At 74.4% G+C, this 57,671-nt stretch carries 40 protein-coding genes (2 of these 40 running past the window's edge); 26 read left to right on the top strand and 14 right to left on the bottom strand.

Going from position 1 to position 57,671, the window contains the following annotated elements:
• The 3 genes from HCN08_RS17900 to HCN08_RS17890 all read left to right on the top strand — a co-directional run.
• Window positions 1-366, top strand: the 3' portion of a protein-coding gene (locus HCN08_RS17900) for a DUF5998 family protein (RefSeq protein ID WP_167984114.1). Its footprint begins 219 nt before the window's first position; 366 of the gene's 585 nt are visible here — the last part of the coding sequence; its start codon lies off the left edge, out of view; it ends in the stop codon at window positions 364-366.
• The gene (locus HCN08_RS17895; RefSeq protein WP_167984113.1) at window positions 366-1,562 is read left to right on the top strand and encodes an alkaline phosphatase family protein; all 1,197 of its coding nucleotides are present in this window, start codon (window positions 366-368) and stop codon (window positions 1,560-1,562) included. The genes HCN08_RS17900 and HCN08_RS17895 overlap by 1 nt, the downstream gene beginning before the upstream one ends.
• A gap of 71 nt (window positions 1,563-1,633) precedes the next feature.
• Window positions 1,634-2,281 (top strand): thymidine kinase, encoded by a 648-nt coding sequence (locus HCN08_RS17890; protein ID WP_167984112.1) that lies wholly within the window; start codon window positions 1,634-1,636, stop codon window positions 2,279-2,281.
• Window positions 2,282-2,342: 61 nt separating this feature from the next.
• Here the strand turns inward: HCN08_RS17890 and HCN08_RS17885 are convergent, their stop codons facing one another.
• From HCN08_RS17885 to HCN08_RS17860, 6 genes are all read right to left on the bottom strand, one after another.
• Window positions 2,343-6,275: a discoidin domain-containing protein gene (locus tag HCN08_RS17885; protein ID WP_167984111.1), complete on the bottom strand. Its 3,933-nt coding sequence runs from the start codon at window positions 6,273-6,275 to the stop codon at window positions 2,343-2,345.
• Window positions 6,276-6,513: 238 nt separating this feature from the next.
• Complete coding sequence (locus HCN08_RS17880; protein ID WP_167984110.1) at window positions 6,514-9,609, bottom strand: alpha-mannosidase; 3,096 nt, start codon at window positions 9,607-9,609, stop codon at window positions 6,514-6,516.
• Between the two features lie 99 nt (window positions 9,610-9,708).
• Window positions 9,709-10,545, bottom strand: a complete 837-nt coding sequence (locus tag HCN08_RS17875) for an NAD-dependent epimerase/dehydratase family protein (RefSeq protein WP_167984109.1) — start codon at window positions 10,543-10,545, stop codon at window positions 9,709-9,711.
• On the bottom strand, window positions 10,545-11,435 hold the full coding sequence (locus HCN08_RS17870; RefSeq protein ID WP_167984108.1) for a carbohydrate ABC transporter permease: 891 nt from the start codon (window positions 11,433-11,435) through the stop codon (window positions 10,545-10,547). Before HCN08_RS17870 ends, HCN08_RS17875 begins: the two co-directional genes overlap by 1 nt.
• Complete coding sequence (locus tag HCN08_RS17865) at window positions 11,432-12,439, bottom strand: carbohydrate ABC transporter permease (protein ID WP_322974516.1); 1,008 nt, start codon at window positions 12,437-12,439, stop codon at window positions 11,432-11,434. Before HCN08_RS17865 ends, HCN08_RS17870 begins: the two co-directional genes overlap by 4 nt.
• A complete protein-coding gene (locus tag HCN08_RS17860; RefSeq protein WP_167984107.1) occupies window positions 12,436-13,782 on the bottom strand; it encodes an ABC transporter substrate-binding protein in 1,347 nt (448 codons plus the stop codon). Before HCN08_RS17860 ends, HCN08_RS17865 begins: the two co-directional genes overlap by 4 nt.
• A gap of 224 nt (window positions 13,783-14,006) precedes the next feature.
• On the opposite strand from HCN08_RS17860, the gene HCN08_RS36600 reads away from it, so the two are divergent.
• The 7 genes from HCN08_RS36600 to HCN08_RS17825 all read left to right on the top strand — a co-directional run bounded on the left by HCN08_RS36600 (window position 14,007) and on the right by HCN08_RS17825 (window position 27,583).
• Entirely contained in the window at window positions 14,007-14,789 is a 783-nt protein-coding gene (locus HCN08_RS36600; RefSeq protein WP_322974515.1) for an IclR family transcriptional regulator, read from the top strand.
• A 129-nt stretch (window positions 14,790-14,918) separates the two neighbouring features.
• The gene (locus tag HCN08_RS17850; protein ID WP_167984105.1) at window positions 14,919-16,205 is read left to right on the top strand and encodes an enolase C-terminal domain-like protein; all 1,287 of its coding nucleotides are present in this window, start codon (window positions 14,919-14,921) and stop codon (window positions 16,203-16,205) included.
• Window positions 16,202-16,855 carry a ThuA domain-containing protein gene (locus HCN08_RS17845; protein WP_167984104.1) on the top strand — a complete coding sequence of 218 codons (654 nt, stop codon included), beginning with the start codon at window positions 16,202-16,204 and terminating at the stop codon, window positions 16,853-16,855. Before HCN08_RS17850 ends, HCN08_RS17845 begins: the two co-directional genes overlap by 4 nt.
• Window positions 16,840-17,916 carry a Gfo/Idh/MocA family protein gene (locus tag HCN08_RS17840; protein WP_167984103.1) on the top strand — a complete coding sequence of 359 codons (1,077 nt, stop codon included), beginning with the start codon at window positions 16,840-16,842 and terminating at the stop codon, window positions 17,914-17,916. Before HCN08_RS17845 ends, HCN08_RS17840 begins: the two co-directional genes overlap by 16 nt.
• A gap of 253 nt (window positions 17,917-18,169) precedes the next feature.
• A complete protein-coding gene (locus HCN08_RS17835) occupies window positions 18,170-21,322 on the top strand; it encodes an alpha-mannosidase (protein ID WP_167984102.1) in 3,153 nt (1,050 codons plus the stop codon).
• The gene (locus HCN08_RS17830) at window positions 21,315-23,708 is read left to right on the top strand and encodes an ROK family protein (protein WP_322974514.1); all 2,394 of its coding nucleotides are present in this window, start codon (window positions 21,315-21,317) and stop codon (window positions 23,706-23,708) included. Before HCN08_RS17835 ends, HCN08_RS17830 begins: the two co-directional genes overlap by 8 nt.
• A 224-nt stretch (window positions 23,709-23,932) precedes the next feature.
• Window positions 23,933-27,583: a glycoside hydrolase family 3 C-terminal domain-containing protein gene (locus tag HCN08_RS17825; RefSeq protein ID WP_206318907.1), complete on the top strand. Its 3,651-nt coding sequence runs from the start codon at window positions 23,933-23,935 to the stop codon at window positions 27,581-27,583.
• 91 nt (window positions 27,584-27,674) lie between these two features.
• Here the strand turns inward: HCN08_RS17825 and HCN08_RS17820 are convergent, their stop codons facing one another.
• Window positions 27,675-28,682 (bottom strand): sugar phosphate isomerase/epimerase family protein, encoded by a 1,008-nt coding sequence (locus HCN08_RS17820; protein ID WP_167984101.1) that lies wholly within the window; start codon window positions 28,680-28,682, stop codon window positions 27,675-27,677.
• 81 nt (window positions 28,683-28,763) lie between these two features.
• Window positions 28,764-29,924 (bottom strand): Gfo/Idh/MocA family protein, encoded by a 1,161-nt coding sequence (locus tag HCN08_RS17815; RefSeq protein WP_167984145.1) that lies wholly within the window; start codon window positions 29,922-29,924, stop codon window positions 28,764-28,766.
• Between the two features lie 284 nt (window positions 29,925-30,208).
• On the opposite strand from HCN08_RS17815, the gene HCN08_RS17810 reads away from it, so the two are divergent.
• Window positions 30,209-31,333 (top strand): ROK family transcriptional regulator, encoded by a 1,125-nt coding sequence (locus tag HCN08_RS17810; RefSeq protein ID WP_167984100.1) that lies wholly within the window; start codon window positions 30,209-30,211, stop codon window positions 31,331-31,333.
• 7 nt (window positions 31,334-31,340) lie between these two features.
• Here the strand turns inward: HCN08_RS17810 and HCN08_RS17805 are convergent, their stop codons facing one another.
• Window positions 31,341-32,117 carry a VOC family protein gene (locus tag HCN08_RS17805; protein WP_167984099.1) on the bottom strand — a complete coding sequence of 259 codons (777 nt, stop codon included), beginning with the start codon at window positions 32,115-32,117 and terminating at the stop codon, window positions 31,341-31,343.
• 136 nt (window positions 32,118-32,253) lie between these two features.
• Between HCN08_RS17805 and HCN08_RS17800 the strand changes: the two genes are divergently transcribed.
• Window positions 32,254-33,078: a sulfurtransferase gene (locus HCN08_RS17800; RefSeq protein ID WP_167984098.1), complete on the top strand. Its 825-nt coding sequence runs from the start codon at window positions 32,254-32,256 to the stop codon at window positions 33,076-33,078.
• 781 nt (window positions 33,079-33,859) lie between these two features.
• Here HCN08_RS17800 and sepH read toward each other — a convergent pair.
• The 3 genes from sepH to HCN08_RS17785 all read right to left on the bottom strand — a co-directional run bounded on the left by sepH (window position 33,860) and on the right by HCN08_RS17785 (window position 37,902).
• Complete coding sequence (gene sepH, locus HCN08_RS17795; protein WP_167984097.1) at window positions 33,860-34,963, bottom strand: septation protein SepH; 1,104 nt, start codon at window positions 34,961-34,963, stop codon at window positions 33,860-33,862.
• Between the two features lie 385 nt (window positions 34,964-35,348).
• Complete coding sequence (locus tag HCN08_RS17790; protein ID WP_167984096.1) at window positions 35,349-36,701, bottom strand: D-arabinono-1,4-lactone oxidase; 1,353 nt, start codon at window positions 36,699-36,701, stop codon at window positions 35,349-35,351.
• Complete coding sequence (locus HCN08_RS17785; protein ID WP_167984095.1) at window positions 36,628-37,902, bottom strand: MFS transporter; 1,275 nt, start codon at window positions 37,900-37,902, stop codon at window positions 36,628-36,630. Before HCN08_RS17785 ends, HCN08_RS17790 begins: the two co-directional genes overlap by 74 nt.
• Window positions 37,903-38,001: 99 nt before the next feature.
• Here HCN08_RS17785 and HCN08_RS17780 point away from each other — a divergent pair, with 99 nt between their 5' ends.
• Together HCN08_RS17780 and HCN08_RS17775 are read left to right on the top strand one after the other, a co-directional pair.
• Entirely contained in the window at window positions 38,002-39,162 is a 1,161-nt protein-coding gene (locus tag HCN08_RS17780; protein ID WP_167984094.1) for a ferrochelatase, read from the top strand.
• A 31-nt stretch (window positions 39,163-39,193) separates the two neighbouring features.
• Window positions 39,194-40,009, top strand: a complete 816-nt coding sequence (locus HCN08_RS17775) for an inositol monophosphatase family protein (RefSeq protein WP_322974513.1) — start codon at window positions 39,194-39,196, stop codon at window positions 40,007-40,009.
• Between the two features lie 133 nt (window positions 40,010-40,142).
• On the opposite strand, the gene HCN08_RS17770 is transcribed toward HCN08_RS17775, so the two are convergent.
• Window positions 40,143-40,316, bottom strand: a complete 174-nt coding sequence (locus HCN08_RS17770; RefSeq protein WP_167984092.1) for a hypothetical protein — start codon at window positions 40,314-40,316, stop codon at window positions 40,143-40,145.
• Window positions 40,317-40,547: 231 nt separating this feature from the next.
• On the opposite strand from HCN08_RS17770, the gene HCN08_RS17765 reads away from it, so the two are divergent.
• From HCN08_RS17765 to HCN08_RS17750, 4 genes are all read left to right on the top strand, one after another.
• The gene (locus HCN08_RS17765; protein ID WP_167984091.1) at window positions 40,548-41,201 is read left to right on the top strand and encodes a response regulator transcription factor; all 654 of its coding nucleotides are present in this window, start codon (window positions 40,548-40,550) and stop codon (window positions 41,199-41,201) included.
• A gap of 5 nt (window positions 41,202-41,206) precedes the next feature.
• Window positions 41,207-42,460, top strand: coding sequence for a sensor histidine kinase (locus HCN08_RS17760; RefSeq protein WP_322974512.1), 1,254 nt, complete (start codon window positions 41,207-41,209; stop codon window positions 42,458-42,460).
• 455 nt (window positions 42,461-42,915) lie between these two features.
• Window positions 42,916-43,215: a DUF4193 domain-containing protein gene (locus HCN08_RS17755; protein ID WP_033173914.1), complete on the top strand. Its 300-nt coding sequence runs from the start codon at window positions 42,916-42,918 to the stop codon at window positions 43,213-43,215.
• Window positions 43,216-43,220: 5 nt separating this feature from the next.
• Window positions 43,221-44,000 carry a hypothetical protein gene (locus HCN08_RS17750; RefSeq protein WP_167984089.1) on the top strand — a complete coding sequence of 260 codons (780 nt, stop codon included), beginning with the start codon at window positions 43,221-43,223 and terminating at the stop codon, window positions 43,998-44,000.
• A gap of 75 nt (window positions 44,001-44,075) precedes the next feature.
• Here HCN08_RS17750 and HCN08_RS17745 read toward each other — a convergent pair whose 3' ends face one another.
• Window positions 44,076-44,600 carry a DUF3093 domain-containing protein gene (locus HCN08_RS17745; protein WP_167984088.1) on the bottom strand — a complete coding sequence of 175 codons (525 nt, stop codon included), beginning with the start codon at window positions 44,598-44,600 and terminating at the stop codon, window positions 44,076-44,078.
• A gap of 77 nt (window positions 44,601-44,677) precedes the next feature.
• Between HCN08_RS17745 and HCN08_RS17740 the strand changes: the two genes are divergently transcribed.
• The 8 genes from HCN08_RS17740 to HCN08_RS17705 form a co-directional block, all read left to right on the top strand.
• Entirely contained in the window at window positions 44,678-45,283 is a 606-nt protein-coding gene (locus tag HCN08_RS17740) for a PaaI family thioesterase (RefSeq protein ID WP_322974511.1), read from the top strand.
• Window positions 45,280-45,822: a dUTP diphosphatase gene (gene dut, locus HCN08_RS17735; protein ID WP_167984086.1), complete on the top strand. Its 543-nt coding sequence runs from the start codon at window positions 45,280-45,282 to the stop codon at window positions 45,820-45,822. Before HCN08_RS17740 ends, dut begins: the two co-directional genes overlap by 4 nt.
• A 2-nt stretch (window positions 45,823-45,824) precedes the next feature.
• Window positions 45,825-46,595, top strand: a complete 771-nt coding sequence (locus HCN08_RS17730) for a DUF3710 domain-containing protein (RefSeq protein ID WP_167984085.1) — start codon at window positions 45,825-45,827, stop codon at window positions 46,593-46,595.
• Between the two features lie 288 nt (window positions 46,596-46,883).
• Window positions 46,884-50,216 carry an ABC transporter permease gene (locus HCN08_RS17725; protein WP_167984084.1) on the top strand — a complete coding sequence of 1,111 codons (3,333 nt, stop codon included), beginning with the start codon at window positions 46,884-46,886 and terminating at the stop codon, window positions 50,214-50,216.
• 400 nt (window positions 50,217-50,616) lie between these two features.
• Window positions 50,617-53,442, top strand: a complete 2,826-nt coding sequence (locus HCN08_RS17720) for an FtsX-like permease family protein (protein WP_167984083.1) — start codon at window positions 50,617-50,619, stop codon at window positions 53,440-53,442.
• 217 nt (window positions 53,443-53,659) lie between these two features.
• On the top strand, window positions 53,660-54,640 hold the full coding sequence (locus tag HCN08_RS17715) for an ABC transporter ATP-binding protein (RefSeq protein ID WP_167984082.1): 981 nt from the start codon (window positions 53,660-53,662) through the stop codon (window positions 54,638-54,640).
• Window positions 54,641-54,794: 154 nt separating this feature from the next.
• The gene (locus HCN08_RS17710; RefSeq protein WP_167984081.1) at window positions 54,795-55,520 is read left to right on the top strand and encodes an ABC transporter ATP-binding protein; all 726 of its coding nucleotides are present in this window, start codon (window positions 54,795-54,797) and stop codon (window positions 55,518-55,520) included.
• Window positions 55,521-55,724: 204 nt separating this feature from the next.
• Window positions 55,725-57,671, top strand: partial view of a sensor histidine kinase gene (locus tag HCN08_RS17705; protein ID WP_167984080.1) — the 5' portion only. Its footprint extends 594 nt past the window's final position; only the first 1,947 of its 2,541 coding nucleotides appear in the window; it begins with the start codon at window positions 55,725-55,727; its stop codon lies off the right edge, out of view.

The following is a 57,671-nucleotide window of genomic DNA, read 5'->3' as shown; positions in this document are numbered from 1 at the left end:
GACGAGCAGGCCGACGACGACTCCTCGCCGACCCCCTACGCCACGACCTCGACGGAGTCGGTCAAGATCGGCCGGATCTCCTCGGTCGTGGTGAGCCGGGTGGTCGCCAACCCCGAGTCGTACACCCCGGGCACGCTGCCGCGCGAGGTCGTGCTGACCATCGGCTGGGGCGCGGTGTCCCGGATCGACCTGGAGCCCGCCGCGTGCGGCGACCCCAACTGCGAGGCCGACCACGGCTACACCGGCTCCTCCACCGCCGACGACCTGTCGCTGCGGGTCAGCGAGGCGGGCGACGGGCCGGACACCGTACGCCAGGCGCTGGCCTTCGCCCAGGCGCTGTCCGAGGCCACCGCGGCCGTCGCCTGATGGCCCAGCCCGTCCACGACAGCGCCGGCCGGCCCGTACCGCTCGACCCACACACCGCCCCCGTGCCCGCCTACGGGCAGGCGTCGCTCAGCGATGTGCTCCCCGCCGCCCTCGCCGGCTTCGGCATCCCCGGCCTGCCCCCGACCGGCCTGGAGCTCGCGCCCGCCGACCGGGTGTGCGTCTTCCTCGTCGACGGGCTCGGCTGGGAGCTGATCACCCGGCACCCGGACGAGGCCCCGTTCCTCACCTCGCTGCTCGGCAGTTCGCTGGGCGGCACCGGGCGCCCGCTCACCGCCGGCTTCCCCGCGACCACCGCGACCTCGCTCGCCTCGGTCGGCACCGGCCTGCCGCCCGGCGTGCACGGCCTGCCCGGCTACACCGCGCTCAACCCGGCCACCGGCGAGCTGATGAACCAGCTGCGCTGGACGCCCTGGACCGCGCCCGCGGTGTGGCAGCCGCACCCCACCGTCTTCGCGCTCGCGGACGCCGCGGGCGTCGCCACCTGCCAGGTGTCCTCGCCGACCTTCGCGCAGACGCCGCTGACGAAGGTCGCCCTGTCCGGCGGCTCGTTCCTCGGCCGGCTCACCGGCGAGGAGCGGATGGACCTGGCCGCCGAGCGGCTCGGCGCCGCCGGCCGCTCGCTGGTGTACACGTACTACAGCGAGGTGGACGGCATGGGCCACCGCCACGGCGTGGACTCCGACGCCTGGCGCGGGCAGCTGATGCTGGTCGACCGGCTCGCGCAGCGGCTCGCCGACCGGCTGCCGCCGCGCTCGGTCCTCTACGTCACCGCCGACCACGGCATGATCGACGTGCCCTTCGACGAGGAGTCGCGGATCGACTTCGACGAGGACTGGGAGCTGCGCGCCGGGGTCGCCGTCCTCGGCGGCGAGGGCCGGGCCCGGCATCTGTACGCGGTACCGGGCGCCGCAGCCGACGTGCTCGCGGTGTGGCGCGAGGTGCTGGGCGACCGGATGTGGGTGGCGAGCCGCGACGAGGCGGTGGCGGCGGGCTGGTTCGGGCCGGCCGTCGAGCCGCGGGTGCTCGGCCGGATCGGCGACGTGGTCGCCGTCGCCCGCGACGACATCGCCGTCGTGGCCCACCGCACCGAGCCGGGGGAGTCCAGGATGACCGGCCTGCACGGCTCGATGGCCGCCGTCGAACAGCTCGTGCCGCTGCTGGAAGTGCGCACCTGACGCCTGTCCCGCCCCCCCCCGCAAACGATCCCAGCCGTCCCGTCCCCGTCCGAAAGGCCGCCGTCCCACCCATGCCCGAGCTGGTCTTCTTCTCCGGAACGATGGACTGCGGCAAGAGCACGCTCGCCCTGCAGATCGTCCACAACCGCGCCTCCCGCGGCCTGCGGGCGGTGATCTTCACCAAGGACGACCGGGCCGGCGAGGGCAAGCTGTCCTCGCGGCTGGGCCTGGTCACCGACGCCACCGAGGTCACCGCCGGCATGGACCTGTACGCGCATCTGGTCGGCCTGATAAGCCGCGGCGGCCGGGTGGACTTCACGGTCGTGGACGAGGCGCAGTTCCTCGCGCCGGAGCAGATCGACCAGCTCGCCCGCGCGGTCGACGAGCTGGAGATGGACGTCTACGCCTTCGGCATCACCACCGACTTCCGCACCCGGCTCTTCCCCGGCTCCCAGCGCCTCATCGAACTCGCCGACCGCGTCCAGGCGTTGCAGGTCGAGGCGCTGTGCTGGTGCGGCGCCCGCGCCACCCACAACGCCCGTACCGTCGGCGGCCAGATGGTCGTGGAGGGCGCGCAGGTGGTCGTCGGGGACGTCGACCAGGCCGCGGAGATCGGCTACGAGGTGCTGTGCCGCCGCCACCACCGGCGCCGGATGACGGCCGCCTCGGCGGGCGCGGCGGCGCTGTCCCCGGACGTCCTACCGGTGCCGCCGGCCTGACCCGGCCGACGGCGAAGACCCGGGCGATCCGCACCGGCGGACCACCCGGGCCTACGTCACCTCAGCCCGCGAGCGGGCCGAACTCCGCGACCACCGTACGGTCACCCGTCACCGGCACGCTCAGCGAGGCGCCGTCCGCAGGGACCTGCGTGCCGTCCAGCAGCCAGCCGAGCAGCCGGTAGCCGCGGGCCGGCACCGCGGTGGCGGTCACCGTGTCGCCCTTCTCGTAGCGGCCCGGCTCGGTGGCGTTGCCGGTCAGCCGCACCGTGCCGCCGGCGGCCGGCGACGCGCTCGCCGCGACCGCCTGCTGCACGACGTTGATGACCATGATGTTGTCGAGCCTGGCCGGCCCGGTGTACGTCGTGCCGTTGTAGCGCAGCACGTCGACCGCCCGTACGGTCGCGGACGGGCCGGCCTTGACGGTGTAGCCGCCGTCGCCGAGGTTGTCCGTGCCGAGGTTGAAGGCGTGCACGTCACCGGAGTCCACGACCAGGCCGTTGTGCATGCCGTAGCCGAAGACGTCCAGGACGGTCAGGCCGCGGGCGCCCGCGACATGCACCAGGTCGGTGTTCTTGCGCGTGACGCCGTCGATGGTCTGCGGGAAGAGGTTGCTTCCCAGGCCCCAGCCCGGCAGGTCGAAGCCGGTGCGGTTGACGGCGTTGCCGTTGCTGAGCACCCCGTCGACCGAACCGCCGTGGTTGGCGCCGACGTTGATGCCCCGGTGCAGGAACACTCCGCCCACCTTGTGCACGACGAAGCCGTCGGCCCGCGGCGAGCCGAGGTCGATGCCGTTCCAGGTGTTGGTCATCGTCACGTTCACGACATACGTGCCCTTGCCCGCGCCGCGGACGGCGTACGGGTAGGGGACGTAGCCGTCGGCCGGGTTGTTGCCCGGGTGGAAGACCCGCAGGCCGCGTACGCCCGACCGGTCGCCGGCCAGGGTGACCAGCGCGGTGGCGGTGTCCGGGCTCGCGGTGTCCCGGCCCTCGTAGGCGAACAGCACGGTGCCGCCGCTGTCGCCGCCCTCGTCGCGGTTGGGCGAGGCGGCGGCGCCGCGCAGCTCCACGCCGGCCGGGACGGTGACATGGCCGCCGAGGCGGTACCAGCCCGCGGGCAGGTAGACGGTGCCGCCGCCCTCCCGGCCGGCCCGGTCCAGCAGCTTCTGCAACGGCGCCGTCGCGTCGGCCGCCGGCTGGTAACCCACGCCGTGCGGCACCGAGTTGGCGACGTACAGCGCCTGCCGCCTCGGCGCCGGGTCGGCGGTGGCGGCCGGGGACGCCGGGACGGTGCCGGGCATCCGCACCACCGTGCCGGACGTGGGGCCGCTCAGCGCGGTGCCGGTGACCTTCACGTATCCCGAGGCGTTGTTGCGGATCGAGGCGGTGCTGCCCTGCAAGGTGCCGCCGGCGAAGGACATGCCCCAGCGGCTGTCGACGTCGTCCACCTGGAGCGCGACATCGGTGCGGACCACCGAGGTGTCCAGGAACGCGCCGACGAAGGTGGCCCGTTGGCCCTTCACCGTCTGGATGCCGATGTGGAAGTCCGCCAGCGAGATGCGCGAGAACTGGTCCCATTCCAGGTCACCGAGCACCATGCCGGTGGCGTTCGCGCGCGTCCAGCCGTCCAGCGCCGCCCGCTTGGGCGGGTGGTAGGCCGAAGGAGCCTTCGCCCAATAGGAGTTGGAGAAGGTGACCCCGCTCCAGGTGCCCACGTCCGAGCCGTTGTAGGCGGTCACGCCGGCCTGGAGCACCGTGCCCTTGACGTCGTCGACCGTCGCCGACTCGTGCACCTGCCCCTGCACCGCGGGCCGTCCGCGGTCGTCGGGCTTGGTGGAGATGCCGATGCCCTGGTACGAGTTGAGCATCGTGACGTGCGCGACCGTCCCCATCATGAAGTTGGCGTCGCTCTGCCACGCCGAACCGGGGATCTCGAAGGTGTAGTTGTACGGCACCGGGTGCGTGGCGCTCTGCCGCGGGTAGTAGGTGGTCACGCCCTGCACCGAGGCGCTGCCGCCGATCCGGAAGAGCACCGGCCCGTCCGCGCCGGCCGGCAGGTCCGCGCTGATCACCGTGCCGTAGCCGCCCGAGCCGTGGTCCGGGTCGCGCCGGTCGCCGCGCAGCGAGCAGAAGGCCGGCACCTCCACGGTGGTGGTGACGCGGTAGGTGCCCGCGCCCAGCCACACCGTGCCGCCGCCGGCGTCCTGGCAGGCGTAGAGGGCCGCCTGCACGGCCGCGGTGGCGTCCTTGCGGCCGGTGGCGTCGGCGCCGAAGCTGCGTACGTCGAAGTCCGCGACCACCGGGTCGGGGGAGGGGTAGCGGGTGTGGACGAGCACCGGCTTGGGCGTCGCCGCCGGCCGCAGCCGCACCTCCAGCTGGTTCAGGCCCACCTTCGTGGCGCCCGGCGCGTAACCGGTGATCACCAGCCGTACGTAGCGGGCGGTGGTCGCCGGGAAGGCGGTGTTCGTGGCGGAGCCCGAGCCGGTGGCGCCGCTGCGGCCGGCGTCGCGGAAGTGCGTACCGTCGGAGGAGACCCGCACGGTGTAGTCCCAGGCGAAGTCGCCCTGCCAGATCGTCCGCACCTGGTCAAAGCGCTTGGCGGCGCCCAGGTCCACCGTGAAGGTCTCGCCCTTGCCGGCGTCGCCGCTGGTCCAGGCGGTGCCGCCGTCGCCGTCGATGGCCGCGGCGGGCGAGGAGCCGGCCGCGCTGCTGGAGGCGGTGGCGGTGCCCAGGTGCGCCAGGTCGGTGTCGACGGCCTGCGCGCGGAAGGCGTCGAGTGCGGCCTGGAGCGCGTGGAAGGCGGTACGCGCCTGCTCGTCGGTGACGCCCGTGCCGTCCGCCACCGCGCGGGCGGAGTCGGCGGCCTGCTTCAGCGCCTCCTTGGCGCCGGCCGGGTACTGCCCGTCGCGGGTGCCCTCGCGGGCGGCGGAGTAGGCGAGGTCGGCCTGGGCGACGAGCTGCTTCAGGCCCGTCGTCGGGTCGAGCGCCTTGGGCAGCGCGGTCACGATCACCCGGGCGACCTTGAGCTCGGTCTTGGTGTCGCCGGTGGTGATGCGGAAGTCCGAGCCGTTGGAGCGGTTGGTGAGGATCGCGTCGTCCAGCAGGAAGGTGTGGGTCTTCCACGTCCCCGAGTCGCCGTAGGTGAACTGCGGCGACTTCTTGAACATCTGCGGGATGGTGTCGCCCGGGGAGTCGTATTCCAGCTGGATCTTGCCGTTGCCCTGGTCGTAGTAGTCGATGCTGACGGCGACCGGGTCGGTGGTGTCGTAGACGACGGTGTCGTCGGCGTTCATGTAGAAGAAGCCGGTCTCGGCGCCCGGGTTGCTCTGGTCGGTCTGCCAGTAGCCGCGGCCGTCGACCACGCCGGTGACCAGGTGGGAGTCGTTGTCGCCGGCGCGCGGCGCGATGCCGTGCTCGTCGACGGTGGCGCCGAGGTCCACCGAGAGCCCGGCGGCGACCCGTACGGCGGCGACCGTGACGTCGGCGGGGGAGCCGCCGTCGGTGCCGGCGATCCGCAGCTCGCGGCCGGCGGAGAAGTCGGCGGGGACGGTGAATGCCTCGGTGGTGAAGGCGCCGGAGTCGCCGAGCGCGACCTCACCGAGCTGCTGGCCGCCGCCGCGGCTCAGCGTCAGCTCGCCGCTGCCGCTGTCGAGGTAGGTGACGGCGACGGTGAGCTGACCGGCCGTCACCGAGTCGGTGTAGTCCTGGTCGAGGTCGAACGCCAGGTAGCCGGCGCCGCCGGCGACATCGGTACGCCAGTAGGGCGTGCCGTCCTGCGTGCCGGTCCGCAGCGCGCCGGGGTCGTCCCCGGCGGTCGCGGTCAGGCCCAGCGTGAAGGGCGTGGGGCCGAGGTCGGCGCCGACCCCCAGCGGATAGAGCGTGGGCGCGGCGGCCGACGCCGGCAGCGAGGCCGGCAGCAGCAGCGCCACCGCGGCGAGCAGCAGCAGCGCGGGGGCGCGCAGCAGCGCCCGCAAGCGGAAACGTCGTCTGGGTGGCACGGGGACAACCTCCGAAGGTCGCGACGAGGTGTGCGGGTCAGGGGTCGTGCGGGTCGTGCAGGCCGTGCGGGTCGTGCAGGCCGTGCGGCGGTGCGCTCTCGTGCGGGTGGTGCGTTCTCGTGCGGGTGTGCAGGTCGTACGGCCCGGGTCGTACGCGTCGTGCTGCCGCCCCGCCGCGCGGGCGGGGCGGCGGGCCGCGCCGCCCCCCTCGGACGGCGCGGTCGCCGCGGGCGCGGGGTCAGGCCCTGCGCAGCCGGAGCGTGCGGATCTGGAAGGGCCGCAGCTCCAGCGGGTAGCCGCCGTCGGGCGCGGGGTCGATCCGGTCCACCGGGTTCTCCAGCAGATCGGTCACCTCCGCGCCGGCCACGGCGAAGTCGGCGCGCAGCGTGCCGCGGGCGGTGCCGCCGCGCGACTCGTACAGCCGCACCACGACGTCGCCGCCGCGGTCGTCGGCGAGCTTGACCGTCTCCACGGTGATGTCCGGGTTGTCGACGGTCAGCAGCGCGGGCCCGCCCGCCGGGGCCGCGCCCGCGGGCCGCAGCGGCAGGTTGACGGCGTAGCCCGCGGTGATCGCGTCCCCGACGCCCGCGCCGACCACCAGCGCGTAGCCGAAGGTGTGCCGGCCGCGGTCGGCCTGCGGGTCGGGGCTGTGCGGGGAGCGCAGCAGCGACAGCCGCACCGTGGTGGTGGAGCCGCCGTCCTCGCGGGTGTGCCGGGAGACGTCATGGCCGTAGGTGGAGTCGTTGACGACCGCCGCGCCCCAGCCGTGCTCGCCCACCTGCACCCAGCGGTGCGCCCACAGCTCGAAACGGGCCGCGTCCCAGCTGGTGTTCTCGTGCGTGGGGCGCCGCACATGCCCGAACTGGATCTCCGCGGCCTCGGTCTCGGCGTGCACATCGACCGGCCAGGCGGCCTTGAGCAGCGTGTCGCGCTCCTGCCAGTCGATGTCGGTCCTGACGGTGATCCGGTCGCTGCCCGCGGTCAGCTCCAGGTGCTGCACCGACCGGGAGGCGCCGAAGGCCCGTTCGACCCGTACGGAGGCCAGCAGCGGCCCGGACTCGATCAGTTCCACCGACTCCGCCTCGGTGAGGTCCTTCACCGTGTCGCGGTAGTAGCCGTCGATGTTCCAGGCGCTCCACAAGTTCGGGTCGTCCGGGTGCAGTTGGAGGAGGTTGCCGGCCGCGCCCGGCGCGATGGCCTCGCGCCCGGCCCGCAGGTCGTAGGCCGAGCGCACCAGGCCCTGCGCGTCGATCCGGACCCGCAGCACCCCGTTGTCCAGGGTGATCGTGCCGTCGCCGGCCACCTGCGCGGCCACCGCCGGCAGCCCCGACGGGTCCACCGCCCGCCCGGTGCCGAGCGCGGGCGCCTCGACCAGCACCGCCCGCCGCCCGTCGGACAGCTCCTGCCCGCCCTCGGCCCCCGACCCGGCCGGCAGCACCGCGACCTCGCGCCGCGCGTACGGCCCGGCGTTGAAGAAGGCCAGCCCCGCGCCGCCGGCGAGCGCCGCCCCGATGACCCCGGCCAGCTCCGCCTGGAGCTCACCGTGCACCTTCTCGGCCTCCTGGTGCACCCATGCGATCGATGAGCCGGGCAGGATGTCGTGGAACTGGTGCAGCAGCACCCGCTGCCAGATCGACTCCAACTGCTCGTACGGGTAGGGCGCCCCGGTGCGCACCGCCGCGGCCACCGACCACAGCTCGGCCTCCCGCAGCAGCGCCTCCGCGCGCCGGTTGCCGTGCTTGGTGCGGGCCTGGCTGGTGTACGTGCCGCGGTGGTTCTCCAGGTACAGCTCGCCCCGCCACACCGGCAGCCGCTCGTACTCGGCGCGGGCCGCGGCGAAGAACTCCGCCGGGCCGCCCACCTCGACCCGGGTGGAGCCCTCCAGGTCGCGCAGCCGGCGGGCCTTCTCCAGCATCTCCCGGGTGGGCCCGCCGCCGCCGTCGCCGAAGCCGAACGGGGCGAGCGACCGGGTGGCGGCGCCCTTGTCGGCGAAGTTCCGCTCGGCGTGGGCGAGTTCGGCGCCGGTCAGGCTGGCGTTGTAGGTGTCGACGGGCGGGAAGTGGGTGAAGATGCGGGTGCCGTCGATGCCCTCCCAGTGGAAGGTGTGGTGCGGCAGCCGGTTGGTCTCGTTCCACGACAGCTTCTGCGTCAGGAACCACTTCGCCCCGGCGAGCGTGGCCAGTTGCGGGTAGGCGGCGGTGTAGCCGAAGGAGTCCGGCAGCCACACGCCCTCCTGCTCGATGCCGAACTCCGCGGCGAAGAAGCGCCGTCCGAAGACCAGTTGCCGGGCCAGCGCCTCACCGCCGGGCAGATTGCCGTCGGCCTCGACCCACATCCCGCCCACCGGCGCCCAGTTGCCCTCGGTCACCGCCTTCTTGATCCGCTCGAAGATCTCCGGGCGGCGCTCCTTCATCCACGCGTACTGCTGCGCCGAGGAGCAGGCGAAGACCAGCTCCGGGTACTCCTCGGCGAGCGTGGTCATATTCGTGAAGGTGCGGGCGCACTTGCGGACGGTCTCCCGGATCGGCCACAGCCACGCCGAGTCGATGTGCGCGTGGCCGACCGCGGTCACGGTGTGGGCCGAGGCGTAGGCGGGCCGGGACAGCACGTCGGCGAGCCGGTCGCGGGCGGCCTGCGCGGTGCCGCCGACGTCGGACACGTCCACGGCGTCGATCGCGTGCGCCAGGGCGCGCAGGATCTCGTGCCGCCGCGAGCTGCCGGCCGGCAGCTCCCGCATCAGCTCGTCGAGCACCTCCATGTCGTGCAGCAGATGCCACACGGTGTTGTCGCGCACCGCCAGATGCGCCTCGCGCAGCCGGTAGAGGTGCTCGGTGCCGGCGGTCTCCTTCGAGCCGAACCGGGTGCCGACCGACTTGGCGCCCTCGATCATGGGGTTGGCGGCCAGCTCCACCAGCAGCTCCACCGCCTCGCCGCCCGCGGCCGGTTCGGCGATCAGCACGCTGCGGTGGTGCGGGTGCAGTCCCTGGACCGGTGAGCCGGCGGCGTCGTGCACAAACCCCTCGGCCTGCCCGCCGGGCCCCTTCGCCGGATCGAAGCCCAGGTCGAAGACCGCCTCGACGCGCTGCCCCGCCCACTCCCGTGGGACGCGCCCGCCGGCCTTCAGCCAGCTGGTCGACCAGGGGCCGCCCCAGGTGTCGCCGAGCGCGACGGGCTCGTACGCGGCGGCGAGGGCGTCGGCCACCGGGACGGGTTCGCCGGGGACGTGCCAGGCGGCCAGGTCCAGGTCCACCGGGTCGCGGTAGAGGGCCGGTCTGACCACGTGGGACAGGAACTTGGTGATCCGCTCTTCGACGATGTGCCGGTCGTCATGCACGCGTGTGCTCTTTCTGCCGGGGGTCTGGCGGGGGTCTGCCGGGAGGTCTGGCGGGGGTTTGTCAGGGGTCTGCCGGGGATCTCTGAATGGCAAGGGGGTTCAGCGGCGCCAGGTGCGCTGGGGGACGAACCCCAGCAGATCGGCGCACGCCGTGGTGTCGAACAGGCTGCCGTGCCCGGTCACCGAGGCCGGGACGGGCACGCCGGGATGGTGCTCGGCCATCAGCTGCGCGGACGGCACCGCGGAGGTGGTGTCGGCGGCGGTGACGTTGACGACGTGACAGCCGCGTATGTCACCCTCGACCGCGAGCCGCACCGCGCGGGCCGCGTCCCGGGTGTCCAGCCAGCCCCACAGGTCGTGCCGCTGGGCGGCGGGGTCGGCGGCGCAGGCGGCGAGGAAGTGGTCGAGCCGGTCGCCGGTGCCGGTGAAGGGGAAGCGCATGCAGACCGCGTTCAGCCCGTAGCGCCGGTGCGCGGTCGCCGCGATCTGCTCCAGCACCACCTTGGACAGCCCGTACGGGTCCCGCACCACGACCGGGTGCCGCTCGTCCAGCGGCACGTACGCCGGCGAGACCGGCACCGGCGACCACGCCAGGCCCACCGCCGCCATGCTGGAGGCGGCCACGACCCTGCGTACGCCGGTGCGGCCGGCCTGGTCGAACACCCGGTGCGCGGACAGGCAGTTGGCGGCGAACATCGCGCCGGCGTCGTCGACGTTGGGGTGCGGGATCGCCCCCAGGTGCACGACCGCCTGCACGCCGTCCATGGCCTCGGCGACCAGGCCGGCGTCCCGGAGGTCGCCGGTGCGGACGGCCGCCGCGCGCGGCTCGTCGGCCGGCAGCAGGTCGGTGAGCACCACCTCGTGGCCGGCGTCCAGCAGTTCGTCCGTGACATGTCCGCCGATGTGCCCCGCGGCGCCGGTCACCAGGACGCGCATCAGCCCTTCACCGCCCCGACCAGGCCGTTGACGAAGTAGCGCTGGAGGGACAGGAAGAGCAGCACCACCGGGATGACGACGATGAGCGCGCCGGCCATCAGGTTGTTGTAGTGCGGCACGTTCTCCGAGGCGAGGGACTGCAGGCCCAGCGGCAGCGTGTAGGTGCTCTCGTCGTTGAGCGACACACGGGTGAGCAGGTACTCGTTCCAGGTGGGGATCGCGGTGATCAGCGCGACGGTGATCAGCGCGGGCCGGGTCAGCGGCAGGTAGATGCGGGTGAAGATGTGGAACTCGTTGGCCCCGTCCACCCGCGCCGACTCGCGCAGCTCCTTGGGCACGGCGGCGAAGGCACCGGTCATCAGCAGCACCGACAGCGGCGCGCCGCCGTTGACGAACGGCAGCACCAGGCCGATGTGGGTGCCGAGGATGCCCATCTTGTTCTCCAGCAGCACGATCGGCAGCATCACCGTCACGCCGGGCACGAACAGCAGCGCCACGAAGAGCTTCTGCAGCGCCCCGCGGCCGGGGAAGTCCAGCACCGCGAAGGCGTAGCCGGCGGCGGCGTAGACCACCAGCGTCAGCACCACGGTGAGCAGGGTGACTTCGAGGCTGTTGACGAAGTAGCGGAAGAAGTGCAGCTGGTTCCAGGTGTGGGCGAGCGTGGCGAAGGTCGGGTGGTGCGGGATGAGATGGCCGCCGCGCACCACCTCGATCTGGTCCTTGAAGGCCGCCGAGACCATCCACAGGAAGGGGTAGATGCTGATCACGCCGTAGAGGGCGAGCAGCAGGCCGACCAGGACGCGTGCGCTGACCCTGCGGGCCCGGGCCGCGCCGGCGCCGCCGGTGCCCAGGACGCGGCCGGGGCGGGAGGCGAGGGGAATCGTTGTCATGTTTTGCTCCGCATGACTCGCAGGTTGATCAGCGCGATGACCAGCGCGGCGGCGAACAGCAGCCAGCCCAGCGCGCTGGCCAGGCCCAGCGTCGGCGCGAGGTCCTTGAGGAAGGCCAGCCGGTAGGCTTCGAGGCCCAGCACATTGGTGTGGTCGCCGGGGCCGCCGTTGGTCATCACCAGGAAGGTCTGGAAGCCCTGGAGGGAGTCGCGCAGGTTCAGCAGCACCACGATCGAGGTGATGGGCCGCACCAGCGGCCAGACCACCGAGACGTTGGTGCGCCACCAGCCGGCGCCGTCGAGCTGCGAGGCCTCCAGCACACTGCGGTCGATGCCCTGCAGGCCCGTCAGGTACAGCAGCATCGCGACCGGCACGGCGCCCCACACGGTGACCACGATCATCGTCGGCAGCGCCGTGTGCGGGTTGCCGAGCCAGCCCTGCGGCTGGCTGAGCGAGCCCAGGCCCAGGCTGCCGAGCACGGTGTTGACGGCGCCGTCGGGCTGCAGGATGTACTGCCAGGCGAAGAAGACCGCGATGCCGCTGGTGACGTAGGGCACGAAGTAGACCGAGCGCAGCACGCCCTGCATCCGCTTGGCGGAGTTGAGCAGCACCGCGAGCGGGAAGGACACCAGGACGGTCAGCAGCGGCACGGCGATCATCACGTACAGGGTGTGCATCGCCGCGTGGTGCAGCCGGGGCGCGTAGGCCGGGTTCTGCCAGAGCAGGTCCTTGTAGTTCTGCAGGCCCACCCAGTCCCAGTGCGGCGCGAAGCCGTTCCACTGCGCGAAGCTCAGCAGGAAGCCGTAGCCGACCGTGTAGAGGCCCATGACCGCGAAGAGGATCACGGCCGGGGCGACGAAGAGGTAACCGGAGACGGCCTCGTACGTGCGGTGGCGGCGGATGCGCCGGCCGCCGCCGGGGCCGGCCGCACCGGCCGGCCGGGGAGTGGCCCCCCGGCCGGCGGCGGCCGTCTCCGTCAGCGCGGGACGGGGTACGGTGCTCACTTGTTCGCCGTCGCCCAGAAGTTGTTGTTGAGCTTGGCCAGGGCCTTGCCGGTGGCCTCGGGGCTCTTCTGCTTCAGCGGGGTGAGGTCGGCGAGGATCTCCGCCATGGAGTCCTGGTCGTAGCCGGGCGGCCGGAAGTCGTTGACGTTCGGGTCGTAGGTGTTCTCCGGGGTGCCCTCGAACGCCTTGGTCATGTCGGCGAGCGTCGCGCCCATCACCGAGGCGGCGTCGGCGCCGAGTTCGGTGGAGGGCACCTCGGTGGCGTCCTTGGCGAACTTCGAGGCGACATCGGGCTGAGCCAGGAACTTCATCCACTTCAGCGCGTTGTCGGGGTGCGCGCTGGTGGAGCTGACGGTCAGGCCCGTGAGGGCCAGCGGGGCGAGCGCGGGCTTGGGCACGGCGCCGCCCTGCGGGCCGGGGAAGCCGAAGGCCATGACGTCGTCGGGGTTCATGCCGTTCTGCTGCAGGAAGGCCAGCGTGAAGGTGCCGCCGATGTCCCACGCGGACTTGCCCTGCGCGAACGCCTGGTCGGCCGCGTCGATGTCGAGGGTCTGGGTGCCGGGCATCCAGTACGGCTGCATCTGCGCGTATGCGGCGAGCACCTTCTGGCCGTCGGGCGAGGAGAAGTCGGCCGAGGCGTCCTGGCCCCACAGCGCCTGGTACTTGTCCTTGCCGAGCTCGGCGAAGGCCAGCGGCTGGAGCGCCCAGGTCAGGCCGGTCGCCTTGACCTTCAGGCCGAGCGAGACGCCGCCGTTCTTGGGGTCCTTGGCGGTGGTCGCCTTCAGGTCCGCGAGCCACTCCTCGTAGCTGGCCGGGGGCTGGGTGATGCCCGCCGCGGCCAGCGCCTTCTTGTTGCCCATGACGATGCCGAAGGTGCCCGAGGTCAGCGGCACGCTGAAGCGCTGGCCCTGCTTGACGCCGTGCGACTTGGAGTCCGAGGGGATGGACTCCTTGTAGTGCGCGGGGGTCACCGTGCCGGAGGTCTGGACGCCCTTCTGGTAGAGCCCGCTCCAGTCGCTGCCGACGTCCTGGGAGATGTCCTTGGCGATGCCGGTCGCGCCCAGCGCGAAGTCCTCGCCGTCGGAGTGCACTTCGAGGACGTCGGGCAGGTCGTGGGTCTTGGCCGCGGCCTGCACCTTGGTGGTGTAGGCGTCGTCGGGGCCGTAGGCCTGCACGTCCACGGAGATGCCGGTCTGCTTCTTGAACTCGGCCGCCGCGTTCTTCAGCGCCGCCACGTGCGACTGCTTGAAGGTCCACATGGTGAGCGACTTTGCGTCCCCGCCGCCGCCGGAGGAGCCGCCGCCGCATGCGGCGAGCGGGCTCAGCGAGAGAACCGCCGCCACGGCTCCTGCGGCGAGTCTGGTTTTCGGGGTAAAACGTGCGAATGGTGTGCGCATGGGCCCCTACCTAGGCTTTGGTCGTTCAGAAGGCCGAATGACGTTGGAGTACCTGAACTTAGGGTCGTGTTTGGTATAGCGTCAAGACGCGCGCTGCGGTGAGATGGGCCGTGAAGGGCGCAGCGCGGCCGTGAGGCGTCGGCGCGGGGAGCGGAGGATCAGTGGAATCGGTGGCAGAAGCGGCGCGCGGACGGAAGCCCGAAGAGGTCAAGTCCGCGGCGCGGGTCCTGGAGGTGCTCGAACTGCTCGGCGTGCAGGGCGCCCGGCTCTCGCTCGCGGAGATGGCCGCGGCGATGGCGGTGCCCAAGAGCAGCCTGCACGCGATCCTGCGGACGATGGAGGCCCGCCGGTGGGTCGACCTCGACGCCTCGGGCACGCGGTACGGCATCGGCCTGAAGGCGCTGCTGACCGGCACCGCCTACCTGGAGGGCGACGACGTCACGAGCCTGGCCGGGCCGGTGCTCGACTCGCTCGCGGAGGAGACCGGCGAGGCGGTGCACCTGGGCAGGCTGGATGGCACGCACGTCGTCTACCTGGCGAAACGCGAGTCCCGGCATGCCCTCCGGATGTATTCGGCGGTCGGCCGCCGGCTGCCGGCGCACGCCACGGGACTGGGCAAGGCGGTGCTCTCGCAGTTCGATCCGGCCGAGGTGCAGCGCCGGCTGGACTGGCCGCTGGAGCGGCTGACCCCGAGTACCGTGACCGACCCCGACGCCTTCCTCGCCCAGCTCGCCGAGACCCGGCTGCGCGGCTGGGCGGTCGACGACGGCGAGAACTCGGTGGACATCCGCTGTGTCGCGGTCGCGCTCGGCGGCGGCCAGGGCATGGACGCGATCAGCTGCTCGGCGCCCAAGAGCCGGATGGACGACGCCCGGCTGGAGGAGGTCGCCCAGGCCGTCACCGAGGCCGCCCACAACCTGAGCACCCTCATCAAGCGCCTCGGGCAGCACTGACCCCGGCCCCGATCGACCCTCCGCGCTCCGGCCGGTCCTGGTTTGTCCACGTCATTGACAAACTCGGACCGGCCTCCTTACGTTCGGGTGGCAGTACGTCATTCTGCTACCTGTACGTGGGAGTCCCGTATGGCATTGCCTGATGCCGGTCCCGCGCCCCTCGCCCCCGCACCCTGGGTCGAGGACCGCGGCGCCACAGTACGCATCACGGCCGTTCGCACGTTCCTGACGGCCCCGCACGGCTGTCCCCACCTCATCGTCCGGATCGAGACCTCCGACCCGGGACTGTACGGCCTCGGCTGCGCGAGCGACCCCCAGCGTACGCTCGCCGTCCGCTCGGTCCTGGACGACTACGTCGCCCCGCTGCTGGTCGGCCGCGACCCCGACGACATCGACGACATCCACCGGCTGCTGCTCAACAGCGCCTACTGGCGCGGCGGTTCGGTGACCGGCAACGCGCTCGGCGGCGTGGACGTCGCGCTGTGGGACCTGAAGGCCAAGCGCCTCGGGGCCCCGCTGCACTCGCTGTTCGGCGGCCGGGTCCGCGCCTTCGCCGAGGCGTACACCCACGTCGACGGCCACGACGCCGCCGAGATCGCCGACAAGGTGCTCGCCGCCCGCGCGCACGGCTACCGGCACGTCCGCATCCAGGCCGCCGTGCCCGGCGCCGACACCTACGGCACCGCCGGCGGCGGCACCACCGACCAGGACGCGGTACGCGCCCGGCGGGTGCCCTGGGACAGCGCCGGCTACCTGCGGCACGTCCCGCCGGTGCTGCGCAAGGTCCGCGAGCTCGTCGGCGACGACGTCGAGCTGCTGCACGACGTGCACGAGCGCCTCGACCCGCGCCAGGCCCGGGAGTTCCTGCGCCGCGTCGAGGACGCCGCGCTCTACTTCGTCGAGGACCTGCTCGCGCCCGAGGACGCCGGGCACTTCAGGCGGCTGCACGACGTCTCGCCCGTCCCGCTCGCCGTCGGCGAGCTCTTCCACGACCCGGCGCAGTTCACCGCGCTGCTGGCCCGGCCCGACATCGACTTCGCCCGGATCAGGGTGCCCACCCTCGGCGGCCTGACCCCGGCCCGCAAGATCGCCGCGATGTGCGAGCTGCGCGGAGTGCGGCTGGCCCCGCACGGCCCGGCCGACGTCAGCCCGGTCGCGCAGGCCGCGACCTTGGCCATGGACGTCTCCAGCCACGCCTTCGGGGTGCAGGAGGCCGCCGTCTTCAAGCCGGCCGTGCACGAGGTCTACCCCGGTACCGTCGTCGCGGAGGGCGGGGGCCTGCGCCCGAACGACGCGCCGGGCCACGGCGTCGACTTCGACGAGGCCGCCGCCGCCAAGTACCCCGTCCCCGAACCCCTGGCCCACGACCGCTGGGCTCTGCTGCGCAACACCGATGGGAGCGTGCAACGCCCGTGACCGATCCGATACGGAAGGCCCTCGTCGTCCGAGGCGGCTGGGAGGGGCACGCGCCGGTGGAGATCACCGGCCTGTTCCTGCCGTACCTGAAGGACCAGGGCTTCACCGTCGAGGTCTCCGACTCGCTCGACGTCTACACCGACGAAGTCCTGCTCGCCGGCACCGACCTGATCGTCCAGTGCTGGACGATGGGCGCGATCACCCCCGAGCAGAGCCGCGGCCTGACCGCCGCGGTCCGGGCCGGCACCGGCTTCGCCGGCTGGCACGGCGGGGTCCTGGACGCCTTCCGCGGCGACCTGGACTACACGCAGCTGACGGGCGGCCAGTTCCTGATGCACCCGCCCGGCTTCGTCGACTACACCGTCGACATCGTCCCCGGCGGGCACCGGATCACCGAGGGCATCGGCGCCTTCGCCGTCCACACCGAGCACTACTGGATGGCGACCGACCCCGCCAACGAGGTGCTGGCCACCTCGGTCTTCCCGGCCGGCGGCGACCGCGCGCACGACGTCGTCATGCCGCAGGTGTGGACCAGGGCGCACGGTGCCGGGCGGGTCTTCGTCTCCGCGCTCGGCCACAAGGCCGACGACTTCGACGTGCGCGAGGTGCGGGCGATCACCGAGAGGGGACTGCTGTGGGCGAGCCGTTGAGGATCGGCATGGTCGGTGCCGGCAAGATCAGCGGCCAGTACCTGGACACCCTCGCGCGGCTGGAGTCCCTGCGGCTGACCGCCGTCACCGACCTCGCCCCCGGCCGCGCCAAGGAGGCCGCCGAGAGGTCCGGCGCCGAGGTCGCCGGCAGCGTCGCGGAGCTGGTCGCCCGCGACGACGTGGACGCCGTGCTCAACCTGACCGTCCCGGCCGTGCACGCCGAGGTCGCGCTCGCCGCGATCGGCGCGGGCAAGCACGTCTACGGCGAGAAGCCGCTCGCCGCGACCCGCGCGGAGGCCACCGCCATCCTGGCCGCCGCGCGCACCGCGGGCGTACGGGTCGGCAGCGCGCCCGACACCGTGCTCGGCACCGGCACCCAGACCGCCCGCAAGGCCGTCGACGACGGGCTCATCGGCCGGCCGGTCGCCGCCACCGCCTTCATGACCACCGCGGGACACGAGGCATGGCACCCGGACCCGGAGTTCTACTACCGGCCGGGCGGCGGGCCGCTGCTGGACATGGGCCCGTACTACCTGTCGGCGCTGGTGCACCTGCTCGGCCCGGTCGTACGGGTCACCGGGGCCGCGAGCACCCCGCGCGCCGAGCGGGTCATCGGCAGCGGGCCGCGCGCCGGGCAGCACTTCCCGGTCGAGGTCGACACCCACGTCACGGGCGTGCTGGAGCACGCGGGCGGGGCGCTGTCCACCCTCGTCATGAGCTTCGACATCCACGCCGCCCACCTGCCGCGCATCGAGGTCCACGGCACCGCGGGCTCGCTCGGCGTGCCCGACCCGAACGGCTTCGTGGGCCCGGTGGAGCTGTTCACCGGCGGCGCGTGGCAGGAGCTGCCGGTCTCGGCCGGGCACCGGGACGCCGGGCGCGGCACCGGGCTCGCCGACCTCGCCGCCGCGGTCGCCGAGGGCCGGCCGCACCTGGCGTCGGCCGAACTGGCCGAGCACGTCCTGGACGTGATGCTCACCCTGCTGGACGCCGCGCACGAAGGCCGGGCACTGCCGGTGGCCACCACGTGCGAGCGGCCGGCGCCGGTGCCGCTCACGTAAAGCGCGCACACCCGGAAAAACGGGAGGCGGCGGAAAGACCGGTCATGGGGGCCGGACTTTCCGCCGCCTCTTTTCTGCCCGAGATGTCATGCGACTTATCGTCCGAAGAATGCCCGGCTCGGCCGTTAATTCCGCTGACAATAGCGTCCTCGCAGGTCACGACCAGCGGATAAGCCGACAGTGCCATAAGCGTTGACTTGATAACACACATGGTTTTACATAGCGGTCACAGGCTGGACAAGGAGGGCTGCTCATGCACGACCGGACGACTTCCGGGGAAGAGCGGACCGCTGCCTTCCTCGCGGAAAGGCTGCGCCCCGCGCTCTATCCGCAGCGGCTGCCGATGGACGTCGGCGCATGGCACATCGCGGGCGAACCGGTGCCCGCCGAGGTGGCGCTGCGCGCCGACTACACGCCCTTCACCGTCGGCGAGCCCTGGGGCCGGCCCTGGGCGACCAGTTGGTTCGACGTCCGCGCCACCGTGCCCGAGCGGTGGGCCGGCCGCCGCGTCGAGGCGCTCATCGACCTCGGCGCCCGGGACGCCTGCGGTTACCCGGCCGGCGGCGGTCACCCGGCCGGCGGCCGGCCCGAGGCCCTCGTCCACGACGCCCACGGCATCCCCCTCCAGGGCCTGCACCCGCACCTCGACGCCGTCCTGCTGCACCCCTCCGCGACCGGCGGCGAGAGCGTACGGCTGCTGGTCGAGGCCGCCGCCAACCCGCTCATCGAGGGCGGCAGCGGCGCCGGCACCCGCTACGGCGACCCCGCGACCGCCGGCGACACCCCGCTGTTCCGGCTGCGCCGCGCCGACCTCGCGATACGCGACGAGGACGTCTGGCAGCTCATCCACGACGTCGAGACACTGCTCGGCCTGATGCGCGCGCTGCCCGACGGCACCCCGCGCCGGCACGAGATCCGGCTCGGCCTGGAGCGGGCCGTCGCCGCCGTCGACCCGCGCGCGGTCGGCCGCACCGCCGCCCGGGCCCGTACCGTCCTCGCCCCGCTGCTCGCCCGCCGCGCCCACGACTCCGCCCACCACCTCGACGCCGTCGGGCACGCCCACATCGACTCCGCGTGGCTGTGGCCGGCCCGCGAGACCGTCCGCAAGTGCGCCCGCACCTTCAGCACCATGGCCGCGCTCGCCGAGGAATACCCCGAGCTGATCGTCGCCGCCTCCGCCGCCCAGCACTACGCCTGGACCAAGGAGCACCACCCGCATGTCTTCGAGCGGATACGCAAGGCCGTCGCCCACGGCACCTGGGCCCCGGTCGGCGGCATGTGGGTCGAGGCCGACGCGGAACTGCCCGGCGGCGAGGCGCTGGTGCGGCAGTTCGTCTACGGGCGGCGGTTCTTCCGCGACGAGCTGGGCGTCGAGGCGGACGGCGTGTGGCTGCCCGACGCGTCCGGCGCCTGCGCCGCCTTCCCGCAGATCGCCGCGCTCGCCGGCGCCCGGTGGCTCCTCAGCCGCCGCCCCGACCCCGGCACCGGCCCGGGCCACCACACCTTCTGGTGGGAGGGCATCGACGGCACCCGGCTGTTCACCCACCTCGCCCCCGGCGGCCCCGAGGGCAGCGAGCTCACCGCCGGCGACATCACCGCCACCGTCGCCGGCTTCGCCGAGAAGGGCGCCGCCACCCGCTCCCTGCTGCCCTTCGGCCGCGCCGACGGCGGCCCCGACCGCGCCATGCTGGAACGCGCCCGCCGGCTCGCCGACCTCGACGGCGCCCCCCGCGTCGCCCCGCGCCAGCCCGCCCACTTCTTCCGCGACGCCGAAGCCGAGTACGGCGCCGCCGCCCCGGTCTGGCGCGGCGAGATCGACCTCACCCCGCACACCGGCGCCTACACCAGCCAGGCCCGCACCAAGCGCGGCAACCGGCGCAGCGAGGCGCTGCTGCACGAGGCCGAGCTGTGGTCGGCCACCGCCGCCGTCCGGCACGGCGCCAGCTATCCGTACCAGGAGCTGGAGCGGCTGTGGAAGAAGGTGCTGCTCCAGCAGTGCCACGACATCCTGCCCGGCACCTCCATCGCCTGGGTGCACGAGGAGGCCGAGCAGACGCACCGCGACGTCCAGCGGCGCCTGGACCGGCTGATCCGCCGCGCGGCCGGCGACCCCGAGGGCGGCACCGTGCTCAACTGCGCCCCGCACGCCCGCCGCGAGGTCGTCGTGCTGCCCGCGCCCGAAGCCGGCGCGGGCCCCCGCTACGGCACCGCGCAGCCGCTGCCCGACGGCATGCTCGCCGTCATGGCGCAGGCGCCCGCCCTCGGCGCCGGCCCCGCCGGACTGCCGCTGGACGGCACCGCCGCGGTCACCGTCGGCCCCGCGGACGGCGGCGGGCACGTCCTGGACAACGGCCTGCTGCGGGTCCGTATCGACGCCGCCGGCCTGGTCCGCTCCGCGGTCGACCTCGCCACCGGCCGCGACGCCATCGCCCCCGGCGCGGCCGGCAACCTCCTCCAGCTGCACCGCGACGAACCGCCCGGATGGAGCGCGCTGCAGCTCGACCCCGACTACCGCACCACCTGCCGGGACCTCGACACCGCCGACCGGGTCGAGGTGCGCGCGGCCGGACCGCTGCTCGCCGCGGTCCGGGTGACCCGCGGCACCGGCCGCTCCTGCGTCGTGCAGGACCTGGTGCTCACCGCCGGCAGCTGGGCGCTCGCCGTCACGACCGAGGTCGACTGGCGCGAGCAGGACACCGTGCTCAAGGCCGCCTGGCCGCTGGACGTGCACGCCGACACCAGCCGGGCCGAGGTGCAGTTCGGGCATGTCACCCGGCCCACCCACGACAACACCCCCGCGGACGCCGCCCACCAGGAGGCCGCCGCCCACCGCTGGCTGCACGTCGGCGAGCACGGCTTCGGCGTCGCGCTGGCCTGCGACGCCGGCTACGGATACGACGTCACCCGGCACACCCGCGCCGACGGCGGCACCACCACCGTCGTCCGCAGCACCCTGCTGCGCGCCCCGCACAGCCCCGACCCGCACGCCGACCGCGGCGCCCAGCACTTCCGGCACACCCTGCGCCCCGGCGCGGACGTCGGCGACGCCGTCGCCGAGGGGTACGCGCTCGCCCTGCCGCTGCGGCCCGGCCCCGGCCCCGGACCGGACACGTCGGCGCCGCTGGTCGCGGTGGACCACCCGGACGTGCTGGTGGAGACGGTGAAGCTCGCCGACGACCGCAGCGGCGACATCGTGGTCAGGCTGTACGAATCACGCGGCGGACGGGCCCGCGCCACCCTCACGGCCGGCTTCCCCGTCTCCGCCGCGCACGAGACCGACCTGCTGGAGTCCCCGCTGACCGCCCGTACGTACGCCGCCGACGGCGTCCCGCTGACCCTGCGCCCCTTCCAGATCCTCACCCTGCGGCTCACCCCGGCCGCCGCGCCGGGGGTGGCCCGTGGCTGACGCGCAGCCGGCGGCGGCCCCGGCGCCCGTACCCCAGCCCATGGCGCGGCCCCTGCCCCCCGCCCCGGACGCGGCGGACGGCGGGCGGGAGGTGCTGCGGGAGTGGGCTGCGGAGGGCGGGCCGCTCGCGGTACGGGCCCGGGTGGTGCTGCTCGCCGAGGACGGCGTGCGGGACGCCGAGATCGCCCGGCGGCTCGGCATATCCCGGCAGACGGTGGGCACATGGCGGCACCGCTGGCAGAGCGCGGGGCTGCCCGGCCTGGAGCAGCGCCCGCGCACCGGCCGGCCGGCGACCGTCGACGAGGCCGAGGTCGTCACCCGCGCCCTGCTCGCCCCCGGCGGCAGCGGCGCCGGCCGGGCCATCGCCCGCGAACTGGGCCTGTCCCACGCCACGGTGGCCGCGATCCGGCGCCGCTGGCGGCTCACCGCCGACGCGGGCCCCGGCCCCCACGTGCCGACCGTGCCGCCGCTGCCCGGCCCCGACGTGTGGGTGCTGGGCCTGTACGCGGACGCCGCCCGCGCGGTGCTGCTGGCCGGCACCCGGCCCCGCCCGGTGGCCGGCCCCGGGCCGGCCGCGACGGTCATCGGCGAGGACGTGCTCACCGGGCTGGGCAACGCCCTGGAGGAGCGGCGCCCCGCCGGACGGCCCGAGCCGCACCCGCACGCCGGGGCGTCCCCCGCCGCCCCGGGCACCTCCGCGGCCCGGCAGCTCACGGCCGGCAAGACGTCGGACCGACAGCTCACGGCCGGCGGGGTGTCGGACCGACAGCTCGCGCCCGACGGGGCGTTGGCGGCCTTCCTCGCGGCAGCCGCCGAGCACCACCCGGACATCAGGCTGCACGCCGTGACGCTGTGGGACGAGTCCGCCCCCGAGCAGCGGCTGCCGCCGCCCGAGGGGCCGGGCCCGAGCCGGCACCTGCTGCCGGCCCGCTGCTCCTGGCGCGGCTTCCTGCGCGCGATGGTCGCGCTGGACAGCACCAGCCACCCCGAGTCCTCCCGCCGGGTCTACCTCGACCTGATCGCCGCGCTCCAGCAGGCCGAGGGGCCGGTCGGCTGGCTGCGCGAGTCCGTCGCCGGGCACCTGCGCGGCCCCCGTACCGCCGCCGCGGCGGCCCCGGACGGCCCCGCCGCCGGCGGAGCGCTGCCGCGTACCGCGTCCTCCAGCGGCGTCAACCAGATCGACCTCGGCTCCTTCAACGAGTGCGTCGTCATCGAGGCGGTACGGCTGTCCGGCACCATCACCCGCGGCGAGATCGCCCACCGCACCGGCCTGACCCAGCAGTCGGTGTCCCGGATCGCCCGCTCGCTGCTGGACCGCGGCATCCTCGTCGAGGACGCGCAGCGCCGGGCGACCTCGGGCAAGCCGCGCACCCCGGTGCGGCTGTGCGGCAGCGCGGCGCACGCGCTGGGCCTGCACATCGACCCCGAGGTGATCACGGCCGTGGTCATCGACCTGGACGGCGCGATCGTGTGCACCTGCACCCGGCCGGTGAGCGCCGGCACCGAGCCGGGCGAGTTCGTCGCCCAGGTGGTGGCGCTGGGCCGGGAGGCGCTGGAGAAGGCGCGCGGCGCGGTGCGCGAGGACGGCTTCCTCGGCATCGGCGTCGCGGTGCCCGGCCCGGTGGACATCGCCTCCGGCACGGTGCTGGACCCGCCGCTGATGTCGGCGTGGAAGGACCTGCCGCTGCTCTACCTGCTCCAGGACCACTTCCCCTGCCCCGTCATCATCGAGAAGGACTCGCTGGCCGCGGCGGCGGGGGAGCGCTGGATCGGCCGCGACCGCCGGGCGCGCGACTTCGCCTACCTCTACCTCGGTACGGGCGTGGGCTCGGGCCTCTACCTCAACGGCGACCTCTACCGCGGGGTGAGCGCCAACGCCGGGGAGTTCGGCCAGCTGTGCGCGGTCGCGCTCGGCCGGGTCGGGCCGGACGGCAAGCCCGAGCTGCTGCCGGAGTGCAACCCGCCGGCCTCGGTGCCGGCCGCCGCCGCCCGGCTCGGCCTGCGGGCGGCGGGGATCGGCGCGGGCGCGGGCGGCAGCACGGCCGCCTACCGGGCGGTGGGCCGCGCGGCGGCGGCCGGCGACCCGGCGGCGACGGCGGCGCTGCGCGAGGTCGCGGGCGCGATCGGCCGCGGCGCGCTGGGGCTGGTCGACCTGCTGGACATCGACCTGATCGTGCTGGGCGGCCCGTTCTTCACCGACGACACCGCGTCCTTCTACCTGGCGGAGATCGGCCGGATCGTCAACGACTTCCCGCAGGCCCGCCGGCTGCGGCAGGTCGAGGTGGAGCCGTCGGTGCTGAGCGCCGAGGCGGCGGCGGTCGGCGCCGCCTCGACCATCTTCCACGCCACCTTCACCCCGCGGCTGCGCGGCCGGGACCGGGCGTGAGACGCGGGCCGACCGGGCCCCCGCAAACCGCTGTCGCAACTTGCGTGATCACTTACGTCACTTCGCAGCAGAATTCATCGGGTAATTCCGAGCACACGTCTTGACCTTGCATCAACCATGGCCACACACTGCCCAGTTGTTACCGCAATCCCCGGGACTTTCTTCGGACTTGCGCAGAACTCCGCGGAAGGCACCGGTCCCTGCTCAAGACGTTCGGAGGCAGGATGGACCAGCGAAAGCGCCGGCGTGCGGGAGTCGCCGCCGCGTGCGCCATGGCGTGCGCGGCGGCGCTGACCGCGGGACACGGGGCCACGGCCGCGCCCGGCACCCCCCACGCGACCGCCGCGGCCACCCCGATCTACCGGGACACCCACTACTCCTTCGCCGAGCGCGCCGCGGACCTGGTGTCCCGGATGACGCTGGAGGAGAAGGTGCACCAGCTCAGCACCAACAACGCCCCCGCCATCCCACGGCTCGGCGTGCAGCAGTACACCTACTGGAGCGAGGGCCAGCACGGCGTCAACCGGCTCGGCGCCGACACCGCCGCCGGCGGACAGGGCGAGCTCAACCCGGCGGCGACCAGCTTCCCGGTGAACTTCGCCTCGTCGATGTCCTGGGACAAGGACCTGATGTATCAGGAGACCACGGCGATCTCCGACGAGATCCGCGGCTTCCTCGACAAGTCGCTGTTCGGCAAGGGCCAGAACAACCTCGGGCCCTCGGCCGACGACTACGGCTCGCTCACCTTCTGGGCGCCCACCGTCAACCTCGACCGCGACCCGCGCTGGGGCCGTACCGACGAGGCGTTCGGCGAGGACCCGTACTTCGTCGGGCAGATGGCCGGCCAGTTCATCGACGGCTACCAGGGCAACAACCCCGACGGCAGCTCCCCGACCGGCTACCTCAAGGTCGCCGCGACCGCCAAGCACTACGCCCTCAACAACGTCGAGGACAACCGCACCGGCATCAGCTCCGACGTCAGCGACGGCGAACTGCGCGACTACTACACCGCGCAGTTCCGCGACCTGATCGAGCAGGCGCATGTCGCGGGCCTGATGACGTCGTACAACGCGATCAACGGCACCCCGTCGGTCGCCGACACGTACACCGCCAACGAACTCGCCCAGCGCACCTACGGCTTCGGCGGCTACACCACCTCCGACTGCGGCGCGGTCGGCACCGGCTGGCGGCAGTTCCCCGGCGGCCACGACTGGGCGCCGCCCGGCTGGACCACCGACCACGACGCGAACAACCCCACCTGGACCGAGACGGCCACCGGCACGAAGCTGCCGGGCCAGGCCGGCAGCCAGGCGTACGCGCTGCGCGCCGGCACCGACCTCAACTGCACCGGCGACGAGGCCACCACTGCGAACGTCCAGGCGGCGATCGAGGCCGGCGCGCTCAGCGAGGGCGTCGTGGACACCGCGCTGGTACGGGTGTTCACCGTACGGATGGCCACCGGCGAGTTCGACCCGGCCGGCTCGGTGCCGTACACCAGGCTCACCGCCGACCAGGTCGAGAGCCCGGCCCACCAGGCGCTCGCCACCAAGGTCGCCGACAACTCGCTGGTGCTGCTGCAGAACGGCAAGCCGGCCGGCGCCAAGGCGCCGCTGCTGCCGGCCGACGTGACCACGTCCAAGAAGGTCGTCGTCCTCGGCGACCTCGCCGACGACACCACCCTCGGCCTCTACTCCGGCAAGCCCTCCCACACCACCACCCCGCTGCGGGGCGTGCAGAACGCCGTGCACGCCGTCGACCCGTACGCCTCGGTCGTCTACGACGCGGCCGGCACCTCCTCGACCGCCACCACCCCGGCGGTGCTCAGCGACGCCACCAAGGCCGCGATCAAGGCCGCCGACCTCGTCGTGGTCTTCGTCGGCACCACCCAGGCCAACGGCGACGAGGGCAACGACCGCGACAACCTCGCCATGCCCGGCAACTACGACTCGCTCATCGACCAGACCGCCGCCCTCGGCAACGACAGAACGGCGCTGGTCATCCAGTCCGACGGCCCGGTCAAGCTCGACGACGTGCAGGACAAGGTCTCCTCGATCCTCTTCAGCGGCTACAACGGCCAGGACCAGGGAACCGCGCTCGCCGACGTGCTGTTCGGCCGGCAGAACCCGTCCGCGCACCTCAACTTCACCTGGTACAAGGACGACTCGCAGCTGCCCGACAAGCAGAACTACGGCCTGACCCCCGCCGAGACCGGCGGACTCGGCCGCACCTACCAGTACTTCACCGGCACCCCGACCTACCCCTTCGGCTACGGCCTGAGCTACACCAGCTTCTCCTTCAAAAACATCACCGCCAACAAGTCGCAGATCACCGCGGACGGCACCGTGAAGATCGGCGTCGACGTCACCAACACCGGCAGGACGGCCGGCGCCGCCGTCGCCCAGCTCTACGCGGCCACCTCCTTCACCGTCCCCGGCATCACCCTGCCGCGGCAGCGGCTCGCGGGCTTCGGCAAGACCAAGGTGCTCGCACCCGGCAAGTCCCAGCACCTCACCTTCACCGTCAAGGCCGCCGACCTCGCGGTGTGGGACGCCGCCGGCTCCCGGCAGACCGTGCCGGCCGGCGGCTACCGCTTCTCCGTCGGACCGGACTCCGCACACCCCGCCGGCACCGCCAAGGTGAAGATCACCGGCACCCTCACCCCCACCGTGCAGACCGTCACCGTCCAGCCGGAGAACGTCGTCCTGAACGCCGGCGACACCTTCGGCCTCACCGGCAAGAACCGCTGGATCAAGGACGACACCGACCACTCCAAGGAGCAGCGCGACACCTCCCTGACCGCGGACGGCATCGTCGAGGCGGTCAACAACGACCAGTCGTTCGTGGACCTCACCAAGACCAAGGTGACCTACGCCAGCAGCGACCCGGCGGTCGCCACCGTCGACAAGGACGGCACCGTGCATGCGGTCGCCGACGGCGTCGCGACCCTGTCGGCCACCGTCGGCGGCGTCACCGGCTCCGCGCCGGTCGTGGTCCGCAACACCCTGACCCTCACAGCGGTGCCGGTCGCCGCCGCGGGCAGCACCGTGAAGGCGACCACGACGTACACCAACGGCAGCCCGAAGCCGGTGCAGGACATCGCCGTCGCGCTCGCCGCCCCGGACGGCTGGACCGCCACCGCGGACACCCCGGACGTCTTCGGCGAGGTCGCCCCCGGCCAGTCGGTCAGCACCACCTGGTCGGTCACCGTCCCCGACGGCGCCACGCCCGACAACCTCACGCTGGGCGCGACCGTCACCACCCCGGCCGGCGACTACACCACGCAGGCCCCGGTCACCGTGCCGTACGCCTCCTTCGCCGCCGCGTTCGACAACTCCGGCATCAGCGACGACGCGAACACCAAGACCGGCAGCATCGACGCCGAGGGCGCCAGCTTCTCCCTCCAGGCGCTCGCCGCACTGGGCTGGACGGCCGGCCGGAGCACCGACCACGGCGGGCTGTCCTACCCCTGGCCCGCGACCGCCGGCACCGGGCAGCCCGACAACGTCGTGGCCGGCGGCCAGGCCGTGCAGATCACCGGCACGGGAAGCAAGCTCGGCTTCGTCGGCACCAGCACCTTCGGCAGCACCTCGGGCACCGGCGTCATCGTCTACACCGACGGCACGACGCAGACGTACGCGCTCGCGCTGTCGGACTGGTGGGCCGGATCACCCGCGCAGGGCAGCGACTTCGCCGCCTCCACGCCGTATCTGAACAACGGCGGCGGGCAGCAGACGCAGACCGTGCACATGTCGGCGGCGACCGTGGACCTGCTGCCGGGCAAGACCGTGCGGGCCATCACGCTGCCCGACGTCAGCAAGGGCCAGATCGACCACCAGGTCGGCATGCACCTGTTCTCCGTCACGATCGGCGGCTGAACCCCCCCTTGGTGCACGGACAACGGCCGCCCCGCCCGGTGACCCCGGGCGGGGCGGCCGTCCCACGAGCCCGGGGCCCGGAAGCCCGGGCTCAGGAGGAGGAGCTGAAGGCCGAGTCGAAGGACGAGGCCGGCGGCTCGATCGCGGCCAGTGCCCGGACGTGCGCCAGCGCCTGCGGGGCGCCCAGCGTGCGGTCCATGCCGGCGTCCTCCCACTCCACCGAGATCGGGCCCTCGTAGCCGATGCTGTTGAGCATCCGGAAGACCGGCTCCCACGGCACGTCGCCGTGCCCGGTCGAGACGAAGTCCCAGCCGCGCCGCGGGTCGCCCCACGGCAGATGCGAACCCAGCCGCCCGTTGCGGCCGTTGAGCTGCTTGACGGACTCCTTGCAGTCCACGTGGTAGATGCGGTCCTTGAAGTCCCACAGGAAGCCGACCGGGTCCAGGTCCTGCCACACGAAGTGGCTCGGGTCGAAGTTCAGCCCGAACGCCGGCCGGTGGCCGATCGCCTCCAGCGTGCGCACCGTCGTCCAGTAGTCGTACGCGATCTCGCTCGGGTGCACCTCGTGGGCGAAGCGCACCCCGACCTCGTCGAAGACGTCCAGGATCGGGTTCCAGCGGTCGGCGAAGTCCTGGTAGCCGCGCTCGATCATCTCCGGCGGCACCGGCGGGAACATCGCCACGGTGTGCCAGATCGACGAACCGGTGAAGCCCACCACGGTGTTCACCCCGAAGGCCGCGGCGGCCCGCGCGGTGTTCTTGATCTCCTCCGCGGCCCGCCGCCGCACGCCCTCGGGCTCGCCGTCGCCCCAGATCCGGGCCGGCAGGATGCCCTTGTGCCGCTCGTCGATCGGGTGGTCGCACACCGCCTGGCCGGTCAGGTGGCAGGAGATGGTCCAGCACGCGAGCCCGTGCTCGTCCAGCGTGTCGCGCAGCCGCGGCAGATAGCCGTCGTCGGACAGCGCCGCCTCGACGTCGAAGTGGTCGCCCCAGCAGGCGATCTCCAGGCCGTCGTAGCCCCACTGCGAGGCCAGCCGGCACACCTCGGTGAAGGGCAGGTCGGCGAACTGGCCGGTGAAGAGGGTGACGGGGCGTGCCATGGTGGCGTCCTTTCGTGGGCAGCCGGTGGGCGGGGTACGGGGGCGGGTCCGGGGCTCGACCCGCGGGCCGGGCCCGGCGGTTCAGGGCGTGGCGGGCGGGCCCTGCACGGGGATGTGCACGCCGAGCGCCGCCGCGCTGGACTCGACGGCGGCCAGCACCTTCTGCACCTGGAGCCCCTCGGCGAACGACGGGCGCGGGTCGCGGCCTTCGGCGACGGCCGCCACGAAGTCGTGCACCTGGTGGGTGAAGGTGTGCTCGTAGCCGATCAGGTGCCCCGGCGGCCACCAGGCGTGCAGATACGGGTGGGTGTCCTCGGTGACCAGGATGCGCCGGAAGCCGGCCGTCGCCGCGTCCTCCGAACGGTCGTGGAAGGACAGCTCGTTCATCGACTCCGCGTCGAAGGCGAGGCTGCCGGCCGAGCCGCTGATCTCGATCCGCATCGCGTTCTTGTGCCCGGTGGCGAACCGCGTCGCCTCGAACACCCCGATCGCGCCGCCCTCGAAGCGCGCGGTGAACAGCGCCGCGTCGTCCACCGTCACCTGCCCGCGCTCGCTGCCCGCGGTGCCCGACAGGCCGCTGGAGCTGGCCGGCAGCGGGCGCTCGGTCACGAACGTCTCCAGCACCGCGCCGACCGACGAGATGCGCTGCCCGGTCAGGTACTGCGCGATGTCGATGCTGTGGGCGCCCAGGTCGCCGAGCGCCCCGGAGCCAGCGCGGTCCTTCTGCAACCGCCACGCGAGCGGGAACTGCGGGTCCACCAGCCAGTCCTGGAGGTACTGCGCCCGCACCTGGTGGATCGTGCCGAGCCGGCCCTGCTCGACCAGCTGCCGGGCGAGCGCCAGCGCCGGCACCCGGCGATAGTTGAAGGCGACCATCGAACGCACGCCGCCGGCCGCCGCCTTGGCCGCCGCCGCGCTCATCTCCTCGGCCTCCTGCACCGAGTTGGCCAGCGGCTTCTCGCACAGCACGTGCTTGCCCGCGGCGAGCGCCGCCAGCGCGATCCGCGCATGGCTGTCGCCGGGCGTGCAGATGTCCACCACGTCGATGTCGGGCCGCGCGACCAGCTCGCGCCAGTCCGTCTCGTACGACTGCCAGCCGTACCGCTCGGCGGCCTGCCGGACCCGCTCGGGCGAACGGCCGCACACCGCGGTCAGCTCCACCGGCCGCGGCAGGTCGAAGAAGCGGCCCGCGGTGCGCCACGCGTGCGAGTGCGCCGCCCCCATGAAGGCATGGCCGACCATGCCGATCCGCAGGGCCTGCGGTGCTGTCGTCGTCACGTGCGTCCTCCTCGGGCGGCACTGGGCCGTGAATCGTTATTCATCCGGAATCGACGATAAGTCAACGAGTTGGGTAGAACAGTTCGCGAGTTTCTGCCTGAAGTTCGTCATAAGTCAAGGCTCTTGACCGGCCGGACGCAAGAGGACGCCGGTGTGCCGAGCACATACCCTTCAGGCACCGGCGCGCACACACCACGGGGGTCACGATCGACACACCAGTCAACCTGCGCGAGGTCGGGCGGCTCCGGGTGCTGGAGGCGCTGCACGCCTCGCCGCGCAGCAGCCGCCCCGAACTCGTCCGGGTCACCGGCCTGTCCCGGGCCACCGTCTCCACGCTGGTCGCCGACCTCATCCAGGTCGGCCTGGTCACCGAGGAGCCCGGCGACGAGAGCGAGCCGCGCCGCACCGGCCGGCCCGCGCAGACCCTCTCGCTGGTGCCCACCGCCGGCTACGCCATCGGCGCCGACATCGGCCACCAGCACGTCCGGGTCATCCTGTGCGACCTGTTCGGCGCGGTGCTGTGGGAGCACTGGGTCGCCAAGGACGTCGACCGCGCGCCCGCCGAGACCCTCGACCTCGTCGCCGTGCTGGTCGGCCGCGCCCTCCAGGAGACCGGCGTCGACCGCGACCGGGTGCTCGGCATCGGCGCCGGCATCGCCTCCCCGGTCGAGAAGGACAGCGGCGAACTCGGCGCCGAGGGCATCATGCCCGGCTGGGTCGGCCTGCACCTGACCGGCGAACTGCGCCGCCGCACCGGACTGCCGGTCCAGGTCACCAACGACGCCAACGCCGGCGCGCTCGCCGAGCTGATGTACGGCGCCGCCCGGCAGGTCGACGACATGGTCTACGTACGGCTCTCGGCCGGCATCGGCGCGGGCATCGTCAGCAACGGGCAACTGCTGCTCGGCGCACGGGGCCTGGCCGGTGAGCTCGGCCACCTGCCGCTCATCGCCGACGGCCTCATCTGCCGCTGCGGCAACCGCGGCTGCCTGGAGACCGTCGCGAGCCCGGTCGCCATCGCCCGGCTGCTCAGCCAGAGCTGGGGCCGGCAGATCGCCGCGCGCGACCTGCCCGCGCTCATCAAGCAGCGCAACACCGGCGCGCTGCGGGCCGTCCGGGACGCCGGCGACGCGGTCGGGCGTGCGCTGTCCACGCTGGTCACGCTGCTCAACCCGCGGCTGATCGTGGTCGGCGGGGACCTGGCGAGCGCGGGGGAGGACCTGCTGGAGCCGCTGCGGGCCGGGGTGAGCCGGCACACCCTGCCGTCGGCCGCGCGCGGCATCGAGATCGTCACCGGCGGCCTCGGCGACGGCGCGGAGGTCCGGGGAGCCGCCGGCCTGGTCCTCAGCGCGGCGCCCCAGCTGCTGGCCTGAGGGCCGCTTACGGGAGGGTCAGCAGGCAGAAGGGCGAGCCCTCGGGGTCCGCGAGCGTGGTCGTGGGCCCGTAGGGGCCCGGGTGCGACGGGGTGAGCACCCGGCCGCCGAGCCGTACGGCGAGCCGGGAGACGGCGTCGATGTCCGCGACCGCGAAGCTCGTCATCCAGTGCGCCCCGCGGTCGCGCGGCAGCGCCCGGCCGAGCCCGCGGATGCCGGCGACCGCGTTGCCGCCGACCGTCAGCACCGCCCGGTCGGCGTCCGGCGCCTCGCCGGTGCGCTCCAGGCCGAGGCCGAAGACGGCCTCGTAGAACTTCCCCACCATCGCGGCGTCCTGCGTCACCAGCTCGCTCCAGCCGACGCTGCCCGGCACACCGGCGGCCTCCGCGCCGCTGAACAGCCCGCCCTGCCAGATGCCGAAGACCGCGCCGGACGGGTCCACGGCGATCGCGAGCCGGCCGTCGTCGCCGACGTTGAGCGGGCCGATGCCCACGGTGCCGCCGCACTCGCGCACGAGCTCCGCGGCGCGGTCCACGTCGTCGGCGGCGAGCATCGTCGTCCAGGACACCGGGCGGTGCGGCTCCGGCGGGGCCTCGCCGATGCCGGCGACCCGCAGGCCGTCGCGCACCGCCAGCATGTACGCGCCGAGCTGCGGCGGACCCGCGGTGAACTCCCAGCCGAACAGCGCCCCGTAGAAATCCCGGGCCTGGCCGGCCCGGCCCGCCATGAGGCTCGCCCAGCAAGGGGTGCCGGGCCGGCGCCGGGTCCGTACGTCGGTCGTCATGGATGCGCTCTCCTCATGGGCAGCCCGCTGCCTGCCCGGCGTTCGGCGGGAGTCGGCACAGTGATCGTCGCACCCCGGAGGGTGGCGCGCGGCCCGGCCGCGCCGCAGGCGTCGGCCACGGCTCCACAATAGGCGCATGGAATTCATCATCACCGCGCGGGAGCTCGCCGCCGCGCCCGTGAAACCCGTGCTGCTCGACGTGCGTTACCGGATGGGCGGGCCGCCCGGGCACGGCGAATACGCCAAGGGGCACATCCCCGGGGCGCGTTACGTGGACCTCGACGCGACGCTCGCCGCGCCGCCCGGTCCCGGCGGGCGCCATCCGCTGCCGGACGCGGAGGAGTTCGGGGCGGCGATGCGCGCGGCGGGCGTTTTCACGGAGCGGGACGTCGTCGTCTACGACGACGGGAACGGATGGGGCCCGGCGCGGGCCTGGTGGCTGCTGCGCTGGACCGGCCACCGCAGGGTGCGCGTCCTGGACGGCGGGCTCGCCGCGTGGCGCGCGGCGGGGCTGCCGCTGAGCACGGAGGAGCCGCCGCCGGGCGAGGGCGACTTCACGCCGCGGCCGGGCGGCATGCCGGTGCTCGACGCCGCCGGCGCGGCGGAGGTGGCCCGTACGGGGCTGCTGCTCGACGCGCGGGCGGGGGAGCGCTACCGGGGCGAGGTCGAGCCGATCGACTCCGTCGCGGGCCACATCCCCGGCGCGGTGAGCGCCCCCACGACGGAGAACCTCACCCCCGACGGCACGTTCCTCCCGGCGGGTGACCTGGCGGCCCGCTTCACCGCCCTCGGCGCCACCCCCGACCGCGAGGTCGCCGTCTACTGCGGCTCCGGCGTCTCCGCCGCGCAACAAATCCTCGCCCTCGCCGAATCCGGCATCCCCGCGGCCCTCTACCCCGGCTCCTGGAGCGAATGGACCACCCACTCCCTCCCCATCGCCACGGGCCCCACCCCCGGCTGACCCCGGCTGCGCCGGGGGGCCAGTGAACGACCGGTGGCCCGGTCCGGACGGAACTGCCCCTTCGGGCCGGTGACGACGTGCAGGCGGAGTGTGGCTGGCCGCGCAGTTCCCCGCGCCCCTGGTTTGCTGGTCGGCGACGCAGCCGCGACCCCGTGCGGTGCAGCCGCAGCGTGGCGACGGACCGCCACCACATCAGGGGCGCGGGGAACTGCGCGCGCAACCGTCCACCGGCCGGTGGTCCGGATCGGACCGGACTGCCCCTTTGGGGCGGTGGCGACGTGCGGGCTGAGTGTGGTTGGTCGCGCAGTTCCCCGCGCCCCTGGTTTGCTGGTCGGCGACGCAGCCGCGACCCCGTGCGGTACAGCCGCAGCGTGGCGACGGACCGCCACCACATCAGGGGCGCGGGGAACTGCGCGCGCAACCCACCACCGGCCGGTGGTCCGGAGCGGACCGGACTGCCCCTTCGGGCCGGTGGCGACGTGCGGGTCGAGTGTGGTTGGTCGTGCAGTTCCTCGCGCCCCTGAAAAAGACCCGGCGGCGCAGCCGCAGACCCCGTTGGCTGGGCGACTTGGCGCCGGACGTCGGCACACCAGGGGCGCGGGGAACTGCGCGCTCAGCCGTCCACCGGCCGGTGGTCCGGATCAGACCGGACTGTTCCTTTGGGGCGGTGGCGACCTGCGGGTCGCGTCTGGCTGGTCACGCAGTCCCCGCGCACCCGAAAAGGCACCCCGCGGCGCAGCCGCGAGGTCGGGGCGTGGGCGGGAGCCCTCAAGGCAGGGGGCTACTCCTGCTTCTTGCGGCGGCTGCCGAAGACGATCTCGTCCCAGCTGGGAACGGTCGCGCGGCGGCCGGGGCGGACGCCGTCCGCCTCGGCCTGGCGGTCGGTCGTGCCGATGAGGCGGTCGCGGTGGCCCGCGACCGCGCGGGGCATGAGGACGTCCGCGTAGGCGGAGCCCGCGGAGGCGGCCGGGGCGGCGGGCTCCTCGGCCTCGGCGGCGGGCTCCTGGGCGGGGGCCTGGTCCGGCGGGGTGGTGGGCGGGGCGGGCACGACCATGTCGCCGCGGAAGCTCGGCACCGCCTCCAGCAGGCTGGTCAGCGAGTCGCGCTCCTCCGGCTCCGTACCGGCCCGCTCGTCGGCCCGCGCGGACGCCGCCGTACGGCCGGACTCGCGGTCCTGCCGCTCGGGCCGCTCCGGGCGCTCCGGCCGCTCGGTCCGGTCCGAGGGCCGGTCCAGCGCCCGGTCCATCGTGCGCTCGCGCGGCAGCCGCGCGATCCGCGGCACGAACGGGAAGCTCGGCTCCTGCGCCTGCGCCTGCGTGGTCTCGCCGATGAGCGACCTGGCCTCGTCGTCGACGGCCTGCACGAGCCGCCGCGGCGGGTCGTACGTCCAGCTCGCCGAGTGCGGCTCACCGGCGACCCGGTAGACCAGCAGCACCTCCCACGTACCGTCGTCGCGCCGCCAGGAGTCCCACAGCACGGTCTCCTTCTCCGCGCCGCGCATCAGCAGCCGCTCGGCCACCGCCTCCCCGAGCTGCGGCCCGGTGCTCTCGCCCTGCCGCCGTACGGGGGTCTTCCTGGCCCGCTCGGCCATGAAGGCGCGCTCGGCCAGCACGGGGCCCTCGAAGCGGCGTACCCGCTCCACCGGGATGCCGGCCATCTGCGCGACCTCCTCGGCGGAGGCACCCGCGCGTATCCGCGCCTGGATGTCCCGGGGCCGCAGATGGCTCTCGACCTCGATCTCGATCTGGCCGAGCCGCGCGCGGTCGTTGCGCACGGCGGCGCGCAGCCGCTCGTCGATCGGGAGTGTGTATTCCGTGCTGTCGGCAGCCTTGAGCACCAGTCGTGTGCCGTCGTTGCTGACGGCCACGACGCGCAGTTCGGGCACGATTACCTCCCGGGTGGTGCCTGCCGACGTCCGATGCGTCGCTGCTCCCGTTGGACGAGTGTGGCCTGCCCGGGTGCAGCGTGCCACAACCTTGCAGAGTTGCCCGGCGTGTCGGCACAACATGGTGACACGCCGTTATGGGACGGTGATCGATTGGCCACCCAGGGTGACCGCTCGGCGCAGAGCGGGACGAGTCGCCGACGCAGCCAACCTCCCCTTCGTCCGGGCGACCGGACGGGCGACCGGGAGCACGGACTCGTCACGGTACTCCATTTGGGCCACCGCAGGGCGGCTGCAACGCCGCCAGTTGTGGTGCGCCGGAGGGGAGTTGGGTGACGCGGCTCACTCCTGGGAGTGAACCGCCCGGGGCAAATAGGGCGAAATCCTACGAACCCAGCACCCGCCTGAGGTAGTCGTTCGCGAACAGCCGCCCGGGGTCCAACCGATCGCGCAGCTCGGTGAATTCGGCGAAGCGCGGATAAACGGCGCGGAAATACTCCGCGTCACGGGTGTGCATCTTCCCCCAGTGCGGGCGTCCGTCCCGTTCCGTCATGATTTTCTCCACCGCGGTGAAGTACTCCTGATACCGGCTGCCCCGGTACATATGCACCGCGATGTACGCGCTGTCCCGCCCCGACGCCGTCGACAGCGTGATGTCGTCGGCCGGCGCGACCCGAACCTCCACCGGGAAGCTGATCCGCAGGTCGGACCGCTCCACCATCGCCTTGACCGCCCGCACCGCGTCCACCGCGGCCTCCCGCGGCACCGCGTACTCCATCTCCACGAAGCGCACCCGGCGCGGGCTGGTGAAGACCTTGTACGGGATGTCGGTGTACGTACGGGCCGACAGCGCGCGGCTGGATATCCGGGCGATGCCGGGAATGGCCTTGGGAGCGGCCCTGCCGACCGCGCAGGCGGCCTGGAAGACCCCGTTGGAGAGGAGTTCGTCGTCGATCCAGCCGCGGACCGCGGGAAGCGGCGCCGCGGGCCCCTGACTGCGGTTGTTCCGCTTGGTGTTGCAGTTGTCAGTGTGGGGGAACCAGTAGAACTCGAAGTGCTCGTTCTCCGCCGTCAGCGCGGCGAAGTCCGACATCACCCGGTCGAAGGACATCGGCTCCTCCCGGGCGGTCAGCAGGAAGACCGGCTCCACCGCGAAGGTGACCGCGCTGATGACGCCGAGCGCGCCCAGCCCGACCCGGGCGGCGGCGAAGACCTCCGGGTGCTGCTGCGCCGAGCAGGTGAGGACCGAGCCGTCGGCCGTCACCAGTTCCAGCGCGGTGATCTGCGCGGCGATCGCGCCCGAGTCGCGGCCGGTGCCGTGCGTGCCGGTGCTGACGGCGCCGGCGACCGTCTGGTCCATGATGTCGCCCATGTTGGTCAGCGACAGGCGCTCGGCGGCCAGCGCCGCGTTGAGCTGCTTGAGCTGCACCCCCGCCTCGGCGGTGACCGTGCCGGCCGCGCGGTCGATGGCGCGGATCGCGGTCAGGCCCTCGGGGCGGATCAGCACCCCGCCGGTGGCGGCGGCCGAGGTGAAGGAGTGCCCGGAGCCCACCGCCTTGGCCGTCAGGCCGTCCGCGGCGGCCTTGCGCAGCACCGCGGCCAGTTCCTCCGCGGAGGCGGGCGTCGCGATCCGCGCCGGGCGCGCGGCGACGTTCCCGGCCCAGTTACGCCAGGTCCCCGCGTCCTTCGAGCGCGCCGGGCGCGGGCCCGTCCTGCCTGCCGTCGTCGTCGTACCCACCGTGCACGTCCTCCCGCTCCGGCGCCGGCCGCAGCCGGCGGTACCCGAGACCTGCCGCCGCCGCGGCGAGGAACGCCGCGCCGGCCGATACCGCGAACGCCGCCGAGGCGCCGCTCCGGTCGGTCACCCGCCCGGCGAGCGCGGCCCCCAGGGACACCCCGACCGCCAGGCCCGTGGAGGTCCACGCGATGCCCTCGGTCAGCCGCGCCCGCGGTACCAGCCGCTCCACCAGGCTCATCGACGTCGCCATGGTGGGCGCGACGGCCAGGCCCGAGCAGAACAGCGCCACGGCCAGGAGCGCCAGGTTCCCGACCAGTAGTGGCGGGATCATACTCACCGCCATCAAGGTGACGCCCAGCAGGAACCGGCCGCGGGCGCTGCCCCCGGGCCGCAGCAGCCCGAAGACCACGCCCGCCAGGCACGAGCCGAGCGCGTACGTCGCCAGCACCAGGCTCGCCAGCGCCTTGTGGCCGCGCTCGTCGGCGAAGGCCAGGGTGTTCACCTCGACCGCGCCGAACATCGCGCCCGTGCCGGCGAACACGACGACGAGCACCGGCATGCCCGGTGCCCGCAGCGCCGAACCGCCCGCGTGGTGGGCGCGCGGATGCGGCTGCGGCTCGGTGCCGCGCTGCGCGGCCAGCAGCAGCACGCCGGTACCCAGGAAGACGGCGGCCAGCAGCGGCCCCGCCTCGGCGAACCAGACCGTGCACAGCCCGATGGAGAGGATCGGGCCGACGATGAAGACGATCTCGTCCACCACTGACTCGAACGAATAAGCGGTGTGCAGAAGTTCCGGCGCTCCGCGGTGGATCGCCGACCAGCGGGCCCGCACCATCGCGCCCACGCTCGGCGTCGTGCCGACCCCGGCCGCGCACACGAAGTACAGCCAATGCGGCGCCCCGGCCCGCACCCCCAGCAGCAGCACGGCCACCGACAGCACGGCGACGGCCCCCGCCGGCCGCAGCACCCGCGCCTGCCCGTGCCGGTCCACCAGCCGCGAGATGTACGGGCCGAGCACCGCCGTGGACAGGGCCATGGTCGCCGACAGCGCGCCGGCGAGCCCGTACTGCCCGGTGATCTGCGAGATCATCGTCACGATGCCGATGCCCAGCATGGACAGCGGCATCCGCCCCACCAGCCCCGCCGCGGAGAACGCCCGGCTGCCCGGGGCGGCGAAGATCGCACGGTAGGGGCTGCTCACGGTGGTGCTCCCGGTAAGGACTACGGCTGGTCTCCACAGCTTACGGAGCCCGGCAACCGGTTTTCCCGCCGTGCCCCACCGGGTGGCAGGATCAAGACCATGCCAGTGCAGTCACCCACGCCCGACACCCCCGCGCCCGGGAACGGCGCGCCGACCGGCGGCCCGGCGCCGTACGACGCCCTGCTGCTGCTGTCCTTCGGCGGCCCCGAGGGCCCCGACGACGTCGTGCCGTTCCTGGAGAACGTCACACGCGGTCGCGGCATCCCCCGCGAGCGCCTGAAGGAGGTCGGCCGGCACTACTTCCTGTTCGGCGGCGTCAGCCCGATCAACGCGCAGAACCGCGAGCTGCTCGACGTGCTGCGCAAGGACTTCGCCGAGCACGGCCTCGACCTGCCCGTCTACTGGGGCAACCGCAACTGGGCGCCCTACCTGACCGACACCCTGCGGGAGATCTCCGACGCCGGCCACCGCCGCGTCCTGGTGCTGGCCACCAGCGCCTACGCCTCGTACTCCGGCTGCCGGCAGTACCGCGAGAACCTGGCCGCCGCGCTCGCCGTGCTCGGCGAGGAGGGCCGGGCCGCCCCGCGGGTCGACAAGCTGCGGCACTACTTCAACCACCCCGGTTTCGTCGGGCCCATGGTCGACTCGACGCTCGCCGCGCTCGCCGCGCTGCCGCCCGAGGTCAGGGACGGCGCGCGGCTGGCCTTCTGCACCCACTCCATCCCGACTGCCGCCGCCGACACCTCGGGCCCGGTGGCGGGCCACGGCGACGGCGGCGCCTACGTCGCCCAGCACCTGGACACCGCCCGGGTGGTCGCCGAGGCGGTACGCGCCGCGGACGGCGTCGAGCGGCCCTGGGAGCTGGTCTACCAGTCGCGCAGCGGCGCCCCCTCCGTCCCGTGGCTGGAGCCCGACATCTGCGACCACCTGGAGCAGCAGGCCGCCGACGGGGCGCCCGCGGTCGTGATGGTGCCCATCGGCTTCGTCTCCGACCACATGGAGGTGAAGTACGACCTGGACACCGAGGCCGCCGCCAAGGCCGCCGAGCTGGGCCTGCCGGTCGCCCGCGCCGCCACCGTCGGGGCCGACCCGCGCTTCGCCGCCGCCGTACGCGAGCTGGTCCTGGAGCGGGCCGCCACCGAACAGGGCAGGGCACCGGAGCGCTGCGCGCTGGGCGCGCTCGGCCCGAGCCACGACGTGTGCCCGGCGGGCTGCTGCCCGGCCAGGACACCGCTGCCCGCCGCCGCGGGCAGGGACTGAGGGGGAACCCATGGGGACCGAGGAGAACGCCGTGAGCACCGGAGCGCCGGACGCCGGCCCGTACGCGGAGCTGCTGGAGATCGCGCTGGACGCCGCCCGCCGGGCCGGCGCCCTGCTGCGCGACGGCCGGCCCGCCGACCTGGGGGTCGCCGCGACCAAGTCCAGCCCGATCGACGTGGTGACCGAGATGGACATCGCCGCCGAGAAGCTGATCACCACCTGCATCGAGCGGGCCCGCCCGCACGACGGGGTCCTCGGCGAGGAGGGCGCCAGCACCGCGGGCACCAGCGGGGTGCGGTGGATCGTGGACCCGCTGGACGGCACGGTGAACTACCTCTACGGGCTGCCGTCGTGGTCGGTCAGCATCGCCGCGGAGAAGGACGGCGAGGTCGTCGTCGGCGTCGTCGAGGCGCCGATGCGCGGCGAGACCTACCAGGCCGTGCTCGGCGGCGGCGCCTACGTGGGCGGGGTGCGGGCCCGCTGCCGGCCCGCGCCGGACATGGCGCAGGCGCTGGTCGCCACCGGCTTCGGCTACCTCACCGAGCGGCGCGCCGCCCAGGCCCAGGTGGCGGCCCGGCTGCTGCCGCGGGTGCGGGACATCCGGCGGGCCGGGTCGGCGGCGATCGACCTGGCCGACGTCGGCTGCGGGCGGCTGGACGCCTACTACGAGCGCGGCCTGAACCCGTGGGACCTGGCCGCGGGCGACCTCTTCGCCCGGGAGGCCGGCGCCCGCACCGGCGGCCGGCCCGGCGAGCGGGCCTCGGGCGAGCTGACGGTGGCGGCGCCGAGCGGGCTGTTCGAGCCGCTGCAGACGCTGCTGGACGAGCTGGGCGCCTGGCACGACTGACGCCCCCGCCCGGGCCCGCGCCCCAGCCCGTCGGGCCCGCGCCCGCCTTCCCTGGCCCCGCCCGGGCCCGGCCCCGGGCATGCGAACGCCCCGGCTCCCTCCCAGGGGCCGGGGCGTGCGGCTCGGGGGTCGGTCAGGCGACCTTGGGCCGTACGTCCACGCCGTGCTCCGCTGCGAGCCTGCGCAGATCGTCCAGCTCACCTTGCTCGACTTCGACAAGGAACTCGTCGCCGGTCTCGCGCGCCCTGCGCAGATCCGACTCCGTGGTGTGTATGCGCTGCAGGATTCCGGTGGTGAACGCGTCCATGGCGCCCCCTCGTCTCTCGGTTGACGCGATGGGATGCGTCAAGCCAATTGCCGCGCGCGACGACACGCGGCAGGCGTGGTGGGTGGGTGTGCAGTCGTCCTCCCCACCGTGCCCGCGGCGGAAACCTCCCCGACACCATGGAAATTCCACCCGTCCGGCACTTACCGCCGATTTACCGGTCGCAGGTGCAGGATGGGGGAGCATTCCCACAGCTCACGGAAGGACAGCGCCTTGCGCGTACTGGTCGTCGAGGACGAGCAACTGCTCGCCGACGCGGTTGCCACCGGCCTCCGCCGGGAGGCGATGGCCGTCGACGTCGTCTACGACGGCGGCGCCGCCCTGGAGCGGATCGGGGTCAACGACTACGACGTGGTCGTCCTCGACCGCGACCTGCCGGTGGTGCACGGTGACGACGTGTGCCGGCAGATCGTCGAGCTCGGCCTGCCGACCCGGGTGCTGATGCTCACCGCCGCCGGCGACGTCAGCGAGCGCGTCGAGGGCCTGGAGCTGGGCGCGGACGACTACCTGCCCAAGCCCTTCGCCTTCACCGAGCTGACCGCCCGCGTCCGGGCGCTGGGCCGGCGCACCACCGCGGCCCTGCCGCCGGTCCTGGAGCGCTCCGGCATCCGGCTGGACCCCAACCGCCGCGAGGTCTCCAGGGACGGCGTGGAGGTGCACCTGGCGCCCAAGGAGTTCGCGGTCCTGGAGGTGCTGATGCGCAGCGAGGGCTCGGTGGTCTCGGCCGAGCAGCTGCTGGAGAAGGCGTGGGACGAGAACACCGACCCCTTCACGAACGTCGTGCGCGTCACCGTGATGACGCTGCGCCGCAAGCTCGGGGAGCCGCCGGTGATCGTCACCGTGCCCGGCTCCGGTTACCGGATCTGATGCACGTGGCCACCGCTTCCCCCGCCTCCTCGCCCTCGCCTGCCCCGCACGTCCCGCCGCGCCCCCCGTGGGACCCGGCGCCGGCCGACAGCCGGCCGCCATGGCTGCGGCCGACGATCCGCATACGCCTGACCGTGCTGTACGGCGGCATGTTCCTGATCGCGGGCGTGCTGCTGCTGTGGGTGATCTACCTGCTCGCCGCGCAGGCCGCCAAGCAGGGCAGCGAACTGCCCTTCAAGATCATCACGGGTACGTTCCAGCAGGTCAACTGTCCCTCGCTGCCCTCCAACGCCAATTCGGAGGAGTTCACCGCGCAGATCAACGTGTGCATGCAGCACCAGCGGGACGTGGCGCTCAACACCATGTTCAAGCGCTCGCTGCTGGCGCTGATCGGCCTGGCGGTCGTCGCCTTCGCCTTCGGCTACATGATGGCCGGCCGGGTGCTGGCCCCGCTCGGCCGGATCACCCGCACCGCCCGCAGCGTCGTCAGCTCCGACCTCAAGCGCCGGATCGAGCTGGAGGGCCCGGACGACGAGCTGAAGGAGCTGGCCGACACCTTCGACGAGATGCTGGACCGGCTGGAGCGCTCCTTCGACGCGCAGCGCCGCTTCGTCGCCAACGCCTCGCACGAGCTGCGCACCCCGCTGGCGATCAACCGCACGCTGCTGGAGGTCCAGCTCTCCGATCCGGACGCCTCGCCGGACCTGCAGCAGCTCGGCAAGACGCTGCTGGCCACCAACGAGCGCAGCGAGCAGCTCGTGGAGGGCCTGCTGCTGCTGGCCCGCAGCGACAACGAGATCATCGACCGCAAGCCGGTGGACCTGGCCGAGGCCGCCTCCCAGGCGCTGGACCAGACCCGCGGCGAGGCGCAGGGCAAGGGCGTGCAGCTGCGCGCGGCCCTGTCGCCCGCGGTCGTGCAGGGCAACGGGGTGCTGCTGGAGCGCATCGCGCTGAACCTGGTGCAGAACGCGGTGCGCTACAACGTCGCCGAGGACGGCTGGGTCGACGTGAGTACCGAGGTGCGGCACGGGCATGCGGTCCTCGTGGTGTCCAACACCGGGCCGATCGTCCCGGCGTACGAGATCGACAACCTCTTCGAGCCCTTCCGGCGGCTGCGGACCGAGCGGACCGGGAGCGACAAGGGCGTGGGCCTGGGGCTGTCCATCGCGCGCTCGGTGGCGCGGGCGCACGGCGGCGTGATCACCGCGGAGCCGCGCGAGGGCGGCGGGCTGGTCATGCGGGTCGCGATCCCGGTCTGAGCGGCGGATCCCGGTCCGTACCCGCCCGGATCGTGTGAAGAGCGTCACGTCCATGATCACGCAGGGTGGCGGCCCGCCCGGGACGTGTTCGCTTTGCGAGTAATTTTGCGCATCTGCGGCACCCCCGGGAGGGTTGTGATCGATCGCACACAGGATTCCCACGTCGCCTACACTCGGTGATCAAGAGCATGGGGAAAAGACCGGAAAATCCATGTTTCCGCAGGTCATGATCACGGGAAGTACACGTACTGGCGGATGGGGCGGAAGCATTCCCAGCCACCGCAGACCATGATCGGCCACGGCCGTGATCACCCCTTCGGGGGTGAGGCTGGGTGTCGATTGAGTAACAGGCCTTGATGTGAGGCAAAATCTCCGCTTCAGGTCGGGCACAAGTCCGGCCTCCCGCGCGTTACGAGCGCTGGAGACACCGCAGACACCCACAGGGGGAGAGCGAAATGGCTACTGATTACGACACGCCACGCAAGACCGACGATGACGTCAACGAGGACAGCATCGAAGAGCTGAAGGCCCGGCGGAACGAGAAGTCGACCTCCGCGGTCGACGTCGACGAGTTCGACCAGGCCGAGTCCCTGGAGCTGCCCGGGGCCGACCTGTCCAACGAGGAGCTGTCGGTCCGCGTGCTGCCCCGCCAGGCGGACGAGTTCACCTGCATGAGCTGCTTCCTGGTCCACCACCGGAGCCAGCTGGCCTCCGAGAAGAACGGCAACCCGATCTGCCGCGACTGCGCGGCCTGATCCGGATGTCGGGCACGCCGGGAGGCCGTGAGGGCGCCGAGCGGGGCCGTGCGGCCTCGCTCGCGGCCATGACCGCGCGCGGTCTGGGCCGGGGCGTCAGGCACGGCGTGAGCGGTGTGCGCGGCGGCGTCCGCGTGAGCGGCGGCGCCGTGAAAGCCGGCCGGGCAGGGATCGGGTCGGTCGCCGAGCGGCTGATCGACGTGGCACCCCGCATCCCCGTGCGGGACCTGGCCGCGCTGCGCAGGCAGTTCCCGGGCCTGGGCCCCGAGGAGATCGCCGACCGGCTGATCGCCGCCGCGGTCAAGGGCACCATGACGGTCGGCGCCGGGGTCGGCGCCGCCGCGATGCTGCCCAGCCCGCCGACCATGCCGGCCGAGCTCGCGACCGAGACGCTGGGCGTCGCGGTCATCGAGTACAAGCTCATCGCCGAGCTGCACGAGGTCTACGGACTACGCGTCCCCGGCAGTGCCCGCGAGCGGGCCACCGCCTATCTGTGGTCCTGGACCGAGCAGCGCGGTATCGACGTGCTGAAACTGTCCACGGTCAACGTCGCCCTGGGCAGCAGCATGAAACGCGGCATGCGCCAGCAGCTGCTGCGCCGCACCCTGCGCAACGCCCCGACCCTGACGCCGTTCATGATCGGCGCGGCCGTCGGCGCGGTGGTCAACCGCCGCGACACCCGCAGGCTCGCCGAGCGGGTCCGCCGCGACCTGCGCGCGGCCCAGTTCCCCTGGCCGGAGCTGCCGGCCTCCGAGGCCGGCCCGGGACCGTATCCCGGCTGCTGACCCGCCGGGCCCTTCCGGCTCCCCGCATCCGGCGCCATACCCCTTCGGCGCCCTGTTCTGCGCGCCCTCGGGCCCTCAGCGCGCGTCGGCCGCCGGTGCCTGCGCGGGTTCCTGCGCCGCTTCCGGTGCCGTTCGCCGTGCCCCGGCCTGCTCCGCCCCGCCCCTGGCCGCCTCCAGGGCCGCCGCCAGCCGCTGCGGGGAGCGCGTGGAGAGGTAGACGTACGGCGTCGGGTCCTGCGGGTCGGTGATCTGCACCCGCAGCGCGGTCGGCACGTACGAGCGCAGCAGCATGAAGGCCCGCGGGTCGGCCTTGTACGTCCGCCACGCCATCGCCTCCTCGCGGCCCAGGACCGTCGCCTCGCCCAGCGCCGTCACCGGGATCCGCGCCGAGCCCGCGACCAGCGAGCCGGCCACCACCCGGATCCGGGCCGAGCCGTAGGAGCTGACCGCCATCATCGACAGCGCCGCCCCGCCCACCAGCCCCCCGAGCAGCGGCAGCGGGCCGAACGGGAGCAGGATCAGCGCCAGCGCCACGCCCACGGCCAGGGCGAGGAGCCACCAGGAACGCGGGACGGTCAGGCGCTCGTCGTAAGGCTGCATGCCACCAGACTGCCATGCGCGGCTGTGGGCGCCCCGCGCCGCCCGCATTCAGGGCCCAGGAGGGTAGGGTCTCGGGCGTGAGTGCAGCCACGACACCCGCCGGTACGCCGAGGCCCGGCCTGACGCCGCCCGCCGACGCCGTAGCGCCGGTACGCCACCCCGACGCCCCCGCGCCCGGCGAGCTGCTGGGCGCGCACTACGACCAGTGCTTCGGCTGCGGCGACGCCCAGCCGCACGGGCTGCACCTGGCCGCCAGGGCCGGCGAAGGGGTCAGTGTCACCGCCGAGTTCACCGTGCAGCCGGCCCACCAGGGCGCGCCGGGCCTGGCGCACGGCGGGGTGCTGGTCTCCGCGCTGGACGAGACGCTCGGCGCGCTGAGCTGGCTGCTGCGGGTCATCGCCGTCACCGGCCGCCTGGAGTCGGACTTCGTGCGCCCGGTGCCGGTCGGCGCGACCCTGCACCTGTCGGCGCGCTGCACCGCGGTCGCCGGCCGCAAGATCTACAGCAGCGCCGAGGGCCGGATCGGCGGCCCCGACGGCCCGCTCGCGGTACGCGCCGACGCGCTGTTCGTCGAGGTCAAGCTGGACCACTTCACCGACAACGGCCGCCCCGAGGAGATCCGGGCCGCGATGGCCGACCCCGACCAGGTCAAGGTCGCCCGCGCCTTCGAGGTGAACCCGTGAGCCGACCGCCGGTGGACGTGCTGCTGCGGCGGCTGGACCCGTCCGTACCCGTCCCCTCGTACGCGCACCCCGGTGACGCCGGGCTGGACCTGGTCACGACCGAGGCCGCCGAGCTCGCGCCCGGTGAGCGGGCCGTGCTGCCCACCGGGATCTCGCTCGCCCTGCCCGACGGCTACGCCGCCTTCGTGCACCCGCGTTCGGGCCTGGCCGCCCGCTGCGGAGTGGCCATGGTGAATGCCCCGGGAACGGTCGATGCCGGGTACCGTGGAGAGATCAAGGTGATCGTCGTCAATCTCGACCCGCGCGAAGCCGTGCGGTTCGCCAAGGGCGACCGGATCGCCCAACTGGTCGTGCAGCAGGTCGAGCGGGTCCGCTTCCACGAGGTGGCGGAGCTTCCCGGTTCTGCCAGGGCCGCGGGGGGCTTCGGCTCCACGGGGGGTCATGCCGCGGGGCAGAAACCTCTCGCCGGCACCCCTGGGACATCCAGCACGTCCAGCAACGGATACACATCGGTCGGGACCGACCGGGAAGGACAGTGACCGTGTTCCGTCGTCGCAAGGAGCGCGAAGACGCCCTCGACGAGCTCGACGAGGCCGTCGAGTCCGAAGAAGAGCCGGCCGAGGACGCCGGCGACGAGTCGGAGGAATCCGCCGACTCCCGCCGCTACAACCTTCCGCCGGCGCCGCGGCCCGACGGCCCGTGGGACGTGTCCGAGGTGCGGGAGCCCGGCGAGGGCCGGGTCGATCTCGGCGGGCTGTTCGTGCCCGGGGTGGAGGGCATGGAGCTGCGGGTGGAGGTCGCCGGCGAGGCGATCGTCGCCGCGACCGTGGTGCTGCGCGACAGCGCCGTGCAGCTGCAGGCCTTCGCCGCGCCCAAGTCCGAGGGGATCTGGGGCGAGGTGCGCGAGGAGATCGCCTCCGGGATCACCCAGCAGGGCGGGGTCGTCGACGAGGTCGAGGGCCCGCTGGGCTGGGAGCTGCGCGCCCAGGTGCCGGTGCAGCTGCCCGACGGCACCAACGGGGTGCAGCTGGTGCGCTTCGTCGGCTCCGACGGGCCGCGCTGGTTCCTGCGCGGGGTGATCTCCGGGCAGGGCGCGGTGCAGCCGGCCGCCGCCGGTGTGCTGGAGTCGGTCTTCCGCGACACCGTCGTGGTGCGCGGCGAGGCCCCGATGGCGCCGCGCGACCCGATCGTGCTCAAGCTGCCCAACGACGCCCAGATGGTGCCGGACGGCGCCACACCCGAGCAGCAGTCCAAGTTCGGCGACGGGCTGGACCCGATGCGCCGCGGCCCGGAGATCACCGAGCTGCACTGACGCCGCGAGGCGCCCCCGCTCCACCTGCCGACGCGGACCGGACCCGTCACCCCTTGCACGAGGGGGGTACGGGTCCGGTCCGCGTCCGGCCTCGCGCGGAGCCGGTAAGTCCGCCGCAGCCCGAGGCGGCGTCCTGCAAGAAAACGGCAAGTGGCTTACAGGCGACGGCAAATAGTTTTCTGCCCGCCGAAAGTCTTGCACAGCCGCGGAGTGCGCAGCTAGCGTCTGCCGCCGGGCGGCTGCACCGCGGCACCCGGCAGGGGCGGGGCACGGGGGGCGGGGCGGCGCATGGCGACGGACGCGGGGGCGCGGCGGCAGCGCGAGGCCGGGCCCGCGACACCGCCCGCCGTCCGCGGCGGCACCCACCACCTGGCCGTGCTCGTCGCCGCCGCCCTCGCGATCCTCCTCTCGGCCACCGTGCTGTCCGCCCTCGCCGCGCTCGCCGACCACGCGGTGGAAAGCGCCGTACGCCAGCGGCTCGCCGCGGACACCGACATCGGCGTCGACGTCATGGGCCACTACCGCGCACAGGACCTGCCCGGCGGCGACAAGGCCGTACGCGCCGCCCTCGACCGCCTCTTCGGCGACGTCCCGCACCGCACCTACACCGCGCTGCGCGCCCCCGCGTCGCTGTCCTCCGAATACTCCGTCGTCCGCGCCGACGGCTCGGTCAGCGGCGCCTCCAGCGTCGTGCTCGCCCTGCCCGACCCCGCCGCCCACGCCCGGCTCACCGCCGGCGCCTGGCCCCGGGCCGCGGCGGGCGGCGGCGGCCCGGTCCAGGTCGCCCTCAGCCAGGGCGCCGCCGCCCGGCTCGGGCTCACCGTCGGCGCGACCTTCGGGCTCCAGGTCGGCCCGCACCGGGTCGCGATGCGGCTCACCGGCAGCTACCTGCCCGCACCCGGCGACCCCGGAGTGCTCGCCGGGATGAGCAGCTCCTTCGGCACCGGCGACTCCCTCGCCCTCGTCGCGCCCGGCGCCTTCACCGCGCAGCCCGCGCTGACCGCCGACGCCGTCGCCGCCTGGATCGCCGTCCCCGACACCGCACGGCTCACGCTCGACCGCATCGGCCCGCTGCGCGACCGCGCCGCCCGCTTCGCCGGCAGCGACACCTCCCTGTCGGTCTTCCAGGGCCGCCCGCCCGCCATGACGGACGTCTACAGCACCTCACGGCTGCCCGACGTCCTCGGCGCGCTCTCGGCGCCGATGGCCGTCGCCCGGGCCGGAATGGACATCCCCGCCGCGCTGCTCGCCGCCCTCGCCACCGCCGCGCTGGTCCTCACCGCCCGGCAGCTCGCCCGGGCCAGGGCCGCCGAGATCGCCCTCATGGGCGCCCGCGGCGCCGGCGCCGCCCGGCTGGTCGGCGCGACCGCCGCCGGGTGGGCGCTGATCGCGGTGCCCGCCGCCGTGGCCGCGCCCTTCCTCGCCGGGCCGCTGCTGACCGGCCTGCACCGCGCCGGGCTGCTCGGCGGCGACCTGCCCGCCTCCGGCGCCACACCCGCCGGCTGGACCGCCGCGCTGCTGGCCCTGGCCGTGCACGGCGCCGCGGTGCTCGTCCCCACCGCGCGCGCCGCAGCCGACCGGCACGCCGGGATGCGGCTGCGGCTGCGCGGCGCCCGGGCCGCCGCCTTCCAGCGGGCCGGCACCGACCTCGTGCTCGCCGCGGTCGCCGTCGCCTGCTGGCTCGAACTGCGGCACTACCGCAGCCCGGTGGCCGGCGGCGTGTCCGGCAGCTCCGTCGACCCGGTGCTCATCCTCACCCCGGTCGCGATGACCGCCGCCGCGACCCTGCTCTCGCTGCGGCTGCTGCCGCTGACCGCACCGCTGCTGGACCGCGCCGCCCGGCGCGCCGCGGGCTTCGTGCTGCCGCTCGGCGGCTGGCAGATCGGCCGCAGGGCCGCCCGGCACACCGGCCCCGCGCTGCTGATGACCCTCGCGCTGGCCGTCGGCGCCCTCGGCGTGACCGCGCTGGCCATCCTCGACCGCGGCGCCACCGACCAGGCAGCCTTCGCCGTCGGCGGCGACCTGCGGATCGCGCCGCCGGTGCAGACCGTCGGCGCCGCCCCGCCGGCCGGCCAGCGGCACGACGTCTACGCGGCGCTGCCCGGCGCGACCGCCGTCACGCCCGTCACCGACCTCGCGCTCAGCCGCGGCGAGCAGGGGCTGTCCGCGGAGGGCATCGACACCGCGGCGATCCTCGCCGCCCGGCGCTCCACCGGCGCCGGGCCCGTCCCCGGCATCCGCCCCGACCTCACCGACGAGCCCGCCGCCGGCCTGCTGGCCCGGCTCGGCGCCGCCGTCCCCGACCACGGCTGGACCGTACCCGGCCGGCCCACCCGGCTGCCGCTGACGGTACGGCTGTCGGCGGGCGGACCGGGGCCGTACGTGCCGGTCCTGCTCACCCTCACGGTCGAGGATGCCGACGGGCTCGCCGACCACATCCCCGTCACGCTGCCCGTCACCGACGGCACGCCGTACACCGTGCAGGTGCCGCTGGGCTTCACCGAGCACACCGCCGCCGGGCGGCACTACCCGCTGCGGATCATCGGACTGGGCGTCAGCATCCGCTTCCCGCACGCCCGCCGCACGTACCACCTGCGGCTCGGCTCCGACGCGGCGCCGCACGGCGGGCTGTGGCGGGACCTGTCCAACCCCGTCCACAACGCCGCCGGCTGCAACCCCGGCAACGTCGCCCGGGAGGCCGTGACCGGGCCGCACCTGTGCGACAACGCCGCCGAGCCCGGCATGCTCTTCGCCGGCACCTTCCGCGGCCCCGACCCCGACGCGCTGCCCCCGACATGGGACATGGCCCTCGGACCCGTCCCCACCGGACCGCCGCCCGTACCCGCGCTCGCCGACGACACGCTCCGGGCCACCGGTGAGTTCGGCACCGGCGCGGTCGTGGCGCTCAGCGGCGGGCCCGGCGTCGACCTCAAGGTGCGGGTGATCGGCCGGATCGGCGCCGTCCCCGGCTTTGACCACACGCAGGGCCGGCTGCTCGTCGACTCGCGGGCGCTGGCCGCCGCGATGGTCGCGACCGGCGCGGACCCGCCGCCGGACGCCTTCTGGCTGCTGTCGGCCCGGCACGGCGACGCCACCGCCGCGGCCACCGCCCTGCGCGCCGACCCCGCCGCCGGCACCGGCACCACCGTGCCGCAGGCCGCCCGGCGGATCCGCGAGGACCCGCTGCAACGCGGCACCCACGCGGCCCTGGTGCTCGCCCTCGCGCTCGCGCCGGCCTTCGCCGTGGTCGGCTTCACCCTGCACACCGCGATGTCCGCGCGGTCCCGGCGCGGCGAGTTCGCGCTGCTGCGCGCGATCGGCGTCCGCCGGCGGCAGCTGGCCGCGCTGCTGTGGACCGAGCAACTGGGCCTGGCACTGCTGGCCGTGCTGGTCGGCAGCGCGCTGGGCGCCGCCCTGGCCGTCGTCGTCACCCCGCTGGTCAGCGTGGACGGCACGGGCGCGCCGATCGTGCCGCCCCTGGCGGTGACGGTGCCCTGGCCGAAGGTCGCCGCGGTGGCCCTCGGCACGGCCCTCCTCATCGTCGCCGTCGTCACCGCCCTGTCCCGCGCCTTTGCCCGCGTCGACCTGGTGCGCGTCCTGCGGGCGGGGGACGAGGGATGAGAGCCGCTGCGCGGGCGCGCTTGCGTACGGGGCCGGCGCCAGTGCCGGCGGCGCTGCGGGGCGGGGTTGTACGCCGAGGCGCACCGGGCCGTGCCGCCCGCACGGGCCGGGCGCCGGCGGGGCGTCGGGGCGGTCTTGCGGTGCCGGTGGCCGGCGGGGTTACGCGGCTCGGGGCCGGCGGGGTGGGGCGGGGCCGGTGTATGTGGGCCGGGGTGGGCGGGGTGCGGCGGGGTGGTCGTGTGGTGCCGGTGGTCGGTGGGCTTACGCCGCTCGGGGCAGGCGGGGTGCGGCGAGTACGGCGTACGCGGTTCGGGGTGGGCGGAGTGCGGGGGGTCAACCGGAGGGTGGAGGGGCGGTGGTGACTCGGGTGCGTGGGGGGCGCTTGCGGGTTGGGGTCGGGGTGCGGGATGTCGTGGTGCGGCGGGAGGCGCGGGTCGAGGCGGCGCTGCTGGGGTGCTTGGCGGCGGTCGTCGGGCTGCTCGCGCTGGTCACCGCCGCGGGGCCGGGGCTGCTCGACCGGTGGGCGGGGGACGCGCTGCGGAGCCGGCTCGCCGTCGCACGGCAGGACGGTACCGGGATCACCCACAGCCTCGACCTGCTGCGCGACGACGCCGTCCCGGCCCCCGACCCGTCCCGCTCCACCCTGGGCCGCGACCTCGCCGCGACCGGCGACGTCCTGCTCAAGGCCGCCAAGCCGCCGCTGCGGGGCATGCTGGCCCACGACTCCACCCGGATCGAGGTCCCGGCGCTGCGCGCCACCAGCGCGGCCGGCCGGCTCCAGGTCGGGCTGCTCTACGCCGACGACGCGCCGGCCGCCGGCAGTTACGCCCAGGGCGCCCCGCCGGGCCCGGCGACCGCGACCTCGTCCGTCCCCGTCGCCTTCTCCACCGCCGCCCGCGACGCCCTCCACCTCACCCTCGGCCAGCGCCTCCACCTCTCGCGCGACATCGGCTCCGACGACACCGACGCCGTCGTCAGCGGCTTCTTCACCCCGCCGGCCGGCGCGACCGCCCCGCTGTGGCACGAGGAGACGCTGCTCGCCCACCCCGCCCGCACCGGCGGCCTGTGGCGCGCCCAGGCGGTGATCGACGCCGCCTCGATCGACGCGCTCCAGCAGCTCAGCCGCGGCACCGGCGACGCCGTCACCGTCGTCTGGCGCACCTCGCTGCGGATGACCCCCGGCCAGGCCACCCGGTTCGCCACCCCGGGCGGGCTGCGCACCCTCCAGGACGCCGTGGACACCTACAGCGCCGCCGTCGCCGACGCCTACTGCCCCGGCGCCGAGGACTACATGGCCGGCCCGTGCCGTACCGGCCGCCACCCCACCTCCACGCTCGCCACCACCGACGGCGTCCCCGGCGTGCTGGCGCCCTTCGCACGGGCCCGCGAGCAGGCCCGCACCCTGGAGTCCTTCGCGCTCGCCGGGCTCGTCGCGGTGGGCCTGGCCACCGTCGCCGTCACCGCCCGGCTCGCCGTCCACCGGCGCGCCGCCGCGCAGGCCCTGCAACGCGCCCGCGGCGCCTCCGCGACCGACCTCGCGCTCGGCCGGCTGCTCCAGACCGCGCCCGCCGCGCTGCTCGGCGCCGCCCTCGGACTCGGCGCCGCCGCCCTGGTCACCCCCGGCGGCACCGGCAGCCTGCTGCCGGGACTCCTGGTCGCCGCCGCGGCCTGGCTGGCGCTGCCGGCCCTCACCCTGGCCGCCGCCCGCGACCGGCGCGGCCGTGCCGCCCGGCCGCCCGCCGCCCGCCGGCTCGTCGCCGAGGGCGCGGTGCTGCTGCTCGCCGCCGTCGGCGTGCTGGTCCTGCGGGCGCATGGCGCCGGGGCCGGCGGTCTCGACGTGCAGCTCGCGGTGGTGCCCGCACTGCTCGGGGCCGCCGCGGTGGTGCTGCTGGTGCGGCTCTACCCGCTGCCGCTGCGGCTGCTCTCCCACGCCGCCCGCGGCCGGCCGGGCACGGTGCCGCTCATCGCGTTCTCCCGCGCCGCCCGTGAGGCGCCCGGGCACGCGCTGGCGCTGCTGGTGCTGGTCATGACGCTGTCCACGGCGGTCTTCGGCGGCCTGGTCTCCCGTACCGTCGCGGACGGCGGCGCCACCGCCGCGGTGTGGAGCGCGGGCGCCGACGCGGCCGTGATCGGCGCCGGGCGGGACGGCCGGGCCGACCCGGCGCTCGCCGGCGTGCAGGGCGTGACGCGGGCCACCGCCGTCCGCAGCCTCGTCGTCCAGCTCACCAGCGCCGCGGACGGCGCCCGCTTCGACGCCACCCGCATCGCCGGCCTCGACGCCGCCGCGGTGGGCGCCGCCGCACCGGACTCCGCCGCCGCCCGCGCCCTGGCCGCGGCCCACCTCGCCGGCCGGCCCGCGCCGCAGCCCGCCGGCGGGCGCTACGTCCTGCCGGCGCTGGCCACCGGCGACTTCGCCGACGGCCGCACCGGCGGGACGTACACCACGACGCTGCGGCACGGCACGGTCTCAATCCGGGTCGTCGGGCGGCTGCCGGACGCCGCCCGCCGCGACCCGGCGCTCGGGCCGCTGCTGAGCGTCTACCAGCACGACGCCGGGCGCGGCGAGAGCGGCACCGGCAGCACGGCGGTCGCCACGGGCAGCCCGCTGCTGCTGGTGGACGCCGGCGCGCTGGCGATGCTCAAGGCGAGCGAGTTCTCCGACGCGGCCGTGCTGCTGTACGGGCCGCACTTGGACGCCGACGAGCTGCGCGCGACGGCCCCGCGCCTCACCGGGCCCACCGGCCAGGTCCGGGTCAAGGCGGCGGAGCTGGCGCTCGCCTCGCACGACGGGCTGCTGCGCGGGGTGCGCCGCACGTACGCCGCCGGCACCGGGCTCGCCGTGCTGCTCGCCCTGCTGGCGCTGCTGCTGGACCTGCTGCTGAGCGCCCGGGACCGCGGGCGCACCGCCTCGCGGCTGCGCACCCTCGGGCTGCCGACCCGCGGCATCGCGGCGCTGAACGTGCTGGAGCTGCTGCCCGTGGCGCTCGCCGCGGTCGCCGGCGGCGTCACGCTCGGCCTGCTGCTGCCCGGCATCCTCGGGCCGGCCCTGACCCTGCGCGAATTCACCGGCGGGCCCGCCGCGCCGGCCCTGCACACCGACTACGCCCTCACCGCCGCCCTCGGCGCGGGCCTGGCCGCCCTGGTCGCCGCCGCCGTCGCCCTGGAGACGTGGGCGGGCCGCCGCCGCGGCCTGGGCGCGGTGCTCCGCCTGGGGGAGGCGGTATGACCGGACGACGTACGACCCCGGGCCTCCACCCGTACGCCGGGCCGCGTACGACATGCGGCGCCCACCCGCATGCCCCGACGCGTACGACTCCCGGCGTCCACGTGTACGCCCGGCCGCGTACGACGTGCGGCGTCCACTCGTACGCCCCGACGCGTACGGCCCGCGCCGGTCCGTCCGCCCTGCCGCGTAACCCACCCGACGACCACGGGGAGACCGTATGACCGAGCTCGCCGCGCTCCAGGCGCGTGCCATGGCCTCCGCCGGGGCCGTGCCGGACGAGGGGCTGATCGTGTGCGAGAACCTCGTGCGCGTCTACCGCGCCGAGGGCGTCGAGGTGCAGGCGCTCCAAGGGCTGGACCTCACCGTCGAGGAGGGCGAGCTGCTGGCGGTCGTCGGTGCGTCCGGGTCGGGGAAGTCCACCCTGCTCAGCATCCTGTCCGGCCTGGACCTGCCGACCGCCGGCCGCGCCCGGGTCGCCGCGCACGACCTGCTCGCGATGGGGCGGCGCGAGCGGCTGGACTACCGGCGCCGCACCGTCGGCTTCGTGTGGCAGCAGACCGCCCGCAACCTCCTGCCGTACCTGACGGCGCTGGAGAACGTCACGCTGCCCATGGGCTACGCGCGCGTCCCCCGCGCCCGGCGCCCCGCGCGCGGGCTGGAGCTGCTGGACCTGCTCGGCGTCGCCGACTGCCGGGGCCGCCGCCCCGGCGAGCTGTCCGGCGGCCAGCAGCAGCGCGTGGCCATCGCGGTCGCCGCCGCCAACGCCCCGCGCGTGCTGTTCGCCGACGAGCCCACCGGCGAGCTGGACACCGCCACCGGCGAGGAGGTCTTCGCCGCGCTGCGCCGCACGAACGCCGAGATGGGCGTCACGGTCCTGATCGTTACCCACGACCCGGCCGTCTCCGGACAGGTCAGGCGTACGGTACGGATACGCGACGGCCGCACCGCGACCGAGGTGCTGCGCCCGGGGGCGGGCACCCGGGACGGCGGCGGGACGGACGGCGCGGAGGAGTACGCCGTGCTCGACCGGGTGGGGCGGCTCCAGCTGCCGCGGGAGTACACCGAGCGCTACGGCCTGCACCGGCGCGTCCGGCTCACCGCGGAGCACGACCACATCGGGGTGTGGCCCGACCGCGACGCGGCGGCGGGCCCGCGGACCGGGCCGGGGCCCGGCGAGCAGCGGGGGGACGACGGATGAGCGACCGGGGCGGCGGCGCCGGCGGCCGGCGCGGGACGCCCGCCCGCGCCCGAGCCCGAGCCCACGTACGAGCCCGCGTACCGGCCCGCGCGCACGACCGCGCGCCCGACCGCGTAAAAAGAGAATCCGCACACGACAGGAAGGGGCCGCGCTGATGGCCGAGCAGCAGTCCGCCACGGCCGTGGCGACCGAGCCGCGGGCCGGCGAGATGGTGGTCGTCGAGGACCTGCGCCGTACCTACGGCAGCGGCGACACCGCCGTGCACGCCCTGCGCGGGGTGTCCTTCCGCGTCGGGCGCGGCGAGCTGGTGGCCCTCAAGGGCCGCTCCGGCTCGGGCAAGACCACCGTGCTGAACCTCGTCGGCGGCCTCGACACCCCGGACGGCGGCCGGATATGCCTGGACGGCACCGACCTCGCCGGGCTCGGCGACGACGACCTGCTGGCGCTGCGCCGGGACCGTATCGGCTTCGTCTTCCAGTCCTTCGGCCTGATCCCGATCCTCACCGCCGCCGAGAACGTCGGCGTGCCGATGCGGCTGCGCAGGACACCACCGCGCGAGCGCGAGGAGCGGGTGTCGCTGCTGCTCGCCCTGGTGGGCCTGGCCGACCACGCCGCGCAGCGGCCCGGCGAGCTGTCCGGCGGCCAGCAACAGCGCGTGGCCATCGCCCGCGCGCTCGCCAACCGCCCCGACCTGATCATCGCCGACGAGCCCACCGGCCAGCTCGACGCCGACACGGGCCTGGCGGTGATGGAGCTGCTGCGCGCGGTGGTGCGCAGCGAGGGCGTCACCGCGCTGGTCGCCACGCACGACAACCAGCTCATCGCACTGGCCGACCGGGTCCTGGAGCTGCGCGACGGCCGCATCGTCTCCGACACCTGAGCCGAGCCGGTTCCGGCCCGGCCTGCCCGGCCCGGCCTGCCCGGCCTGACCTTGGCCTGACCGGCACCGGTCCCCGCGCGGAGGGACCATGGAGGCGGACGCGCCCCCGCCCGGCGGGGTCCGGCGTCAAGACGGCGTCAAGGTGCGCCCCGCACCGGGACCTGCGTCCGATGTGTCCGCTTCGGTCGTTCTAAGGTCGGTGACATGGCACGCGGCACCTTGCGCATCTACCTCGGAGCCGCCCCCGGCGTCGGCAAGACCTACGCCATGCTCTCCGAGGCCCACCGGCGCGCCGAGCGCGGCACGGACGTCGTCATCGGCTACGTCGAGCACCACCACCGGCCGCGTACCGAGGTCATGACGCACGGCCTGGAGCAGATGCCGCGCGTCGCGCACGACTACCGGGGCAGCACCTTCACCGAGATGGACCTCGACGCCGTCCTGCGCCGCGCCCCCGAGATCGTGCTGGTCGACGAGCTGGCGCACACCAACGTGCCGGGCTCGCGCAACGCCAAGCGCTGGCAGGACGTCGAGGAGCTGCTGCGGGCCGGCATCGACGTCGTCTCCAGCGTCAACATCCAGCACCTGGAGTCGCTCGGCGACGTCGTGGAGTCCATCACCGGCGTACGGCAGCGCGAGACCGTACCCGACGAGGTGGTCCGGCGCGCCGACCAGATCGAGCTGGTCGACATGTCGCCGCAGGCGCTGCGCCGCCGGATGGCGCACGGCAACATATACGCCCCCGACAAGGTCGACGCGGCGCTGTCCAACTACTTCCGGCCCGGCAACCTGACCGCGCTGCGCGAGCTGGCGCTGCTGTGGACCGCCGACCGGGCCGACGAGTACCTGCGCGAATACCGCGCCGAGCACCGCATATCCGCCGCCTGGCAGGCGCGTGAGCGCATCGTGGTGGGCCTGACCGGCGGGCCCGAGGGCCGCACCCTGATCCGGCGCGCCGCCCGGATGGCCGCCAAAGGGTCGGGCAGCCAGATCCTGGCCGTGCACATCGTGCGCAGCGAGGGCCCGGTGTCCGGCTCCGGCAAGGAGCTGGCCGTCCAGCGCACCCTGGTGGAGGACCTCGGCGGCTCCTTCCACCACGTCATAGGGGACGACGTCCCCGACGCGCTGCTGGACTTCGCCCGCGGTGTGGACGCCACCCAGATCGTCCTCGGCAGCAGCCGCCGCAAGCCCTGGCAGTACGTCTTCGGCCCCGGCGTCGGCAGCACCGTCGCCCGCGAGTCCGCCGACATCGACGTCCACATCGTCACCCACGAGCAGGTCGCCAAGGGCCGCGGCCTGCCCGCCGCCCGGGGCGCCAAGCTGGGCCGCTCCCGGGTGCTGGCGGGCTGGCTGACGGGCGTGGCGGGCCCGGTGCTGCTGACGGTGCTGCTCACCCAGTGGCACCCCGGCATGGGCCAGGCCACCGACATGCTGCTCTTCCTCACCCTGACCGTCGCCGCGGCGCTGGCCGGCGGGCTGCTGCCGGCGCTGGTGTGCGCGGTCGGCGGGTCGCTGCTGCTGAACTACTTCTTCACCCGGCCCACCCACTCCTTCACCATCGCCGAGCCGGAGAACATCATCGCGATAGTGATCTTCGTGGTGGTGGGCGTCGCCGTCGCCTCCGTGGTGGACCTGGCGGCCAGACGCACCCAGCAGGCGGCGCGGCTGCGGGCCGAGGCGGAGATCCTGTCGCATCTGGCCGGCGGTGTGCTGCGCGGCGAGAGCTCGCTGGAGGCGCTGCTGGAGCGGGTCAGGGAGACCTTCGGGATGCGGTCGGCGGTGCTGCTGGAGCGGGACGACGCGCACGACGCGTGGACGTGCGCCGCCTCGGTGGGGCCGAGCCCGTGCGTGCGGCCCGAGGACGCCGACGTGGAGGTCGCCGTGAGCGACCGGCTCTCGCTCGCGCTGGCCGGCCGGGTGCTGCCGGCCTCCGACCGCCGGGTGCTGTCGGCGTTCGCGGCGCAGGCCGCGGTCGTCCTGGACCGCAAGCGGCTCGCCGACGAGGCCGGCCGGGCCCGCGAGCTGGCCGAGGGCAACCGGATACGCACCGCGCTGCTGGCCGCGGTCTCGCACGACCTGCGCACCCCGCTGGCCGGCATCAAGGCGTCGGTGAGCTCGCTGCGCTCGGCCGACGTCGCCTGGTCCGCGGAC

It is taken from the genome of Actinacidiphila epipremni, assembly GCF_012034175.1.
In the GTDB taxonomy this organism is placed as follows: Bacteria; Actinomycetota; Actinomycetes; order Streptomycetales; family Streptomycetaceae; genus Actinacidiphila; species Actinacidiphila epipremni.
The sequence above is the reverse complement of the archived record's forward strand: the minus strand, read 5'-3'. Positions and strand labels throughout refer to the sequence as shown.

Coding starts and splice junctions, on each gene's coding strand:
- HCN08_RS17895 (WP_167984113.1), top strand. CDS start 366: ATGGCCCAGCCCGTCCACGACAGCGCCGGCCGGCCCGTACCGCTCGAC.
- HCN08_RS17890 (WP_167984112.1), top strand. CDS start 1,634: ATGCCCGAGCTGGTCTTCTTCTCCGGAACGATGGACTGCGGCAAGAGC.
- HCN08_RS17875 (WP_167984109.1), bottom strand. CDS start 10,545: ATGCGCGTCCTGGTGACCGGCGCCGCGGGGCACATCGGCGGACATGTC.
- HCN08_RS17870 (WP_167984108.1), bottom strand. CDS start 11,435: ATGACAACGATTCCCCTCGCCTCCCGCCCCGGCCGCGTCCTGGGCACC.
- HCN08_RS17850 (WP_167984105.1), top strand. CDS start 14,919: ATGGCATTGCCTGATGCCGGTCCCGCGCCCCTCGCCCCCGCACCCTGG.
- HCN08_RS17835 (WP_167984102.1), top strand. CDS start 18,170: ATGCACGACCGGACGACTTCCGGGGAAGAGCGGACCGCTGCCTTCCTC.
- HCN08_RS17825 (WP_206318907.1), top strand. CDS start 23,933: ATGGACCAGCGAAAGCGCCGGCGTGCGGGAGTCGCCGCCGCGTGCGCC.
- HCN08_RS17820 (WP_167984101.1), bottom strand. CDS start 28,682: ATGGCACGCCCCGTCACCCTCTTCACCGGCCAGTTCGCCGACCTGCCC.
- HCN08_RS17815 (WP_167984145.1), bottom strand. CDS start 29,924: ATGGTCGGCCATGCCTTCATGGGGGCGGCGCACTCGCACGCGTGGCGC.
- HCN08_RS17805 (WP_167984099.1), bottom strand. CDS start 32,117: ATGACGACCGACGTACGGACCCGGCGCCGGCCCGGCACCCCTTGCTGG.
- HCN08_RS17800 (WP_167984098.1), top strand. CDS start 32,254: ATGGAATTCATCATCACCGCGCGGGAGCTCGCCGCCGCGCCCGTGAAA.
- HCN08_RS17780 (WP_167984094.1), top strand. CDS start 38,002: ATGCCAGTGCAGTCACCCACGCCCGACACCCCCGCGCCCGGGAACGGC.
- HCN08_RS17770 (WP_167984092.1), bottom strand. CDS start 40,316: ATGGACGCGTTCACCACCGGAATCCTGCAGCGCATACACACCACGGAG.
- HCN08_RS17755 (WP_033173914.1), top strand. CDS start 42,916: ATGGCTACTGATTACGACACGCCACGCAAGACCGACGATGACGTCAAC.
- HCN08_RS17750 (WP_167984089.1), top strand. CDS start 43,221: ATGTCGGGCACGCCGGGAGGCCGTGAGGGCGCCGAGCGGGGCCGTGCG.
- HCN08_RS17745 (WP_167984088.1), bottom strand. CDS start 44,600: ATGCAGCCTTACGACGAGCGCCTGACCGTCCCGCGTTCCTGGTGGCTC.
- HCN08_RS17725 (WP_167984084.1), top strand. CDS start 46,884: ATGGCGACGGACGCGGGGGCGCGGCGGCAGCGCGAGGCCGGGCCCGCG.
- HCN08_RS17715 (WP_167984082.1), top strand. CDS start 53,660: ATGACCGAGCTCGCCGCGCTCCAGGCGCGTGCCATGGCCTCCGCCGGG.
- HCN08_RS17710 (WP_167984081.1), top strand. CDS start 54,795: ATGGCCGAGCAGCAGTCCGCCACGGCCGTGGCGACCGAGCCGCGGGCC.